This window comes from Paraburkholderia sp. TE9906 (genome assembly GCF_056279605.1).
Genome location: NZ_JBWCCT010000002.1, coordinates 342,025 through 399,695, shown reverse-complemented (window position 1 = coordinate 399,695; position 57,671 = coordinate 342,025). Strand labels below are relative to the sequence as shown.

The window sequence follows — 57,671 nt, the reverse complement described above, 5'->3', positions numbered from 1 at the left end:
TTGCATCCTGGCCAAATACTGTATAAATTCACAGTACTGTTTTTATATACAGGATCGGTCATGAACCAACTCATCCGCATCTTGAACGACGGTGATCGCGAAACGCTTGCGTGGTTGCGCAAGCATGTCGGAGACGTGCGCGTGGCTGCTGCTGCGCGACATCTCGGAGGCAACGGCAAACCGTACCTGTCCGCGGTGTGCCGCTATCTTGGCGTACGTCCGCCAACGCCTCATCAACATAGCCGGCCCGTTGAAGACTGCACGGTCGGCGACAACTATCTTGCCCAGATCCGCCAGTTGTTGGCACAGCGAAACCAAATGTTGTTGAAGCGTCAACTTTGATGCTGCGAGTTACCGCAAGCCCTCAGGAAAATAACGGCATGACTAACGACTCTGCTCTTGATATGGATGTCCACGACATCAATCCTGTCGCCTTCGAACGCGCCCTCCGCAGCGCGTCGCTCGACCTCCAGCAGATCATTGCCACGGTCGCAGGTCGTTACCTCGACAGCGGCCGTCGCCGTTACTCGAGTCACGCGCGATTGCCGACCTGGCGCACGCTGCTGACAATCGACGAACAGGTCTTTGAGAATCGGGGCTTCCGGTCGAGGCACAACGAGACCGTACGCGCGACGTTTGTCCGGTTTGAGGACAGTCGTTTGTCCGGGATGGATCTGGACGAACCCGTCGACTGGCGACGTGACGACGACAACTTGCCTGCCGTGTACCTGCTCGTGCGCGCAGTGGTACAGGCCGAATCTACCGATGTGGCCACTCAGGACTAATGCGCCAATATCGGCCGTTGGCCGAGCTTTGTTCGCTCAGGTTTGCCCCGGCGTTGCAGAAGACAGGGAGGGCAGTGGAATAATTTCCCTCAAAAACAGCGACCTGCCAGGATTTGCCCGCCCGTTTCAAGTCGGGCCTGCGGATCCGCGAACGGCTGCGCGGCGGGGACATACGCCGAACTATCTGCGGATGACCAATGACGAGGGAATACCTTTGGCGCGGAAATAGCGGCGAAAAATGCAATCCCGCCTCGGGCGAGTCGATCGCCGGCTCTGTCGGCGCAGCCGCCACTTTCAGAGGCCCGTTCTGAAAACTGCTGCAGAACAAATTTTCGAGTCGCCGCCGCGCCCACGAAACGAAGTCGGTCTTGCAACCGGGAAAGTAAGTTTTCGTCCTGCCCCCCTCGCGCTTACTTACGTCTGAGCATCCACGCCGTTATGCTCTGCGATCCAGGCAAATCAGCTCACAGTCACAACGACCTTCCCGAACCGCGCACATGACACTGCGTGCGGCGTCGGATGCATCTGGTTCGCCAACTAAAAATAAAAAGGCAAGCAACATGTCCATCGCGCCGCCAGCCATCAGATATGAGAAACGAAAGCGCCGAACGTATAACGAATCGTCTCGCGTGCACGTTCCGTCGTAAATTTCGCCACTGCTGATGAATCTCCGGATGCAATCCGAAATATCCATCTTTAAACGCCACCCGCCCCCGAGCCTGGCGATCAACCTCTATCGACCGTTTCATACGACGGGCCGCCCGGCTCAATGAGTAGTCGATGCAAGCGCGAAATTCGCCGGCTATGCAGAGGGTGCAAGAACCATCAATTCGTTATCCGCCCAAGGAGCGTACGCGATAACACCTGCGCCTGGTGTCGCGCGTCGGCGTCGCCCACCAGCCTGATTGAAATCGCGTCTTCGACAATAGATTCGAAAAGCGTGGAAGAGCACGAAATACGCCGCACGCCGCGCACCTCCTGCGACTCCGCCTGACTTCCCGGTCAGCCTTCACCCGGCGTCGTACTGCGTCTATTCAACCCCATCCAGTGTCGGCATGCCTCGTCCCGCCGTTGACCACCCACGTCGCCTCCCGCTCGAGGCTGTGTGAAAACGCAAAAGTACTCAGTTTTCAGGTGTCGCTTTACCCTTCCCAAGTCACTGCCAGGCCAATACAGCGCGATCTGAAGGGCCGATTTTTTCGAGAACCTCATCCAACACGCGTTTTCACACAGCCTCGCTCGAACCCGAACGCGCAATTTGCCGCGCTTTTCACCGTTCGTCTCCTTGCTTGATTTGATCTGCTCAATAGCAAATTCGCTTTCCCGGGACGAGCTCATTCCGGTATCCGTCTATCCGGGTTTCAGCGTGCGCTATCAGACAGAGCCATGACTCCCGTGAGGGGAAGATCACCCTGCGCCAGTGCTTCCATCTAAGGAAGCTCTGCAAAAGTCCCGCATTTTGATGACATTGGGCTTCGATGATTTCCATCACTGAAGAACCGATTGAAAACGGACCGTGTGAACACGCATTCAGTTGGACAGTCCCAACTCGCCTAACACAATCTCGATAACGGGATCAGACATATGAAAGACATCGTGCATATCACGGAAGCCTTCGGAGGGGGGGTTCTGTCGATGCTGACCGAGCTTTCCAACCGCGCCGCAGAAGCGGGGGCGAATGTATCCGTGATTTATTCGTTACGGCGAGAAACGCCTGCAAACTTCGAAAGTCTGTTTCATCCTAAAGTGAAGATGACCCATGTATCGATGTGCAGAGAGATCAGTTTCAAGCAAGACTGGTCGAGCCTGCTCGCGCTAGTTCATAATTTACGCGATCGCAACCCGCAGGTCATCCACCTTCACTCGTCGAAAGCAGGTGTTCTCGGACGAGCCGCAGCCAAAATAGCGTCCCCTCACGCCAAAGTATTTTATTCACCGCACGGCCCGGCCTTTCTCCGGCGTGATGTATCGCGTGCGAAGCAGTACACCTATTTGAGCTTTGAACGTCTCGCCAACTTCATTGGCGGAACGATCGTTGCATGTTCACGTAGTGAACTTCATGAAATCAAAGGCCGGGTTCACGCGCGCTCGTCGATCCTGATCGAGAACGGCGTCGATACGAATGAGATCCCCCAGCGTTGCAAACGAAGTGACGACAAGGTGGTGATCGGCATGACGGGCCGCGCTTCGTTCCAGAAGAACCACGAAGTGTTCCTCAAGCTGGCGAACGAATTCCGCGATCCCGCCGTGAGCTTTGTGTGGATCGGTGGGACCGAAGAAGAAGTGCCGGACGCTTACCGCGGCGACGCCGTCACATGCAGCGGCTGGGTCACCCGTGCGCGTGCATTGGAGCTGATGTCACAGCTTGACGTCTATGTTCAGACGTCACGCTGGGAGGGAATGCCGATGGCGCTAATCGAAGCTCAAGTCGCGGGTATCCCCGCGGTTGTGACCAACGTTGTGGGCAATCGCGACATTGTCATTCATTGCGTTACCGGCTTTGTGGCGTCCAACGACGAAGAGTTGGCGAAATATCTCGCACTGCTGCGCGACAACCCGACACTTCGTCAGCAAATGGGCGCCGCAGCGAGAAAGCGGGCTATGGAGCGCTTTTCAATGGACCTGATCTTTCGCGAATGGCAACTGCTTTATGGCCTGGCCGACGAGCGCAATACCCGCAATGAGCCGTTGATCGTTGACATCGCTCATCCTTATGACGTCAATAGTTAACCGGAGATCACGGTTGAAAAACATGCAACCTGCCGCACCCTCATTCATCTACAACGGTCGATTCGCTACTCAGAAGACGACCGGGGTACAGCGCGTGGCGCGTGAACTGATCGCCGCGCTTGGACATCTGCCGGACAATGGTGGCGTTACCGTCGTCGTTCCACCGCAGCCGGAACTGCAGTCCGTGGATGGTACCCATTTAGTCAAAATCGGCTTTGGAAAAGGCGTGTTCTGGGAACAACTCGTTCTTCCCGTATTTGCGGGCCGCCACCGGATTGTCAATCTCAGCAACTCGGCCTCGATCTTTCGTCTGAATCAGGTCATCTACATGCACGACGCGGCGGTATTCGATGTGCCGGCGCACTTCTCGCGGCGCTTTCGCGCATGGTACCGATTCATGTTCTGGATTCTGGCGCGAACGTCGAGTTGCGTGGTGACCAATTCGGATTTCTCGCGGCAGCGCCTCGCGCACCATTGCGCTGTGCCCGCTGAGCGCATCAGTGTCGTTCCGCTTGGGGCGGATCACCTGGATGCGATCACGCCCGACGCAAGCGTCCTGCAAGAACACGGCCTGGTATCGAAGCGTTTCGTCCTTGCGGTCAGCAACATGAACCCCACCAAGAACTTCGGCCGCATTCTCGAATCCTTCCGCCAGCTCAACGATCCTTCGATTGATCTGGTCATTGTCGGCATGAAGAACGCGAGCGTGTTCGGAGACGTTCAGGACATGCGAGCCATCGCGCCCAACATCAAAGCCGTGGGGTATCTCAACGACCAGAAGCTGAAGGCCCTGTATCAGCATGCGCACTGTTTCGTTTATCCATCTATTTACGAAGGATTTGGCATTCCACCGCTCGAGGCGATGCGCTGCGGCTGCCCGGTCATCGTGGGCCGCTCGTCGGCATTGCCGGAAACTTGTGGCGACGCAGCGCTCTATTGCGACCCCTACTCATCAGAAGATCTTGCAGACAAGATGCGCACGCTGCTCCGCATGCCCGACATCAGATCGGCGATGATCGAGCGTGGCTATTCGCACGCAGCCAGGTTCCGCTGGGACACCAGCGCCGAGATGCTCCGGCAAGTCATCAATCGATCCTGGCGAAACACATAACAGCGCTTCGCAGTCTTCCGGCCGGACCTTCAGGTTCAGTCCGGCCGACGTGCCCGCCGGGCATATTCCGAGTTAAGGAGAACATCAGTGAGGCTGGGCATTTATTGCGATTCGGGTGTCAACGGCGGTCACGAAGAAATGCTCAAGCGACTGGTTCTCGCGCTTGTGAAGTGTCCGGCAATTGTCAGCCTTTATATTCTGGTACCGACCCAGAACAAGCCAATGTCCGATTTTGCCAGGGATATTGCGGCAGAGCATCGTCAGGTCGTCGTCACCTCGTTACCCTTCACGACCGAGTCGATTCACGGCAATCCTCTGGCGTTATTGGCGACATCGTGGACCACGGCGGCCAAACTGCGCACGCTGAATCTGACGAAACTCGTGATCGCTCAAGGCACGATCGTGTCGGCAATCGCCGGCTTGCTCGCCGCGCGCCTGGCTCGCACGACTGCCGTCAGCTACATTCCACTGATAGACGATGCCGCGCAAGCGGACGCGCCGATTGCGGAGCGCGTCAAATCGCGGGTTAAACGCGCGCTGTACCAATTGCCGCACCAGTACATCACGCTCAACGATCATCTGCGCGAAAAACTGCTGAAGCAGGCGCCGGACACGCCCGCCGCGATTCTCGAAAACTACGTCGACAATCGATTCAGCCGTTCCACGCTTACCCGTGAAACGGCGCGTAGCTCACTCGGCCTGCCACAAAGCGGAAAGTTCATTTGCGCGCAGATTGGCCGGATTCACTTTCAGCATAAGCGGCAAAGCTTCCTGCTCGCTGCCATCGAGAAGCACCCCGACGCCTTCGCGAATAGCATTGTGCTCATCGTGGGTGACGGCCCCGACGCGGATAAATTACGGCAAGCTGTGCAAGGGAGCGAAGTTCTGTCGCGTTGCGTCCGAATCATCGGTCCGCAATCCGACGTGCTGCCGTACATCCTGGCGAGTGACGTCGTCGTGTTGCCCTCGGCCTACGAAGGCGTGCCGCTTGTGATGATCGAGGCGGTTCTGGCGGGGCGCCCCATCGTGGCATCGCAGGTATCGGCACTCGGATCGTATTTGCCGGCCGAATTGCTGTTTCCTGTTCACGATCAGGACGCGTTCGTCGAAAAGATCTTTTCCGCACCGGCCTATCCGCTCTCCGGGCTGACGGATTCTTTCCGGGTGAGATTCTCTCGTGAAGCATTCGATGCCCAGGCGCAGGAAGTATTGCTGCAGCCCGTGCCGCAACGTCGCGTGGCGGGCCATCTCGAGCACAATACCGCGGATCTCGGCACAAAGTAGCGCGCGGTCGGTCCAGCGGCAACGTTGCACCGAAAATTACCGCACCAAGAGCACTCTCCACGGCTTTGATCATCACGACGCGATGTCTTGATGATCAAAGCCGTTCTGGCTAGGCATCCCGTGGGGGCATCGCAGGTATCGGCGCCTGGCACGTACTTGCCGGGCGCATTGCTGTTTCCTGTTGATGATCCATCAGGATACGTTCGCCGAAAGATTTTTTCCGCCCCCCCCACCGCCGATCCATTCTCCGAACTGGCGGATTCTTTGCGGGCGCGGTTACCTCGCGACGCGCGCGACGCTCAGGCGCAGGAAGTATTACTGCAGCCCCTGCCGCAACACCACGTTGCGCACCATCTTGAGCACAATGCCGCGGATCTCGGCACAAAGTAGCGATCGGTCCAGCAGGAATGTTGCACCGAAAACCAAGGCACCCAGCGCAATTTCCACGATTAGCTTCACGCCGGGGTGCACGGCCCCCTGAAGCAGGCCGGAAGCGATCCAGACGCTCGCCACCATCGGCGCCGTCATTCGCAGCGGAATGAAGCAGGCATTGAGATACTCGCCGAGACTCGGACCCAGCACGCGCTTGATCAAGAGCAGATACATCGGCAGGAATGCGATCACTTCGACCGTGAGTAACCCGAATGCGACGCCCAGTGCACCACCCAGATAAGCGCCAATGATAATGGCGGGCACCATCGTCGCGGTTTTCGCCAGGTTGAACCAGAAACTCAGCCGGATCTTGCCCGTCGCCATCATCAGCGAGGTGACCGGATGGCCTATGGAACGGAATGCCCCAACCAGACAAAGCAATTGCATGATCGGTGTGATCCAGAGCCATTTCGCACCGAACATGCTCACGACAAAATCTGGGCCCGCGATCAGAAGCCCAAACACGAGCGGAAAGTTGAACATCGCCATGAAACCCGTCAGCTTGAAGTAGTTCGTACGAAGCTTCGCCGTGTCATCCTGGATGATCGAAAAGACAGGAAAGAGTACGCGCGTGAAGAACGGGTTGAGACGCGCCGGAAAACCGACGGCGCAATTGTGTGCCAGGTTAAAGCCACCAAGCGTAGCCGCGCCCAACGACCGGCCCGCCACGATGCCGCCGAAATTGAAGTTCAGGTAGAACACCATCGCGTCCATGGCCTGGAAGACGCCAAAGCCTAGATACGACCTCGTGTCCGCGAGTCGGAACCGCCATGCAGGCTTGTGCAGCTTGCGCCCGCTGACATTGAGCATAACCGTACGACATGCCGTTCCGGTCAGTGCACCGATAATCGGCGCGTAGGCGCCATAGCCGCGCATCGCGAAGACAACCGTCGTGACGAACAACATCAGCGTGGACGCAACCTCGATCTTCGAGAGCATATTGAACATCAGCTCCCGCTCCATCAGCGACCGGTACTGCAAACCATGCGGCGAGATGAAGAACAACAGTGCAGCGAGACCCACCAGCGACTTGAGCTCCGGCTCCGAGAAAAACCACGCCGCGAGACCGCTTCCGGCGAGCAGGATTCCGCCCAGAACCGCACCGAACATGACATTGAGCCAGTACAGCGAAGACAGCTCCTGCGTGGTCACGTTTTTACGCTGTACGATCGCCGTGCTCAATCCCATGTCGAGAAACATGTCCGCCAGCGTCGTGAACAGCGACACCATGCTCACCAAACCCAACTCGGCTGGCCTGAGCAGGCGCGCCAATATGGCCACCTGCACGAACTGCACGCTGACCGTCAGGACCATTGACGTCGCCGACCACTTCGCCCCGGAAATCGCTTTTTCTCGTAGTGACATCACTTTCCTATCGTCTAAAACTACACAGGGCAGCGCCGTCGCACGCGTATTCGAAAAAAATCGCAGCTGTAGATCAGCGGGGTGTAGCAGTGTGTGCCCGGACCTGATTGGCGGTCCACCAGAATCAGGTCCGGGTCGAGTTCAATAGCGCCGGCCGGCTTTCAGACCGTACTCGTCATTCTCGCCATATCGTGACGGCAGAAAGCCGTTGAAAATATGCCCACCGACGTTTGCACCGACGTTCGCCAGACGCTGAAGCGTTTCTTCGAGCTGGCGGGAACCGGTATGGTCGGCACGCGACACGAGCAGAACCAGATCGCAACCTTGCGCCGCGATCGTCACGGCATCGCTCACCGGAAGCACCGGCGGCGAGTCAATCACCACGTAATCGTAGGTATCGCGAAGCGTGCCGAGCATTTCCCGGAAAGCGGGACTGCTGAGAAGCTCGGCAGGATTCGACGGATAAGCATCGCCCGCTCCCAACACCGACAGATTGGTTCCGTCCTGTCTCACGATCGCTTCGTCGAGCGTCGCCGTTTTCTTGAGTACTTCCGCCAGTCCCGGCCCCGCTGGGTCCTGCCGCAAACGGCCCAGTTTCCCCTGCCGCATGTCGCCGTCGATCAGAAGAACCGATTCCTCGGTTTGCGACAACAGATAGGCGAAGTTTGACGACACAAAGCTTTTCCCGACGCCTTGTGTCGGGCCGGTGAACAGAATCACCTTGTTGTTCCGGTCGTTGCTGACTTTCGCGAGCATGGCTCTCACGCTGCTCGGCAATGCGCGCAATGCTTCGACGCTCGGATCGCGCGGACTGCTCACCGCCAGCAGTTTCATCGGTTGATCCTGATTGTTGCGCGAGTCGGCGACGCCGCGCAACTGCGCCTTGGATCGCGCAACCACGGCGAGACGCGGCAGATCGGAAACGTAGTCAATTTCTTGCGGCGTGCGGAATTCCCTGCGATGAAGCGACACGAAGTGAACCGTGACCGTTGCGGCAAACAATCCGCCGAGGAGCGAACCGAGCAGAATGATCGCCTTGCGCGGCCACGACGGCTTCTCCGGCGCAACGGCCCAGTCCATGACGTTCACGCCAGAGGCGGTGCTCGCTGCCGCTACTTCGAGCTGCTGGATGTTGGCCAGCACGCCGGTGTAGATCTGCTTGTTGATGGAGACATCGCTGGACAATCTCACGAATTCGCGCTGGGTAGCCGGCAGATTCTTCGTGAGCTCGCCGGTGCGCGAAATCTCGCGGCCCACCTGCTCCAATTGCTGAACCAGCCCTCTATATGTCGGGCTTTCCGGACCGAAGAGCTGGCGCTTGTCTTCGAAGTCGAGTCGCAACTGGGCCTGCCTTTCAACCAACGCATTCATGCGCGAAATGAGCGATACGCCTTGTTGATCCATGTCGATCGCCTGATTCTGCGTCCGAAAATCATTCAGGCGGTCTTCCGCGGTCTGCAATTCGGTCTTCAGTTTCGGCAGCCGTTCGCTCAGGGTTTGGAGCTTCATGTGCGCCTGGGCGGCGCGATCGTCGACGTTGCGCTTCACGAAAGCATTCACAATCGCGTTGACCATCCGTTCCGCGCCGATCGCCGAAGTCGCCTGGTAGCTCAATCTCATCATCGACGAATCGCGCAACGACGAATTCTGGGCAGTCACGGAAGTTTTCAACCGACTGCTGACGTCTTCATAAGCCGCTTGCGGCGACAGTCTGGACAGCGAGAACTCGATACCCGGCCGCGCGCGCAGGACGTCGATCCGCAGTTTCCCAGACCCGGCTTCATCATCGTTCGTGACCTGGAATGTCGCGGTTTCCCCGACACGGCCCTGGACAAGTTGATGGTCGTCCTTGTCATACAAGGTCCAGATGCCGTCTTCACCCGTCACCACGCGAAACTTCTCGCCCAGCGCGGCGTCAGGCACCTGGAAGATCCCGGGCTTCAGTTGCTCGCCGCCCCAGGCAAATCCGCTCAGCCCCAGAAACGGCTTCCTCAACCGGTTGCTGGCGGCATGGCGCGATGCGAAATAGCGGCCGATCAACGGAAAGTAACTTTCCGTGCGCACAACCGTATCGCTCCCCGTTGCCGCGATTGCTTCGCCGACAATCGTGCGCGAGCTCAGAACATCGGTTTCATCGTCCGCGGACTGGTCCGACGACATCGTTCCGGATACGTCGGATAGCGCGCTGATCGACGCGCCTGGCTTGATCTGTACACGCAGCAGCGCGTCAGCCCGGTATTGCGGCGTCGCGGCCAGAATGTACAGGCCGCCCACCAGACAGCACACGCCGACAATCGTTGCAAATAGCAACTTGTGTCGAGCGATGCTTCGCCAAAGGCCGGAAAGTCCGTCGTTTTTGGCGGGAATTATGCCCATTGGCGATTGCCCGATGTATGAACTCATTTTATTTTCCGCGATAAAAGACGAGGGAGACCTCGTTAGAACACACAAGCTTCCACTTTCCAGACTGCTCAAGCGGAACTGTCCGGGAACTTCCACTCACGCCGTACGTGTTGCGCTACGACGGCACGCTGACAAAAACCGGCCCAAGCGTTTCAGGTATTGCAAGCCCATCCGTCGTCGTTAAAACCTTGCCATACATGTCGGTCACGACTGCATGACGCGGCAAGTGCGACGCGTCCAGCTTCAATGCATCGCCGTTGTCATAGGACCAGAGCACATATTTCACGGTGCCCGCTCGGGTCCCTAGTTTGAGGACGATATATTTCTCGTGTTCGTTGATGAAGTACTTCGCACTGGTTGCATCGGCCGTAAATGAGAACAGATACTTCGATGCGTTATAGGCCGGCAGCCTGTTGTTGTTCTCATCCAGCAGACCAAAGTTGTGCTCCTGATTCGTTGGGCTCGTACCGTCGTTGCGCATGTCGTAATAAGCCGTGAGCCCCACTTCGGCGATCCAGTCGACCAGAAAGCGCCGCACCGCATATCTCGCCTGGAGTGCGCGCGCCTTCGGCGAATGCCCGTTCTCGATCCCGGAGACATACCTGTAGCCGTAGCTCGGGTATGACCATTCCGTTGCCCAGATGGCCGGCGCATTCCTATACGTCGCCAGGTCCGCACGCAATGCACGGTAGTCGGCGAAGACCGACTCCGGATCCTGCTGCCGGTAGGGATGCACACTGATCGCGTCGGCGCCGCGCAGCGCCGGACTGGAAATGTCACCGACAGCCCGAATGAATGTACGGTTGACCTGCTGCACGCCTCCCGACGCAATCTTCACGTCCGGATTGGCTGCGCGGGCTGCCTTCACTGCGGTCGTCAGCAGGTTCCGGTATCTCGGGGGAGACGGCTCAGCCAGCCAGTACATTTTGTGATCCTCTTCGTTCCAGACCTCGAACCTTACGTTGGCACCGCGATAGCGTTGCGCTGACTGATAAACATACGTGTAGAACGCGCCAAGCTGACTCGTTGTCGTCGGCGGCTGATCCGGGCTGAACTCATAGTGTTTGTAGCCAAGGATAAACAGCACACCCAGACCTCTTGCCGCGCCATCGGATACCAGCTTGTCGTATGCGCCGAAATGCCAGCCGTCGGGCGCTTGAACGTCTTCCCAGAAGAGATCCGTACGAACAAAAGAGAAGCCCACATCTTTTACAGCATCCAGCAAGCGCGTATCGTTGACCTCGTGAATCGCCACACCCGTCTCGGCCCGAGACGCCGCGAACGACGGCAGCTGGACGTAGGGCTCTTCGTCCTTAGTTGCCACTCCGCTCAGGATCACCACCGACCCCGCCGGCATGGCAAAGGCTCGAATAGCCAATGAACCCGCAAGCGCAAGCGCCAATCCCGCGAAGCCCACAAGGAGAATCACGATCCGGCTCGATCGCCTGTCTCTCTGAACTTTCATCTAACCCCCTGACCGGCATCGTCGGCTAACTGCACCCCGTCAATGTCAGTTCATTTTTTTTTCGTGTCCGGATCATCAAAACGTCGATCTTCGATGCCTGACGGACAGCACAAAACCGGGACGCATATGGAAGCGCTGTACGCCCACACCCAGCCAAAGAGTCTTCGCGGCGAGGCCGAAGAACAGCAGGCAACCAAGCGATTCAAAGATATCCGTGGTGATGCCGCTGATGAGTAGAAACATCATCATCGTCCATGCAACTCTATCTCTGGACGCACTGGAGAACAGTATTCTAGATAACAGAGTGACGAAGATAGCCAGGCCAATTACGCCAAAGTTCGCGATCGTGTACAGCGCGATATTGTCTGCATAACCGATGTTGAAACCGAAGTTGTTGCGGTAGTAATCGGTCGCCGCGCCAAACCCGCCGGGACCAATCCCCAACCAGATCAGGTTCTCGCGAAGCATGCCCTGCAAGAGGAACGGCCATGTACGCTCGAATCGATCCTGGAACGAGCTGAGCGCGCCACCGTCAAACATCGAGTCATTGATCGCCGCCGAGATCGCGAACGCAGCGAGCGGTACGAGGAGCGCCGCCGCCCCAGCCCAGATAACGCTTTTGCGGATCGTATCCAGCTTGCAGAAACGATCTACTCCGAGGACGATCACAAGCGCAACCAGCGACGTCTTGTTGGTCGTTGCCCAGATTGAGAGTCCCGCTACCGCGAGCATCATCGACACGAGACTGAGCGAGCGGAATCTGGGCAGCAGCCAGGTGGCCAGCAGGCCGATCATGAGCCCCGTTGCGGCGCTGTCGCGCCCAAAACCCGGCAAACGCGGCGCCTCGCCGACGTAGTTGGAATTCGCGACGTGCACCGCCGTGCCGTCCACCATCGTGTTCGCCCCGATCCAGGGCAACGGCTTGAAATAGCCGAAATAGTTCACCAGCACGCCGGCCATACACACGATGGCGATGATGACGACCGTAATCCGCGCGCCCGGCTTCTCGAGAATCGCCAGCGCTTCCGGCGGCGCCAGCATGGTGAACAACATCGGCAGCATCATCCACGCCCAGAAAATCGCCGCGTTGAGACTGACGCCGTTGAAAAGCGACACGCATACTTGCATCGCGAAGAACATCGATACGAGCAGGTGACTGACCTTGGGACGTCTCAGTACGATGAGCAACATGCATACGGCCATCATCACCTTGGGCAGATAGATGGCTTGCGGCGCGCCCGCCAGCGACGTGTAGTAGCGAATCGCCCCCGACATGACATCGCTCATCACACCGAGGAAGAAAGTCAATATCCAGAGCGGGCCCATCATGAGTTCCCCGCACCAATCGGCGCTGCATGTTCGTTGCGCTCGCAGGCAACCGGTTCGCCAAGCGCTGTGTTTTCCAGTGAAGCATCCTGCGCAGCGAGGCCCAGGAAATTTCGCATCACATTGAGCGTAATCCGCGCGACGATGGCGTGGCTGCTGGCGTTCTCATCCATCAGGACGCGCGGCCAATCGGTGGTGCCGCAATTGAACACCTGCCCCGAATTCGCCCCATCACCCAGATCGGGTTTGAACACGCCCATGGCGGCGGCGCCGCCTACGTCCCAGCCCACGAGCTTCGTCGAATCAGCCAGCATCACGAATCCGTTTGGTGTGGGCGGCACGCCGTCGGCCTCGTAGCCGACCAGACGATCTTCCGCGCCGAACGTCTGCGCGTCCTTGACGTGCGTCCCGGCAAATACCCAATGGTCCGCGAGCCGCACCGTATAGCCGATTGGCTCGCGTTCGGGTTTGACCCATTTGCGTCTGAGGCGGCTCCAGACACCGTATTTCGCGCCGCCATAGCCATAGCTCAAGCCAAGGAGATTGCTCTCGCTGTAATCCGGCCAGGACTCGGCAAGCCGGTTCATGACCTTGATATTGTTCACATCCGCATCCGCCCCGAAATCGACCGGCCGGTAGCAGGTATTGCCGCTGAACACGGCCAGATTCCCGCCGCCGGCAATGAAACGCGCGACATGGTCGCGCATTGGCTGACTCCAGTATTCATGGTGTCCGACGCTCAGCATGCAGCGATATCGAGTCAGATCCAGGTCGGTGGCGCGATGCAGGTCCACGTCGGTATAGAAATCACAGGCGAAATCGTGCGCGCGCAGCCAGCGGATGAACTTCGCGTCCCAATGCGTGAAATGCTGGCGCGGCGAGCGCCGGTCATAGGCATCGTCAGGATAGCCAAGTTGAGCGCCGAGCCCGCCACCCGGCCGGAGAAGCGTGACTTTCGTCTGCGGATGCGTGCGGTGAACCGGATCACCGTAAAAGCAGCCGCCGCCCATCGAGTTGTAAGCGTGGTACGTGGCGATCGGCACCACGTACGCGATCGGCGCGGCCGGTGAACGTGGCCGCACGATAATGAGCGCCATGCTGTCGCTGTCTGGCGGCGTTGCGAAGATGGGCTGACGCGCAACACAGCGACGACCCAGATCCGTAAGCGGTTCGCCGCTCGGGCCGACTTCGTATGCAATCGCTGCATAGGCTCCGCTTTCCAGCCTCTCGATATCCGGCTTCACCGTGATCGTCGGCCAGTTCCAGTCCGTGTCGAATCGAACCGGCATGCGCTCGCGCGTCGATTCGAATACGTACTTGCCGTTGATCAGCTTTGCCGTTACGTCCCGCGTACCCGTCGCGACCACCCCGCCCACGCAGATCATCGACTCCGCGTCCTGTTGCTGATAGATCGCTATCGAGAATCTGCTGCGCGGCTGCACCGCGAGGTCGAAGGACTCGCCTGCGGTGAAAGATGTTTGTAGTGGATAGAGTTGCATGCCTCGCGCGCCCCGAAAAGTCACTTATGATTGCCGGCCCAGCGATGGCCGTTTGCACCAGGCGCGTCGATGCGGCGTGGTGCGACCACGGGTGTCCGCAGTTCCATGCCGAGCGCTCGCTTGATCAGTCGCTTCACCTTGAACACGCGACGATTGACCAATATCTGTGTGCGAAAACGCAGCGCGGGCAACGGCTCTTTATGCTGTACGGCGAAGTCCCGATACTCTTCAGCCGTCGCCTCGACGAGTTTCATCGCTGCAGGAAAGACGGACGAGTCGACCCGGGACGTCAGAAAACACTGGATGGCGAAAAATTTATGAAACAGCAGAAGCCAATAGGCGGCATCCTGTCCAGTTCCGCTCTTATCGAGGGCCTCGGCCGAGAACTGAGCGACACTTTCGACTGACTTGAGTGTCGTGACCTGCGTAATACTCCCTGGACGTCGACGATAGTAGTAAAGCCGATCAGGAATGCCGTACAACGTGCGAGCGCGCTTATAGACAATCGGCATTGCAGAGCATTCTTCGTAGACGCGGCCGGCTGGAAAATCTACGCCATCCCACAGGTCGCGGCGAAAAATTCGCGGGCAGCAATGCATCTGGCAAATGCGTGCGAATTCCAGCAGCCTCGCGGTATTGTTCGTACGCAGGCCGACCGTTGCGTCGTTCACGATCAGGAGCTCGTCGACGATGCGACCGCTCGGATCCGCCATACCCACGTTGAATTCAATGATGTCCGCCGTGTCGGCATCGAGCAACGGCATGATCATGTCCGAGAAGTTCGCCGCCCATTCATCATCGGAATCGAGAAAGGCGATGTAACGGGATTTCGCGTACTTCATCGCGGCATTGCGAGCTGCGCAAACGCCCTGATTTTCCTGATGAATCACGGTAATGCGGTGCTCAGGCGCGCTTTCCTTGATTTTGAGGATCTGAGCCAGCGTGCCGTCTGTCGATCCGTCGTCGATCACGATGATCTCGAACTCGTCGGAGCGTGGTTGAGCGAGCGCTGATTTGATTGCGAGGCCGATATAATGCTCGACGTTAAACGCCGGAATTATCACGGATAAAATTGTCTCGCCACTACCTTCATCCACTGGTTTCATAGGACGGGTTACCCTTCAATATCGATTATTCGAAATCGCCCCGCCCTTTACGAAGGCAATGAGGCGGATATCACCCCGGCGCGTCCTGCCACAAGCTCCAGCAGCCATCACGAACCGTGTCTCTGGAATGACCCCAGCGGACCGCGCGAATCGCTCGCGTGACGCTTTGTTCGCTTTGTGAGCCGCACCGACCTTCAAATCGATTTCGAGTCGTTTGACGGCGACCATGTGATTTTTTTCGGCACGCCCCTCGTTGTACGCCCCCATATTCCGCTGCGGCGAACGATATCGTCCGTTCGGAAGCCCACAGTGGAGGCACACATGCTCGACCGTGAGCGCGCCCTGACGTCCCGGCAAACCCCAGACAATTGCCCCCATTCCGGCGCCATGCCCAGCCCCATGAGGGCGGCACGCAAAATAGCGTCCCGTCTTCTGCGCCGGCTGATCTGTCTGGCGAAACGAGAAATGCGGCCGATTGCTTGTGAGCTGTTTGCACCAACATGTGACCGTGGTGCGAAAACCGGTCGGGCAGCGCTGGCCGATCTGGCTGACCGGCAGATAAGCGCGCTCGTCCAGTCATGTCGCGCTCACCGTGACTGGACCATGCGCCGTGCCGCGTTGGTGGGGGCTCTGCGGCGAGTTCTGTGCGCTGGGCTTTGAGGCGACGCTTACGTAGCCAGCTCGCGCTGGCCGCTGCGAACTCCCGCCACACCGCGCGGAGCCCGATTCGCCCAGTAAATGAGGCCGAGCAACGCAAGCGCGCCCCATAGCGTGCAGGAGCCGCCCAGTCCGTGCCCGGTGAAGATGTACGACATCAATAGCACCACCAGTCCCAAAGTTCTGGCGGGTGACGCACTGCGGCTGAGCAACACGAACATCATCGCAATGTAGATGACCGGCAAGATTCCGTAGTGATGATCCCAGGCGATCGGCGAGGCCATCGTAAACGACAGCGCCGCACCGAGGAAGTCGAGCAGGCCGGAGGACTCCTTACCGCGCAGCGGAACGAGCAGCGCTGCGCCGACGATCAAGACCGAGGTGACGAGCGTGCCGGTGTAGACGACCGGATTGAACGATGGAAATTCGTGGATCTTCCATACGGCCGGAGTCGCGTCGGTGCCAAGCAGTCTGTTCAGCAGGCCATTGACCGACTGGTTTTCAATGAACGCTTCACCGGTGCGCGACAGCGCACGCAGCACCGCCAGGTAGTCGAGATGGTTCTGTATGCCGAAGACCGCAAGCGATGCGACAGCCCCCACCGCCGCGACCGCGCCCCAGCCCGCAAGGAAGCGCCACTCACGCCTGAGCAAGCCCCACACCATGAACATGACGAACTGCGGCTTGAGCAGACATATCAAACCAATCAGAACGCCCGCCAGTTCCTTGCGGCCCAGAAGCCACGCCAGGGCGGACAGTGCGAACAACGCGTTGATCCAGACCTGTAACTGACCCAAATCGAACGCCTTGAGCAACGGGCAAAATAGCAGCGCGCCGACTGCACTGACGACTGCAAACTGCCAGCGCCGTGGCGCATGTCCCGGCGAGCGCCGCGCCAGCGTGAATGCCAGCGCGCCCGCGGCCAGAACGTTGGCCAGGACCATCCAGAAGTTGATCCAGTTCAGGAGCGCGTTGGACGGAGCGATCCCCCATTGTGACAGCGTATGAAGGGGCAACAGGCTGCTCGGCGGGTATTGGAACTTGACCCGCTCCACGAAGAATATGTGCTCGTAGAGACGGCCGTCGGCATGCTGCTGAAACCAGCCGAGCGCGGCGCGCATGGGACCCCAGGAGTCGTCGACGTCTCCCGGGGTCCTTAAGGAGCGCACCCAGGTCAATGCGTAATTCAGGCCTGACGGGTGCTTGCCGATGATCCCCAGGTGCGCGAGGAGCCGATTCGCGATGTCCTCGACCATCGATGTGACGAATACAACCAGGCACAGCCCAAAGAGATGCCGTCGCGATCGGCTCGCTATAGAACCGCCCGCTGTCTCAGGGTCGGTTACGTTCAGGGCAGCGTGGGAAGACATGGCTCGACCCTCTCGAATGATTCAAGATGTTTTTTGGAGAAAAATTGACGGCAGGTCGAGCATGACGAAAGATGCGTCAGGATGAAATGGCAGATTTCATCGAAGTGTGTGTTATCTCACCTATCACACGTCAGCCGAGCCGGAACGCAACGCGCGATCAGCCGGAGCAGGTTCCGTCAGCGCGGGGCGACCTCGTGTGCGGCAACCGGCTCACGGGAGGCAGCCACGCGCGGCTGTGCCGCCGGCAGCGGTGCAGTCTGCCGCTGAGCGCGCGCGGCCGCCTGCTGCAGCGCGGCCGAAATGGTCGTGCAGGTCACAAACGCGAGCGTCATCGTCAGCAGGCTCAGATTGCGCAATTCGTCCCGATAGCAGAAGGCGATAAATAGCGGCACGGTGATCACCAGCGCAATCCACGCGTGCGTACGCACGACCGCCGGCAAGCCGCGCCAGCTGGCCCTCAGCAATAGCGCGACCAGCAGCAGATGAACGACGTTGAACCCCTTCGTGGTCAGAATTCCGTAATTCATCTCCATCCGGAAGTAATTGCGCGGATTAGCCAGATACTGAATGTGCGACATGAGCTGGTACTCCATCGCGCCACCAGCGTTGCCCGCATACCGGGACTTGATCAACAGGTTGACCACCGCCGCGAGTGCAAGGAGGCCTCCCGTCAGCATGATTGTCTGCTTGCGCGGGTGACGCAGCGCGATGAACGGGACGAGCGTCAGCACGAACAGCAGGTACGACTCCTTGTTCAGCGTGGCGATCGCGGTGACGACGGCGAGCGGAATGATCCTGCGCTTGACTGCAAGCCAGATTCCGAGCGCCATGAACATCAGCTCGGGCATGTCGTAGTAGTAGCCGCCTTCAGTCAGGATCAACGGAAAGACTGCGGCAATCGCAAGCGGTGTGAGCGTCGCGGCGACCCTGTCGCCAATGACCTCGATGCAGGCGGCGCGAATCGCGAACATCGCCGCGAACATCGACAAAAAACACATTGCATAGACGAGGAAATAGCGCAGTGCGTACTGCGGATTGGCCGCGTCGGTGGCGCCCGGAAAATAGCGCTGGATCGGGTTCGAGACCGGCGGCTCCTCGGCCAGCTTATTCAGGAACGTCGTTTTGGCGTGTTGCGGAATGACGCTGTCGATTGCGTTGGCGGTCATCGGCAGCAATTGCCGATAAACGAACGGTCGTGTGGACGTGCCCTCCAGCATCTGCGGAAGCGAGTACTTCTCGGTCTCGGAGAAATGCCACTTGATGAAGAAACCACTGAACGATGCTGCCGCGGCGAGGTAATAGATGAAGACAAGGAGGATCCATGCGGTGGGACGGGGCAACGCGACTCGATTCGACATTGGAACTCCTGATCACATGGCTGGATTTATCAGCCGAATCCAGCACTGATCCCGCCATCGTAATGGCGCGGCACCTCACGTCTGTGCGATAGCGCACTCCAGGGCGATTTGCTGTCTGCGGCGGCGCTGCTCCGCCATGTGCGATGCCGAACAGATGCCTCAACTACCGCGCCTTAGGATCGGCACTGTGGCCTGCGTACGGCCGCATGCCCATGTTTTGCGCCGATCAATCGCTTTCTTTGCCAATAGGTGTCGCCATGTCGTCTCACGCTCTTCCATTGTGCGTCGATCTTGATGGCACGCTTGCGCGAACCGATCTGTTGGCCGAATCGCTCCTGGTATTGCTCAAGAAGAACCCGCTGTACATCTTCATGTGCGTGGTTTGGCTGCTGCGCGGCAAAGGTTACCTGAAGGACCAGATCGCGAAACGTGTGACGATCGATGTCGGGATCCTTCCGTACAACGACCGTCTGGTCGCCTACCTTCGGACCGAGCAGCAGAGCGGGCGCGAGCTGTACCTGTGCACCGCGTCCAACGAACAGTTCGCAGAGCAGATCGCTGCTCACTTTGGCATTTTCAGCGGCGTCATGGCCAGCAATGGCGAGTTGAACCTGCGCGGCAACAATAAGGCCAGCGCACTTGCGGGCCGCTTCGGCGAACAAGGCTTCGACTACTGCGGTAACGACATGACCGACGTGCCGGTCTGGAAGCGCGCGCATGCCGCGATCGTGGTCGGCAACCAGAAGATTGCAGCAGCGGCCCGCAAGGTCAACCAGCAGATCATTCTGTTCGATGAGGTGCGGCCGCCGCTGCGCGTCGTGCTGCAGGCGACGCGCGTCTACCAGTGGTGCAAGAACACGCTGGTGTTTCTGCCGCTGCTTGCGGCGCACCAGTTCACCAATGCGACCGCAGTTCTCAACGCGACCATCGCGTTCTTCGCGTTCAGCCTGTGCGCGTCGTCCGTGTATCTGGTCAACGACATGCTCGACCTCGACGCGGACCGTCGCCATATTCGCAAGCGCAACCGGCCGTTTGCCTCCGGCAAGCTGCCGCTGTCGTTCGGCGTCGCGCTGACCGCCGTATTGCTGACGCTCACCGCGATACTCACGACGTTTCTGCCCGCGAAGTTCGTGCTGGTGCTAGGCCTGTATTTCGCGCTGACGCTGGCCTATTCGTTCATACTGAAGCGGCTGATGCTCGTCGATGTGTTCTCGCTCGCGACGCTCTACACCGCGCGAATCGTCGCCGGCGGCGCGGCGGGGCAGATTCCGCTGTCGTACTGGCTGATCCTGTTCTCGGTGTCGATCTTCCTGAGCCTTGCGATGGTCAAGCGCTACGCCGAACTGAACGTGATCCTGAAGGAAGGCAAGTCCGCCGCGGCCGGACGTGGCTACATCACACAAGATCTGGCGATCCTGCAGTCATTCGGCATCGCGGCCGGCTACACGGCGGCACTGGTGCTGGCGCTGTACCTGAATTCGCCCGAAGTACAACTGATGTACCGCCACCAGGAAGGCCTCTGGGCATTGTTCGGGCTGATGCTGTTCTGGGTCAGCCGGGTATGGATCACCGCATTCCGCGGAAAAATGCATGACGATCCGATCGTGTTCGCGTTGAAGGACAAAGTGAGTCTGTGCGTGCTGACGGCGTGCGTTGCCAGTATTGTTCTGGCAGCATAGCGATCCGAGCCGGTCTGGCGCAACGCAATGACCGGCTCGACGCCCACCGGCGCACCGCGCCCACTCGATAACAACGAATAGCGACGAATGGCGATCTTTCTTCTTTTTGCAGCCGGCACGCTCAGTGCGGTTGCCAGTGTCCTGCTGCGCATTGCGGCAACCATGAACACAGTACAGACTTCCGGCGGCCTGCTGTCTCTGGGCACGCTGACCAGCGGGCCGATGCTGATGCGCGCGGGCGCGATCGGCGCCTATGGCGCAGGTTTCGTGCTGTACGCGGTCGCATTGCGTCGTGTAGAGCTGAGCGTCGCGTACCCGCTGATGGTCGGCATCACGATCATCGAATTGTTCGGCTATGGCCTGTTCGCCGGCGAAGCGGTGACAGTCAAGGCTGCGGCCGGCGCGGCGCTACTTGCGGCCGGCATCTATATGATCTATTCGTGACGCGGCGTTGGGCATGTATCTCCACATGCCGTGCGTGAAGCCGGGTGGCGCGCCCTCTTGCACGAGAAGACCGCGAGCGACGCCTGCACGACCTGCTTGAAGGGCTTGAATGTGTTGCGCTGGCTGGCCCCGCAGTGGTGCCCCAAAGGCGCATGTTGCCCAATCGCGCGAAGCGTCGCGAGGGCTCGAAGTGCATCTGGCCGTGGATACCTTGGAGCAGTTGCCCGCCTTGGAGGTGACAGGTGACACCGGCCAATGCGCAGGATCGCGCGCAGGTCGAGCAACTGGCTCGCGCAATGGGCGGGTGTTGAGCGGGCGCGGCGTGAAGCTGGCGTTTGCCGAGCGGATCCATACCGGCGAGGCAGCCCAGCAAGTCGCCGGGCATACCTCATCCAGGTTCATAAGCGGTACTAGGAATCGATCGCGGCCCGATTGCCCGACAACGCCGCATCGAGTGCCGCGGCAACTACATCCGCGTTCGGTCTGAAGACCATATCGCTGTGGCCTCCCGCTACGTCGATGACCTTCAATCCGCGGCACGCAACCCGCTGCCACAACGGCAATGGATTCCCGCGGCCCTCTATTCGGGTCGACGCGCGAACATACAGGATCGGGCCGGCGCGATATCGCTTCGGCCGGTACGTAGCCATCGCAACCTGCATGGCCTGGCGTACGCGCAGCAGCACAGGAGGCAACCCGACAGCATCGGGTTCGAGCCTGCGCGCCGTGCGCCCCAGGCGCAGCCGCGCCCGGTCAACCGCCGCCGCCAGCTTGGCGGACACGTATCGGGTACGTTGCGCCGACAACATGTCGCGGAACGTCCGCCATTGCTCGACGACGTAGCGGCCTTCGTAACGCATCCAGGCATCCCACGGCAGATACCGCTCATTGACATAGGTGTCGACGAGGCACAGCATCTCGACGCGCTCGCGGGCGCGATGCAGTTGCTGGGCGATCTCAAGAGCGATCAGGCCGCCAAAAGAGTAGCCAGCCAGCGCATACGGCCCGTGCGGCTGCAACTGGCGTATCTGCGCCACGTAGTCGCGCGCCATGTCGATGACATGCTGTTGCGGCGCTTTCTCGCCCTCCAGGCCATGTGCGTTGAGTCCGTACACCGGCCTTCCGCTTCGCAGCGCGCCAATCAACGCCCGGCATTCCATTACCGAGCCGGTGACACTGTGGGCAAGAAAAAGCGGCGTCCCGTTGCCCGCGCGCATCAGCACCAATGCGCTCGACGGCGCGCTCACAGGGCCGGCCTCGAGGATATCGGCGATCTGCGCGATGGTCGGTGCGGTCATCAGGTTCGTCAGCGAGATCGTCTGCCCGGTCGCTTCGTGTATATGGCTCGCCATCTCCGCGGCGAGAAGCGAATCGCCGCCCAGGTCGAAGAAGTTGTCGTCGCTGCTTATCGGTCCGAAACCGAACATGCGTTCCCACAATGCCCGCAGGTACGACTCCATCTGCTCGCGCGTATTGCCGGGCAACGGCAGCGAGCCTTTTTCAAGGTTCTGCGACGCTTGCCAGCGGATGGCGTCAAGACACTCGGGATTGCGCAACGCCCCGGCGTTTCTGGCCGGCACTCCGTTGATGGCGTCGCGCGCCGCGGCTTCCGACGGCTTGCCGCTATGGGTGGTCGGCAGTGCTTCGACCGCGAGGACCAATCCCGGCACATGCGCAGGCGACGCACGGCGAACGAGATCGGCGCGCACACGCGACAGCAATGCGGCGGAAAGCTCGACACCGGCTTGCAATACCAGCAGCAGAACGATGCCTCGTTCGCGCGAACCTGCGGTCAAGGTCGAATTCGCCCCATGGCGGCCTGCATGGGACAACGAACCGGCCGCATTCCGATCGACGACCATCGCGTCACGAATACCGGGAATATCGTTCAAAATGCGGTAGATTTCCGCGGGGCCGACGTTCACACCGCCGACGTTCAGCACGCCATCAGAGCGGCCGTGCATGCGCGCCGATCCTCGCGGCGAAAATTCGATGAGGTCGCCGTGCGTCCAGGCGCCGGGGTTAGCCGCAAAATACGACGCATGAAAACGTGTACCGTCCGTATCGCCAAAAAACCCAACCGGTCGTGAAGGAAATGGATTCGTGCAGACGAGATGGCCAATGCCCACCGCCGGTCGGCCGTCACTCCACGCCTGAACATCGAGCCCCAGACTCTTGCATTGCGCTTCGCCCGCATAGACCGGCAAGTTTGGATTGCCAAGTACGAAGCAGCCGATGATATCGGTGCCGCCCGAAATCGACTGCAGCGGCAACGGTCCGACGTGCTCCCTTACCCAGTCATACTGCGAGTCGAACAGGACCGCGCCTGTCGACAGCATCGCGCGCAGCGCTGAAAGGTCGAATTGCCGTGCAGGCTCGAGATTCGCCTGCTCACACATCTTCAGATAGGCGGGGCTCGTGCCAAACACGTTCACCCGTTCATCGGCCGCAATACGCCACAAAGTATCGACCGTCGCAAGCGGGCCGTCGTACGTGACGATCTCGACTCCCGATGCAAGCGCCGAGAGCTGCCAGTTCCACATCATCCACGCGCAGCTGGTCTGAAAGTAGAGCTTGTCGCCGGGGCGCAAGTCGGTATGCAGCCGATGCTCCTTCAGGTGTTCGAGGAGCGTGCCGCCGGCACCATGCACGATACATTTCGGCTTGCCGGTCGTACCCGACGAAAACATGATGAACAGCGGATGATTGAACGGAAAGCGCCGCCAGACGAAGTCTGCCGGATCGGATTGTGCAATCAGGGCGCGAAGCGCGTGAACCGGCAGCGTGACGCTGTCGGGCAACGGTCCGTCATCGAGGCTGACAATGCCTTCGAGCGACGGCATCGCCGACGCGAGACCAGCAATGTTCTCCGCGAGCGGCGTGCCCCTGTCGAACGCACGCGTGGCCGTGTGTGCGAACAGCAGCCGTGGCGCAAGCGGGACGAAGCGATCGAGCAGCGCATCGGCCCCCATCTCCGGTGACGCGCTCGCCACCGTCGCGCCGAGCGCGGCGACGGCCAGCGTACAGATGACGGCCTGCGCGTCGTTGCGCATGACCATGGCCACACGATCACCGCTGCGCAACCCGAGACGTTCGAGCGTGCAAGCGAGACTAGCCACTCGCTCGCGCAGTTCGCCGCGCGTCAGGCGCACGCGCGGCGCGTCTACATGACACTCGGACAATGCAGGAGCATCGGCGCCGGCAATGGCCGAACCGAGCAGGCTATCTGCATAGCTGAGTTCGAGGCGCGGAAAAAATCTCGCGCGCTCGATGTCTTCGCCGACGCAAACCGGCTCGACTTCGCCCGCAGTTTCGATATCGGTACACCACTTGAGAAAGCAACGCCAGAAGCTCCGGTATTCCCGTACCGAAAATTCGTGCAGTCGCGTGTAATCGGACAGAGGCAAACCCGTGCGCACCTGGAGCGCTGCAGCAAACGCGCTCATTTGCGATGCGGCAATCCGTTGTGATGCCGGTACATACACGGGCGTGCGGGTGCTGTTAGCGACCCGGGCAATGGGGTCGCAGCAATTGGAGGACGTCATGTTTTAGAGCTCTCAGGAGGGAATAGATACTCCGCCGACAAAGCGGACGCATATGTACCCTGCTTTAATGATTCGCGAGGCACTTTGCCGATCCGGTCCGGCATGCTCTGCGGCGCTTTAGAAAGAATTGGAAAGAATGTACGCGCGCGCCCGGCGCTGGAATGTGCTTTAACGAACCAATGTCTGCGATCGTTTATCGACTAATAGGTGGCGCCGACTCCATAGCAAAAGCTCCTCAGCCATTGCACCTTTCAGGCGGCCGACGATGTTCGGCGAAAGCCCTTTGTCCTGTTCTTCCAGCAAACGTTCTGAGTGCGTCGGAGGTCGATTCGCTGCTTCGTTACCCTCGACTAGAACTCCGTGTTCTATACGGTTCATCAATTTGTGTTGGCCAACGTACATAGCAAAATTCGGCCAACGAATATTTTCATTACGAGGCGACCTATTCGATATAACAAGATTCAATACCAGCGAGATTCCGTCCTATGCAATCCATGTCAGACGCACGAGGTCATACACCCGCGAAGCGGATTCGAATAGAAGAAGGCGTCGCGCTGAAGTCTTTTAACAATGTGATTCCTATCGATGCAATTGCGGAAATCAACGAAGTCATTGATCGCTCCTTTGGCAGCTTGGCACAACGTGCTCAACTAAGCGTGAGGGCGGCCGAGCTGATTCGCCGTAGCGAAGCATTCCGGCAACTCGAAGAGACAATTTGTGCGAATACGCGCGCGATGGCGGCTAAGGCGGGACAGACGGAATTCCCGCTGCAACCTTTTCACGTGATTCGCTGCTCGAGCGCGGCGACGCTGGCGGAAAGTCATTGCCGCCATTACGACTCGCATCTCCTGACGTTGCTGATCCCACTACGACTGGCGCCGGAGGGTGACTCCAACGGCGATCTGTTGATGTACCGCCGCCCTCGTCTTTCGGTCTCCACGCCGGGCAATGTGATATGCAAGATTCGCCACGGCATCCAGCGAGGCCTGCCGCTCAGCTGGCGGAAATGGCTGACGTGGCACGATCTGCGCCGAGGAAATTGCGATCGCGTGCCGGTGCACGTCGGCAGCGTCTACGCATTCAATGGCTTTGCGCTCCAGCATGCGAACCTCGATGTCGAGGCCGGACAGCGCCGCACACTGCTGATCCATTACTACGACCCTGGTCATTCGCTGGGTCTCAGTGAGATGCTGCGTCGCGCACGGCACTAGGAAGGACGGCCAGCGACAGAAAGCACTCTGGAACTGTCGGTGAGGCGCTTCCAGCAGCGGCCGATTCGGAAGCGTTTAAAGAGAAATCCCGTGACTTCCGTTTCAGGTGACTGCCGGATCTTTTATTGAGGAAAACTGACCGGCCAAACCGGCTTATTGAGGGCCACCTCGCCCGTCACCACCCCAGGTGTCATTCAGCGGCCCCTGCCTTCAACAAGAAAAACTGAATGCCATGCGCACCGTGATCGGTGAACTCCGCGTGCAATTTTTCAATGCCGCAGTGCCGGAATAGCGTGAGAAGTCGATTCACGTTGTACGCATTCATCTGCATCGTCGGTTCAAACACCGGTCTTCCACGAGCAAGATTGGCCATCCAGTGCGCGGGGGCGAAATGGTCGCGAGTCCAGTTGATGGTAGGGGCGAACCGGGTCGCATTGCAATCATAAGTAAAGTGCAGAACGGCAATCCCGTTTGGCGAAAGGTGGCTCAGCAGGGCTTCGGCGAGTTTCATTCCGCGTTCGACCGGAATATGCTGGAAGACGATATAGGAATTGATCAAATCGAACATTCCATGGAGATTCGTCAACCCATCATCGGATCGAACGAATTCGATATTCCCGATGCCTTCCTGAGTGACGTTTCTCGCCGCTTCTTCCAGCATGGATGGCGAAACGTCGATGCCAACCGCACTTCTTGCCCGCCTCGATAACGGCATGATCAAACGGCCCACGCCACATCCGAAATCCGTGGCCCGATCGGCCCGAAAGGCCGGATTCAGATGCCGATGAATCACATTGAACATGCCGGAAACATACAACTCCCCGCTCTGGAAGAAATGTTGTCTTGCATCGGCCGACAATCCGGTCTCCCTGAACTCAGGCAATCTTACAACGCCGTAGTACGGCGATGATTTCCCCCATTTTTCCCAATGCTTATCAGTGGACATCGCTGTTCCCTCGCAAGAGGCGCAAGGTCCCATACGATCATTGCGGCATGTTTCCTGAATATTCGCTATCGCACAGTTGCATCGGAAACGTCTTCCATCAAGGTTTTTGCCGTGCGCACCCTGGCAGCTTGCGGGTCTTCGCGGATGATGCCGGAAAAGGCACGGTGGACGGCGAGCCGTCCCGCGCGATGTTTGCGATAGAAACGCTACCGACAACCCAACCGGAGAGGCATCTACCAGCCTCACTTTCGCGCTGGCGTCCGCAGCGAATTGCCGGCCAGCCACTTTAGCCGTTCGCAATTCACTTTGATCCGCGCCTCGAATTCTGCGGGATCGCGATCGCGCAGCGCGCTCATCTGGGTATTGTCCTTGTCCGCGCGACGCCAGCCCACTTGCCAGTGCCGATCGAAGTCGCTGGTTTCAGGCAGCGTCTTTCTGAGCCGCTGCTTGTATGCGCCGACACGCTCGGGCGACACCTGACAGAACTCCTGCGCGAAGTGGACACGCTCACCCGCCGTTTCCACCTTCGCGGTCGTGGCATCTTCGCTGGCCATAGCCGATACGGGCAGAGCCGTCGAGAGCAACAGAACGCAGGCCATCGCGACCCGTCTTCCATAGTGGTACTTGATGTTCTTCATCATTGCCTCCTGACGGACGGCCACAGCACCCAGGGATTTCCCCATGTTTTTCGCCGTTTTCCGCCTTCTCGCATCCAATGTGGCTTAATTGGACAGCAGGATGGCGTTTTCGCCCGCTATCCGGATCATTGCTTCGACAATACGCGGTGTTACGCTTCAGAAAGCAGCCTTCGCGACAGTGAGCCGCCGTTCAGCGGCAGAATCAGCAGCCAACAGTCACGTCGCGAAGCGCATTAGCCAATGAAAAAGGCGAAACATCGCTGCGGGAGCCACTGCGATGGAATTTAAAACATATACCGTACTGACGCTCATGGTGGTTAGCAACGCGGCCCTCGCATGGCAGCCGCTCACCTATCCTGTCCAAAGTCAAAGCCCTTACCGCCGCAGCATCGACACCGCACTGTGCTTTGCGCAGGCCAACAGGACCAAGGTCGACATCAAGCGCGAACCACAGATTCCGCCGCGCCCTCAACCTGCCAGCAAAGCCACGTCGACCGGTGTACCGTCGCGTCCGCCCCTGCCGCCCAGCACTTTCTCGGCCGCGCCGATGAGCGCGAGCATGCCGGCCGCCGCGACCGCGCCCGGCGCAAGCGAGCCGGTGGCGACGGCAGCGACAGCCGCGGGCGCTTCGGCGCCGCACCCGGCGAGTGCGCCCGTGGCGGGCACCCCCACTACCGCTACGACGGCCGCCACGCCGGCATCGGCGACGACGACGGCGGATATGGGCGCATCCGGGGCTGAAGCTGGTTCGTCGGAGCAGGCGAACGCGGCATCGAGCGTCAAGCTGCCGCCACTACCCGCACCCGAGCCGCCCATGACCCAGTATTGGGCCGCGTATGGCGCGTGCATGCAGGCGCGAGGTTACGTCGTCGCACAGTAAGTCCCGCTTGCCAACCTCCTTGCCCCGTGCCCCGTTCTTTTGATGGCGGCATCGGCATTCGACGCCCGTGAGCGACCTGACCATGCTTAGCGACACGATCTTCGATCAGCAGGACTCCCAACGATGTAACCACTGCGGTGCGCCGCTGGCCGGCCGCTTATTGCCTTGTCCTTCGTGCCGCGCGCACCCCGCCGATACGTTGGGCGCACGCTCCGCGCGAGCGCCGGGTCTGCCCGTTGCGCTGAATCAGCGTCAGCCGGCGCTCGTTCCCAGCGTGCCGGTCCGCAGGATCTGGAGCCCGTCGTCGCGCGCAATGGTCAAGCGCTACGATGCGATCGAAGAACCCGTTGGGCCGACCAGCGTCTATCAGCGGTTGCGCCGACCGGCCGCGGCTGTGGTCTCGGTGATGGTGGCGACAGCCGCGGTGTACCTCGGCTTCATCCATGGCGATGAGACGCGCGTCGGCGCGCCGATCGAGACATCCGGCAAGGTGCTGGCGCAGAACGGCAAGCCATCCGGCGCTGTTGGCGGCAAGTCCGGCAAGGCTGGCGTGGCGCTCGCGCAGCCGCCGGGGAGTATCGGTGCGCAGCACGCCGCGTCTGCGCGGGCCATGCCGGTCGCGCCAGCGGTCGCTGCGCCGCCATTGGAGCCGCGCCGGGCAGTCGTGGCAGTGCCTGATATGAAGCCCGCCGTTGCGTCGGCGTTTGATACGAAGCGCCCCGTTGTATCAGTGCCCGATACGAAGCCCTCCGTTGCGCCTGCGCCCGATACGAAGCGCACCGTTGCATCGATGCCCGATACGAAGCCCACCATTGCGTCGGCATCCGATGCGAAGCGCACCATTGCATCAGTGCCCGACGCGAAGTCCACCGTCGTGCCTGCGTCCGATACAAGGCTGGCCGTCGCATTGGCGCCCAATGCGACGGCCAGCATTGCGTCGGCATCCGATACGAAACGCACCGTCGCATCAGTGCCCGATACGAAGCCTACCGTTGCGCCTGCGTCCGATACGAAGCGCACCGTTGCATCAGTGCCCGATACGAAGCCCACCATTGCGTCGGCATCCGATGCGAAGCGCACCGTTGCATCAGTGCCCGACGCGAAGTCCACCGTCGCGCCTGCGTCCGATACGAGGCTCGCCGTCGCATCGGCGCTCAATGCCAAGTCCACCATTGCGTCGGCATCCGATACGAAGCGCACCGTTGCATCAGTGCCCGATACGAAGCCTACCGTTGCGCCTGCGTCCGATACGAAGCGCACCGTTGCATCGATGCCCGATACGAAGCCCACCATTGCGTCGGCATCCGATGCGAAGCGCACCATTGCATCAGTGCCCAACGCGAAGTCCACCGTCGCGCCTGCGTCCGATACGAAGCGCGCCGTTGCATCGATGCCCAATACGAAGCCCACCATTGCGTCGGCATCCGATACGACGCGCACCGTCGCATCAGTACCCGACGCGAAGGCCGCCATTGCGCCTGCGGCCAATGCGAGACGCACCGTCGCCTCAGTGCCCGATACAAAGCCCATCATCGCGTCGGCATCCGATACGAAGCGAGCCATTGCGTCATTGCCCGACGCCAGGTCTACCGTTACGCCCGTGTCCAACGCGAGGGCCACCGTCGCATCAGCGTCAGATGCCCAACATAGCCCCGGCAATCAGCCGATCAGCCCGGCGGACAAATTACGCGCGGACGCGTCGCGGAATCTGAAAGCCGCGCGGGCCAGTCTGCAGGCGAACAATCTGTCGGCGACGAAGACACGCCTCGCCGCGGCCGTCGCGGCACAGCCAGGCAGCCGCGACGCGCAGCGCATGCGCTCTGCCGTGAGGACCCGCGAAGAGCAGCGCGACGCGTTCCTCAGCCTGGCGCGAGGCTGCGGATACGTGGGGCATTGGACGTGCGCGTCGCACAACGCCGGTAATGCGCTGGAAATCGATTCGAGTAGCAAGGAGGCGCGGCGTCTCCTGACGCTGGCGACGCAGCGATCCGGGCTCCAGATCCCACCGCCCGCCGAAGCGCCGCCCGAACCGCCGCCCCCGCCGCGCGACTTGATCACGCATCATTGAGGGTCATCGATCACATTGCCCTCGACAGCGGCATCACCGCCAGCGGCGGCACATTGGCGTGCGCGCCCACTTCAATGCCTCGACCGACAACAAGCTCGAATTTGCGCGGGTCTTGCAGTGGCCCGCCGTTGCCCCTCGCCAGAACTGGGGCAATCAGCGACGAATGCGGTCGGGGTAACTGACAATCGGGGAGATTCCCGCACAATGAGCCCGTACGAGACCGCCTGCTATGGACCGACGGCGTCATGACCGCGAGGGGGAGGATCAGCGATGCGCCATCAGTATGCAACGCCATGGATATGGCTTTTTCTGTTACCGCTTGCGCTGGACTATAAGCCAACCGACGCGAGCACGGGCCACTTCGCGCAATTCGGCCTCGTCCTGCCCGCGGCGGCTGCGGGCGTCGCGCTGCTGCTTATCGCCCCCCGCTTTCACGAGCGTTCCCGGCTGCGTTCGGCCATCACATTCAGCATGCTGCTGTGCGTATTCGGCAGCATCGTCGCCCAGCTGGTTCAGGACAACGACACCGGCAACTATCTGCGCACCCTGCTGCCCTTCGTGCTGTTCCTGCTCGGCTATCTCGTCGCGTGCCGGCCGTGGAGCGACTACCGGCTCGCGCAATTCGAAAGGGCGCTGTTCGTCGCCAACCTGATCAGCCTCGTGTTCACGTTCTTCTACGGCATGGCGACGGGCGGCGGTCTCGACGACGTGCGCAATCGGATCATCTCCGTGACGCTGCTCGGCTTGCAAGGCGTGCTGCTGCACGAATTCGTCGTGGCACGGCGCTTCTCGGTCTTTGACATCGCGGTGTTCGCGGCCACCATCGTCGTCGAATGGCTGAGCGAGACGCGCAGCGTGCTGGTCGGCACGGTGCTGCTGTTCCTGCTCGCGATGGCGCTGCGCGCGCCGACCATCCGCCACGCGTGGCGCGCGCTCGCCCGCAGCCTCGTGGCGGGCGCGGTGCTGGCCGGCATGGCGGCGCTCGTGGTCTGGAGTTTTCCGACCGTGACGGAGCCGTGGACCCTGGGGATCTTCGCGTCCCAGGAGAGCGTCTCCGGCACGGACCCGGCTACGATCACGCGAGCCGCCGAAATGCGCGATCAGTACGACCAGGTCACCGCCTCGGCGGACACGCTGCTGTTCGGCAAGGGCTACGGGCACTACTATCGCTACTCGCCCGTCTATCTGCCGTACCTCGCGGACCAGTTCAGCGAGCAGGACTTCTACGCGATCAACGAATGGGCCGCGGGTCACAACTTCTGGGTCTATCAGTTCTTCGCGGGCGGGCTGGTGTTCGGTATCGCCATGCCGCTGGCGATGCTGGCCGCCCTTGCGATCTGTGTCTTCTCATACCGCTACTGGCGCACAGTGCTGCCCAACGCGCCGCTGCTGCCCGTGCTCGGGCGCGCGATCATGCTGTTCGCCGCGCTGCCGGCCACTACCATCGGCGGCAATCCGCTCGGGCCGCACTTCTCGGGTCTGATCTTCGGCGTCGCGCTCGGGCTGATGATCGCCACGTACGCGCGCCTGCCACGCGCGCTGCCGGCGAGCACCATGCGCACGACCCGCGCGCCAGGGCCGCCGCAGCGAGGTCCGGTCGCGATGCCCGACTTGCCGGGCCGCATCCACCCCGGCATGGGCCGCGCCGATCTCGCATCGGCACTCGGTACATCGCGCGCGGCCGGCGGCGCGCCCAACGAAGGCCAGTTCGGCGCACTCGTGCCGCACGGCTCGCGCGCGCCACGCGCCAACCGGTCGCGCATCGGCGAATGAACTTCCCCACCCGCTTCCCAGCGTCGATCCGCGCGAAGGCGGTCCCGTCGAAGGCGTGCGTCGCAGCGGCGGAGCCATGCGCGAAGCGGAACACGAGATCGAAGTCGCGCGCTGCGACGCGCCCGGCGACGGCTGCGTCCCGGCCTTGCCGTTTCCGGTTCGCGCCTGCGACCCGACCCCCGGCCGCTACGGTTATTGTGGACGGCTCGCGGCGTAAATCGCCGCCAGCGCGAAGCGCTTCGACGCGCTCACCGTCCGTAGGCTGTGGCAATGCCACGGCTTAGCCGCATGGAAAGCGCTACACATGGGCGACGTGCCGTACTACGTGAACGTGCACGGCATGCTCGACCCTTGGTTCAAGCAAGCCTATCCGCCCAGGCATCTGAAGAAGTAGCTGTACTGGCCGTGGGCCGAATACGACGTGCCGCACGATGCGCGCACGGTCATCTTCACGACCGGGGAAGAACGCACGCGTGCGTCAATCGTTCTGGCTGTATCGCGCCAATGAACGGATCGTGCCGTTCGGCACGACGGACGGTGCCGGCACTCGACCCGGCGCCGCTTGAGGTGAGTGAAGAGGCATGTCGACCTTCCTTCGCTGCCGGCGCGACTGTTTGTATTCCGGGGTTGCCGCGATACACCTCGCTTCACCACGTGCAGCGTCACGCGACACCCTTGTTTATGCCGAAGCGGTAGCGCGATCGAGCGGCCTGCCGAAGCAGGTCGCGCCCTCAACCGGCGACACTGTCGTAACCGTAATAGCCGCCTTGATAACCCGACCCCAGGAACGCGCCTTCCTGCGGCACGTCGGTCAGCAGCACGCCGCGCATCGCGACGCCGCTGTTGCGCAAGCGCTTGGCCGCCTCGGCGATCTCGTTGGCCGGATGGCGGCCGTGACGTACCACCAGCAGCGTCGTGCCCGCGTATCTGCCGATCAGCGTCGGATCCGTGACCGCGAGCACCGGCGGGGTGTCGACGATCACGAGGTCGTAGTACGGCTTCAGTTCCTCGAGCATCGTTTCGAAGCGTTTGCTCATCAGCAGTTCGGCCGGGTGCGACGGCAGCGAGCCCTTGGCGAGCACGTCGAGACCGGGCAGCACGTCGCGCTGGATCATCGCGCGCAGATCGCCGCCGCTCAACACGTCGGACAGCCCAGGCTGATGCGCGATGCCGAAGTGCGAATGGACTTCGCCGCGCCGCATGTCGCCGTCGATGATCAGCACGCGCTTTTTCGCCGATGCCACCAGCGCCGACAGATTCACCGACAGGAACGACTTACCCGCATCGGGCCGCGAGCCGGTAATCATCACGACGTTGTTCTCTGCGTAATCGAGCGAGAGCTGCAACGAGGTGCGCAGATTGCGCACGCCTTCGACCGCCATGTCTTCGGGCGCCTGCTGCGCGAGTACGTGCAGCCCGCGACGGCGCAGACTCACTTTCTCCTGCAGCCGCAGCTGCGTCTGGCTGCGCGGCACGACCGCGAACACGGGCACGCCGAGCATCGCTTCGAGTTCATCCGGACGCTCGACGCCGCCGTACATCGCGCGTTTGATGAAGGTCAGCAGAATGCCGGGCGCGAGGCCGCCGCCGAGTGCGATCAGAATCGCCTGCATGCGCTTCGGGCGCACCGGTTCGTCGGGCGTTTCGGCGAAATCCACCACACGTACGCTGCCCGTCTGCCCCGCCTTCGCCATGCGCAGTTGCTGCGCGCTGTTCAACAGATTCGTATAGAGCTCCGTATTGACGCGCACGTCGCGCAACAGTTGCATTGCGGTCTGTTCGGTGTCGGGCATCACCGCAACGCTGCGGTTCATGTTCACCTGCGCGCCCTGCAACGCGGCGATCTGCGCGTCGAGTGCGGCTACCATCGGATGACTCGCCGTGAAGCGCTGCGACATCTCCGCGCGTTGCTGTTGCAGATCGAGCAGCCTGCTCTTGTTGTCGACGATCTGCTGCAGCAGCAGGCGGCTTTCCTCGCCCAGGTCGACCGTGCCGTGCGCATTACGGAACTTGTTGTAGCGTTGCTCGGCTTCCTCGAGTGCCTTGCGCGCGCCTGACAGTTGCTGCTCGAGGTACGCCAGCATGTGATCGCTTTCGCTCGAACGGCTCTCGAGGTCCTGACGCAGGAACTCGCGCGCCATGTTGTTCACGATCGCCGCGGTCAATGCGGCGTCGCCGCCTTCGAGACTCGTGCGGATCACGCCGGACTGCTGCGTGGCCTCCTGCACCACCACCGCTTTCTGCAAACGGTTCACCGTGCTCAGCGTCGACGCGCGCGACAATTCGAATCGCGAGCCGGGCGCGCCGACCAGCTTGTCGACGTGCAGCGCGATCGGACCGTCGGCGGTATCGGTTTCGATGGTCTCGCCGACCCGCCCCGACAGGATCGCAATACCGTTGCGGTCGCGCAGCATGTAGGTGCCGTCGGCGCCCGCGATCAGCGTGAAGGTCGTGTCGTACATCTCCTTCGACGTATCGAAGCGCGACACCGCAATGCTCTCGCCGCCCCACGCGAAGCCCGACAGATTGATGAACGACGGCAGCCTGAAACCCCATTGGCCGTTCACCAGCCCCGCGATCATCCGGCCGATGACCGGCAGATAGCGCGGCGTCGCCGTGATATCGAGGTGCAGACTTCTGACGGCCTCCTCCGTGACCTGCCGCGACTTCAGCAACTCGATCTGCGCCGCCGTCGATGGCCTCCCGTCGAACATGCCGGGGAGCGGCGGCGAGGAACTCCTGCCGTTCGCGTTGGCATTGGCCGACCTGTCCTCGACGTGAAACAGCACGTCCGCACGATACGTGGGTGGCGCGAGAAACGCGTACGCGCACCCCAGCGCGAGCGCGATCAGCGTCACCGTGAGAATGGTGCGCCAACCGCGCAAGATCGTGCGGAGATAGTCCGACAGGCGAAGCTCGTCCGATCCGGACACGTCGGTGTAGCGGTTTTCGAAGTTGATTGCCATGTTCTTCACCCAGCAAAGCCCGGCGGTTCAGGTTTCAGCTCGCGCGTCGTGTCATTTCGTCAACACCACGCCCGTCACAGCCGCATTGATGGCCGGCAGCAGCAGGTTCAACACGCGATTGAAGCGAACCAGTCCGCCTTGGCCGACGTACACGATGTCTTTCGGCTGAAGCTCGAACTGATTGGCAAGCACCATCGAAACCGGCGAGGTCGCATCGAGGTGGTAGATCTGCGGCGAATCGCTCGTCGAATTGCGGATCACGAACACCTGCTGCGCCGCGGCCGTGTTCGAATCGAAGCTGCCGCCATCCGAGATCGCTTGCGACAGTGTCAGCGAACCGTTGCGCAACGGCAGGACGGTGGCCGGCTTGTTGACTTCGCCCATCACGTACACGCCGCTGTCTTCACGCGCCGCCACCCGGACCAGGTCGCCCGGTTGCAGATAGATCTGCGACGGATTGTGGCCGCGCTTGATCAGGTCGTCGACGTTGATCGGATAGATGACGCCGTTGCGGACCAGCTCGACGCGGCTGCGGTCGGCATTCGCGCTGAAGCCGCCGCCCTGGTTGATCGCCATCGTCAGCGACATCGGAATGTCGTTGAGCGATTGCGCGCCAGGCGTGCGCACTTCACCGTCCAGATAAACCTGCGAATTGCGGAACGACGCCACGCGCACCGTCACTTCGGGCTTCTGGTAGACCTTGCTCAGACGGGAGTGCAGCTCTCTCTGGATTGTCGAGACGTCCTTGCCGGTTACATGCATGGTGCCCGCGTACGGGAACTGAATGTCGCCGCTTTCGTCGATCAGGAAGCCCGGAATCGCATCCGCAGTGCGCGTGCTCTGGTTCGGCTGTCCGAGCGCGGCGGCCAGTTCCGGGTGATCCCACACGACGATCTGCAGCACGTCGCCGGGGCCGACCCTGTAGACGGGCGGCTTGCCGAACAGGCCAAGCGTCTGCGACGGCAGCGCCGCTGACGTTTGATCCGCATTTATCTTGTGCAGCAGCGCCAGGTTGATATCGGTAATCGGTATCTGCTTTTGCTGCGCCGCTTCCGTGCTGAATTCACCCCCTGTGTCCTGAATCGCAGCCGGCGTGACCATCCGTTGACCGGGTGCGATCCCGCATCCGGAAAGCAGCGTTGCCGTAGCGAAAACCAGGAGACTTCCCGTGCGTAGACCAAGTGAGCTCATGATATTTCCTCCGTGCGCGCGGCAACCGTTCCAAAAGCGGTAGCGCCGGCGTGTTTTTAATTGCTTAGTAAGCGTTTCGATGCACCAGTCCAGCGACAATCGTCGCGCCGATAATCCGCATGTCGAGCGCGAACGACCAATGACCCAGGTAATACAGGTCATGTTCAACCCGACGCTCCATCTTTTCGATGCGGTCAGTCTCGCCACGGAAGCCGTTTATCTGCGCCCAGCCCGTGATTCCCGGTTTGATCCGGTAGCGATTGATGTAGCCGGCGACCACTTTCTGATAGAGGTCGTCATGCTCGAGTGCATGGGGACGCGGTCCAACGACCGACATGTCGCCAAGCAACACGTTGAAAAATTGCGGCAGCTCGTCGAGGCTCGTGCGGCGCAGGAACGCGCCGACTTTCGTCACGCGCCTGTCGTCGCGCGTCGCCTGGCTGAGCGTGCCCTTGGCTTCGGTATGCAGACGCATCGAGCGGAACTTGTAGATCGTGAAGACCCGGCCGTCCGCGCCCTTGCGCTTCTGTTTGAACAGCACCGGCCCGCGTGACGAGAGCTTCACCGCGATCGCGATGGCCAGCAGCAGCGGCGCGAGTGCGATCAACGCCGCGGTCGCGAACAGGCGGTCGAAGATTTCCTTCTTCAGCATCGAACTCGCCGAGAGCGGCGACGCGACCAGATTGATCGCCGGCATGCCGAGCAGCTCGACCACGCCGCTGCCTTCGAACAGCGAGTGACTGCGCACGTCGGGCATGAAACGGATGTTCACGAGATCGTCGCGGAATCTGCCGATCAACGCGCAGATCAGCGGCTCCTCGCTCAGCGAGAGCATCAGCCACAGTTCGTGCACGTCGTTCGTGCGGATGTAGTCGGCAAGCGCGTCGACGCTGTCGAACACCGGCACACGCGAGTTCGTCACCGACGTCTCGTCCGGGCGCGTGTTGTAGACGGCGGTCGCGCGAAAACCGGCGGTCGGTGCGGCTTCGATGCGGCGCAGGATGGCTTCGCATTGCGAGCCGCTGCCGACGATCGCGACCTGGTGCAGATTCATGCCGGCGCCGCGAGCGCGCGCCAGCACCGCGTGCGTGATCAGCCGGTACGAGATCAGCAGGCCGCCCGTCATCGCGGTCCAGTACGAAAACCACAGCCGTGACACGAGATCGCTGCGATGCAGCGAATACATCAGCACGAGCGCGCAGCCCTGTACGATCAGCCACGCGAGCGAGACCTGACCGGCGAGCGCGAGCTTGGAGCGGCCGCGCCACGATTCGTAGACGCCGAACGCCGGGAAGATGGCCAGCGCGAACGCGGCGGAAAACATCACGAGCGCCCAATAGAACCCGGATTGAGCGAGGTAATCGAAGCGGATCTGCGACGCCAGCGCCGCCCCCGCCAACACCAACGCGACATCGAAAACTCGCGCGAGCAAATCCTGAAACTTGCGCATTTTGTTTGCCTCTGTGCCTATGCCGTTACTTGCCGTTCCTGTTTGCAGATGAATCCGGCGGGCTGCTTACGAGCAGCGGCCGTAGTTGTCGTTGAACCTCACAATGTCGTCTTCGCCCAGATAGGCGCCCGACTGGATTTCGATGATTTCGAGCGGCACTTTCCCCGGGTTTTCGAGCCGGTGGCGCGTGCCGAGCGGAATGAAGGTCGATTCGTTTTCGCTCAGCAGAAACTGCTCTTCACCGCGCGTGACGAGTGCCGTGCCGCGCACGACCACCCAGTGTTCGGCGCGGTGGTGGTGCAGTTGCAGCGACAGTTGCGCCCCCGGCGTGACGACGATGCGCTTGACCTGGAAGCGCTCGCCGTGGTCGAGCGAGTCGTAGAACCCCCACGGGCGGCGCACCTTCCGATGTGCGTCGGCCTCCGGTGCGTGCTGCGCCTTGATACGCGACACCAGCCCCTTCACGTCCTGCACGTGCGAGCGGTCGACCACCAGCACGGCGTCGGCGGTTTCGACCACCACGACGTTGGTGGTGCCCACGCACGCGACCAGCCGTCCTTCCGAATGCGCGTAGCTCGACACAGCGCCTTCGAACGCGACGCGCCCGCGCCCCGCGTTGCCGTTGGCGTCCTTGTCCATCGCGGCCCACACGGCATCCCATGAACCGAGGTCGGACCATCCCGCATCCAGTCTGACAACCACGCCGGCGGGCATCGCCAGTGCTTTGCCGCCAGGCGGGCTGCGTTGCGCGCCGCCGTGCGCTCCCGCATCAGCGGTGTCGATCAGGCGCTCCATCACCGCGTAGTCGATCGAATCCGCGGGCACGCCGAGGAATGCGTCCAGCAGCGGACGGAACACGGCCTCAGCGGTCTTGCCGCCGACGAACGCGCGCTCGCACGCCGCATGCATGTCGGGCTGCAAGCGCTTGAGCGTGTCGAGCCACACGCTCGCCCGCACGATGAAGATTCCGCTATTCCACCAGTACGTACCGGCCGCCACATACTGCGCGGCGATTTCTTCCGCGGGTTTCTCGACGAAGCCGTCGATCGCATGTCCGCCGTCGCCGAGTTCGGCGCCGATCCGGATATAGCCGAAGCCGGTGTCGGGACGCGTGGGCGGCACGCCCAGCGTCGCGATCGCGCCGCGCTCCGCGTAGCGCGCGGCGCGTTCCAGCGCGCCTTGCAATGCCCGCACGTCGCCGATCGAATGGTCGGCCGGCATCACGACGAGAATCGCGTCGCCGCCGTCCGCACACGCGAGCGATGCCGCCAGCGTCAACGCCGGCGCCGTATCGCGGCGCGCCGGTTCCACGATAAGACGCGCGTCGACGCCGTTTTCGTGCAGCTGTTCGGCAATCACGAAGCGATGCTCCTCGCCGCACACGATGATCGGTGCGACGTCCACATTCCAGCCGGCCGGAAAACCGTCCATGCGTCGCGCAGTTGCCTGCAGCAGCGAGTCCGAGCCGACCACGTCGATCAGTTGCTTCGGAAAGTTTTCGCGCGACACGGGCCACAGCCGCGTGCCCGAGCCCCCTGCAAGAATCACCGGGACGATGCGCGCGCAACGCGCGCCGCAGGCTCCGGCAGCGACGTCATTCGATCCGGACGACGCAGCGCTTCCCGCTCCCTGAGTCAACATATTCGGATTCCTTATAATTCTCAAAAGTCTAATGAAATAATTCCTGACGCCGTGTTACTTACGCGCCCGTCAACGGGCCCCGACCGCGCTATTCGCCGACCATGCGGCGGCTTTGAATCCTGAATTCGGTGGGAGAAATTCTCATCCGCTTGCGGAACACTTTTGCAAGGCGGTCGCCGTTACCCATGCCGGTGCGCCGGGCAATCTTGTCGACCGGCAATTCCGATTCGGTCAACAGGCTGCACGTCACCGCGAGGCGTTCGTGCAGCAGAAAGCTCGATGGCGTGATGCCCATTTCCATCTTGAAGCGGCGCAGAAAGTTGCGCTCGCTCATCGCCGCGAATTGCGCCGCGTCGGCGATCGAAATCGACTGCTGGCAATTCTCCTGAAGCCAGCGAGCCGCCGCGCGCACCTTGTCGCCGGGGCTCAGGCCGCCGTCTTCGCTCAGCAGCGGCGCGAGGTTCGAACACGAATCGGCGAGCAGGCGTTCGGCCACCGAGCGCGCGGTGGCGCCGCCGAGGTCGCGCTTGATCATCGCGAGCGCGCTTCTCATCGACTCGAGCCGATCGCCCGCTTCGGCGGCCGCCTCAGGGTGCCGCGCGCCGTTCGTCTGCTGACCAAGCTCGGCGCTGTCCTTACCCTCCGGCACGTAAGCCGCATCGAGCAGCACGCGCCCCTCCGCGATCGGCCGGATCATGCCGGTGTTGCGGCGCACGCGGCGCAGCCACGCAATCAGCCGCTCGTCGCTGGCGGCGGCGCATGCGCCCTTGCCGCCGGCCACGTACAACGCATCGAAGCCGCCGGAGTGCCGCGCGTCGAGTCCATCGGTCCACACCCGCAGCGCGGACGATGAAGTGACCATGCCGCCATCGGCCGAGAGGAATGACACGTCGTACAGCCAGCCACCGGCGTTCGATGCGGCCAGTTCATTGGCTGCCTGGAAAACCTCGGCCACCACGCCGGCGCCCTGCAGCGAGCAGTCGTTGAACATCAGTATCGCGATGCGGCGCATCCCCTTGGTCGGCGCGTGCACCCACCGCAGCATTGCAGACTCGAGACTCGCGCAGGTCATGGTCATCCTCTCTACGGAAAACGGATCTACTCTTTGCCGTCACGACACAGAGAACCCCGCTCTGTGCCGTGCATCATGCGACGGCCCCTCCAGCATTTAGCCGCCATGACCGAAAGCGCAGACATGTTGGCGTGCCCGCGAGGCCGCCGGCCAGTGAAATTCGGCAACACCTCCGCAGCCGCCGCCCTTCTCGCCAATTTAATTGCCGATTCCACATATGAATGAATAGGCATTTTGCGAATCTTAATGCAAATGAAACGGCGACTGCGTACGCCAGCGCACACTACGCGACCACTCGAAAACGGCGCACTTACAATTCAATTCGCCCGAAATTACGAAGATTTGAAGAGACTTTTTTCGGGGTTTTCTGCGCAATGAGAGTAACCGCCTTCGCCATTGCTGTCTGTGCCGGACCCCACGTAAATTTGCCCCGACCATAAAACTTCGCACTACTTTTCAAAAACAGACATCCAATATAGGCACTCGAAGGTCGACCAGATTATTTAATTTATTGTTATTGGCAATCGGGAATATAAGGCTGGCGATTAACGTTTCAGACATGAACCAAAGACAACTTGAGACCCTCGCGCGATAGGCGAGCCAATGGCCGATTGCGCCGAGGGCGGACCGGGTCGATTCCGCCAGTGAATTGCGCAAATGCACTATCCGCCTTGCGCGACGGCTTGCCTTGCCAGGCAAGTAAACGCTGTTCTGATCTGATGGATAGCAATTCGATCAGGCATTGCGAGCAGACCGCGGAGGCCGTGTGCAGGCGAATAGTGCACCTGCGGTTTCCACGGCACACGCGACATGTTGTATGGCAACGTTGCACTGCATGTCGTCAAAAATGTGGTCGCGTAGAGCCGAATACCGTCCCCGTCCGCTCGGCATCGGCTGCTACACGGAGGGCATGTGCGTGCACCGTTATCACGACGCACCACCACACCCGAAGGCAACGTGGTGCGCAAGCGGCGCAATGTGCCGATAGTTCGGCGCTTCGTGACAGCTTCGAGGCCGGCAGGAGAACAGAGCACGTGCGGACGACGGGTTAGCATGCCTGACAACACGCTGGAACCGCTTCTATCCTATGAATGCCCTTATCTGGATCACGCTGGTCCTCGCTGCGATGATCGGCGCGCTCCTCTTTACGACGATCGGCGCATTACTGATCGCGCTGCTGCTCGGCAACGTGTCGGATCGGCTCGCCCGCACCGACGAGAATCATCGGGACTATTGACGCGCCGACGAGCGCCGCGGCACTCGCCTGAGGATCGCTTGTATCGACCGGCGTCGGGCTTGCGGGAGCGCGCATGCTGCCGCTGAATCTGACCGAGTCGCCGGTGTATGAGGTGCCGAACACTGCGTCGAAGGCGAAGACCAATGCGACGGTGCCGGTTAGATACGCCGCCCTGTCAGCTTGCCGAAGGCGACGTGTCAGATTCACGCGTCGCCCTCGGCGGTTCTGAATGTGAAAAGACAGAATTCCCAACAGCATCGGCAAAATCAGCGCACACTACCTCATTGCTCCTGTGAGGAGCGGAAAACGCCAATTGGGAGTCCATCATGGCAAAAGGTCAGATGCGCAGTAACCGCGAAGTCAAGAAACCGAAGCAGGAGAAGAAGCCGCAACCTGCCACGTCGCCATCGGGCGGCACGCCGATTCGCGTAGCACCGAGCGTTTCGGCGACCCAGAAGAAGCACTAAACGCGAGCCGGCCCGCCTTCACAAGGCGGGCCGCTTTACTTCAGCTTGACTTCCGCGTTGCTTCACCTCCCGCCTGCGGCTACCTGGAAATATCCTCCAGCGCGACATCGCGCGTTCTCGGTCCCAGCGTGCCGATGGCGATCATGACCACCGCCATCGCGCCGGAAATGAACACGAACACCCCGTTCACGCCGAAGCGGCTCAAACACCCGGCGATCACGAACGCCGAGAACACCGCCGAAATCCGGCTCCACGAATAAACGAATCCCACCGCCCGCGCGCGGATGCTGGTCGGAAACAACTCCGCCTGATACGCGTGATAGCTGTACGAAATGATGTTGCCCGCCAGTACGAGGCACACGCCGAGGCTCACCAGCAACACGGTCTCGCGCGCCTGGCTGAAGGCCAGCCCACACACCACGTTCACCCCCGCCATGAAGATGATCACCGTCTTGCGCTCGAAGCGGTCGGCAATCAGCAAGCCCAGCAGCGGCCCGAGCGGCGCGGCGAGCGCGATGATGCTCGCGTACATCAGGCTCGTGGTGACCGTGATGCCCTGCTTGATCAGCAACGTCGGGATCCAGTTCGCGAAGCCGTAGTAGCCCATTGTCTGGAACACGTGGAAGATGATCAGCATCAGCGTGCGCCGGCGATACGGCGGCGCGAGCAGATCGCGGAACGCCGCACGTGCGCGCACCGGCTCGGGCGACGCGGGCTGCGGCAGCGGCTGGCCGTATTCGCGTTCGACGCGCGCTTCGAGCCGCTTCATCACCGCGTCGGCTTCGTCGATACGGCCTTTTTGCGCGAGCCAGCGCGGGCTTTCCGGCAAACGCAGACGGATCCACCACACCACGATCGCGCCGACCACGCCGGTCAGCACGACGAGGCGCCAGCCGTCGAGTCCGAAGTAACGATGCGGCACCAGCAGATAGGACAGGAACGCGACGATCGGCACCGCGCAGAAGCCGACCGCCTGCGAGCACGCCGACGCGCGGCCGCGAATATGCTTCGGCACGAGCTCGGAGATGTACGTGCCGATCGTGACGATCTCCACGCCAATGCCGATGCCCGCGATGAAGCGCCACAGGTTGAGCCCGAACGCGGTGTCCTGAAAGGCCATGACGATGTTGGCCGCGGTGTACCACAGCAGCGACCACGTGAAGATCGCGCGGCGTCCGAAACGGTCGGCGAGAAAACCGCACGCCGCCGTGCCGATGAACAGGCCCGCGAACAACGCGGCGATGAAGCTCGCAACGCCGCTGGTGCCGAACAGACCATGGGTGGTCGCGGTGAGAATGCCGCTGCGCACGAGTCCCGGCGCGATGTAGCCGGAGAACATCAGGTCGTACAGCTCGAAGAAGAGGCCGAGGCTCAGCAGCATCACCAGCTTCCAGATCGAACGGGTGGCGGGCAAGCGGTCGAGCCGCGCGGAAATGCGCGCGCCTTCCAGCGCGATCCGCCCGGCGTGGTCGGCCGCCGATTCGCCTGCGCCTGCGTCCGTGTCCGTGTCCGTGTTCGCGGGCAAGCCGCCCAGTGCGGCGGCATCGCCGAGTGCCGTCGCATATACCGCCTGATTCGACGATTTCATCGCCTGTCTCCAATCCAACGCAAATGATTGCGGAAGTCCGGTCTATCGCCGGATGAAATTTGAGGGGACTACATTGGCGTCACCGGACCCCACGCCGCGCCTCAACCGTCGCGCCGCGTTTGCTCTAGCCAGTACCGCGTGCGTCACGCCGCTTCGCGCGGCACTTGAGACGCCGCACCACCACCGCCCAGCGCCGCGATCTGCGCGTCGTCATAACCGAGACCGCGCAGCACGTCGGCGGTGTGCTCGCCGATCTTCGCGATCGGCTGACGCGGCTGCAAACGCGCGCCGTCCATCGAAATCGGCAGCAAGGGCATGGCAGTCTCGCTACCGTCGTCGAGCGTCAGGCGCGCAAGCCCGCCGCTTTCGAGCAGGTGCGGATCGTCGAACAATGCTTCGGGCTTCGTGATCGACGCGAACGGAATATGGTCGCGCTCGAACAGCGGCACGAGCGCCGCGCCTTCGAATTGACGCAAGGTTTCACCGAGCGATTTCAGCAGCCACTCACGCGCCAGCACGCGATCGTTGTTGGTCGCGAGACGCGGATCGGCGACCAGGTCGGCGCGGCCGAGAATCGCGCACAGCGCGCGCCACTGACCGTCGCCGGTCGCGGCGATGAACATCTGCTCGTCGTTGGCGAGCGTGAACACGTCGTACACGGCCCACGCGCTGATGCGCTCCGGCATCGGCGCGGCGGGCACGCCGGTCGCCGCGAACTGCTGCATGTGCTGCGCGGACAGCAGCACACAGTTCTCGAACAGCGCGCTTTGCACTTCCTTGCCGCGTCCGCTCGCATGTCGCTCGTGCAGCGCGGCGAGCACGCCGATCGCGCCGAACATGCCGCCCATGATGTCGTTGACCGAACTGCCGGCGCGCAGCGGCCTGCCGACCGGACCGGTCATGTACGCGAGGCCCGCCATCATCTGCACGACTTCGTCGAGCGCGAGGCGGTGTTCGTAAGGGCCGTTCAGAAAGCCCTTGTGCGACACGTAGATCAGCTTCGGATTGCGCTCGCGCAGCGTCGCGTAATCGAGGCCGAGACTCGCCATGCGGCCCGGCTTGAAGTTTTCGACGAAAACGTCGGCGGTATCGACGAGCTTGTGCAGCGCGGCGAGTCCTGCTTCGCCGTCGAGATCGAGCGCGACACTCTTCTTGTTGCGATTGAAGGTGCGGAAAAAACCCGCGCCGGTGCCGAGCAGACGGCGCGTGCCGTCGCCGCGCGGCGGCTCGACCTTGATCACTTCGGCGCCGAGGTCGCCGAGAATCATCCCGCAGGTCGGGCCCATCACCATATGCGACAACTCGATCACGCGAATACCCGCGAGCGGCAACGCGCCCTGCTGCGGCGCGGACGAGGCGGAATCGGAAGTGGACGAAAGCGGATTCATTGCAGCACCTGCGGTTCGGTAGCGGGTTGGAAAGATTCGAATGCCTGACGGCCGGCGGCGAACTGCTTCGGCAGGCCGGCGCGCGCCAGGTAGCCGTACAGCGGCTCGCCGGGCAATGCGTCGGCGAGCACGGCGCGCGACGCGAGCAGCCTCGTGAGATCGATGCCGGTGTCGTAGCCCATGCTGTCGAGCATGAACACGAGGTCTTCGGTATTGACGTTGCCGGTCGCGCCCGGCGCATGCGGACAACCGCCGAGACCGGCCAGCGACGCGTCGAATTCGCGGATGCCGTGTTTCAGCGCGACCAGCGTGTTGGCGAGGCCGAGGCCGCGCGTGTCGTGGAAATGCAGCGAGCGCAGCCGCTCGCCCGCGACGTCGCGCACCAGTTCGATGATCTCGCCGACCTGGCGCGGCGTCGCCTCGCCGGTGGTGTCGCCAAGCGCGATCACGTCGGCGCCCGCCTGCAGCGCGGCGCGCGCGATCGCGGCGATATCCGCGTACGGCACCGCACCTTGCAGCGTGCAGCCGAACACCGTCGACAAGCCGGCGATCAGTTCGACGCGCCGCGTCCCGCCGGTCGATGCGGCGTCGATCGCCTCGCGCATCGCGGCGAACGCGTCGATCATGTCAGCGGGCGTCTTGCGTACGTTGGCGAGGCTATGTGCGGCGCTCACCGAAATCGGCGCGACGATCCGGTGTACGCCGGTGTGGAGCGCGCGTTGCGCGCCCTTCAGATTCGGCGCCAGGGCCGTCACGATCAGATCGTCGTAGGTGAGCGCGTGGGCGATGACTTCATCGGCGTCGGCCATTTGCGGCAGCAGTTTCGCGGGCACGAACGACGCGACTTCCATATGCCGCACGCCGGCTGCATAAGCGGCGTCGATCCAGCGCCGTTTGAACGCGGTGGGCATCGTGCGGGCGATGCTTTGCAGGCCGTCGCGCATGCCGACTTCGGTCACGACGACGCGCTCCTGGGTTTCACTCATGGTCTTTGATCCCGGTGTCGGATTCCGCTGGGGAGGCGAGGAATGAAGCAACTGGACGACAGCGTGCCCGCGCACGGGCGCGGCGGGAAGTCTGCGTTGACGACGCAGTCCATCGCGGCTCGCGATGGCGGCTTCGGCAAGCTGGGCGGGCGTTTGCGCGCCGAAAGGGAAAACCCTTAAGGGGTTTTCAGAAGAGTTCTGTGGCGCGGTTCAGGTGGCCCTGCTGAGCCGCAGCGGGCGGCATGGACGATCATCACCAGGGTACGCATGCCCACGAAGCGCGCGCCTGACTGGTGAATGCGGTGAATGCGGTGAATGCGCGCTCCACGCGTCAGACCGCGCCAAGCAAATGCGTCAACAGATGTGATGCCGCCAGCGTCAGCGCATTCCGATCCCGCATGCAGATCACGAACCGGCGCTCGGCCCACGCCTCGCGCAACGGCACGGCGACAATGCCGTATTCATCGGCGGCATGGCGGGGCAATGCCTCGCGCGGCAGGATCGCCACCGCGAGCCCGGCCTGGATGAAGCGATAGGCGGCGTCGAACGTCGACACGTAGGTTCGATAGTTCAGCTCGCCGCCCTTCTCCACTGCGATGCGCTGCATCAGCGCATTCACCGACGCATTCGACGCGAGTCCCAGGTGATCGAAAGCGAGCGTCTGCTCGAAGCCGACGGCGGTCTCACCGGCAAGCGGATGCGCGCGCGGCACGATCAGCGCGAGATGATCGGCGCGATACGGCAGGACGTCGAGACTGCCCATCGGCACGACGTCGCGGCAGATGCCGAGATCGGCGACGCCCTCTTCCAGACCACGGACGATTTCGCCGCTCACGCGCTCCTCGACATCGACGCGAATTCCCGGATTGGCCTTCAGGAACACCGACAAGGCCTCGGGCAAGAACTCCACCATCGACGACACGTTCGCCAGCACCCGCACATGTCCGCGCGCGCCGGCCGCGTACTCGCTGAGTTCGGCCTGCAGCCGTTCGTGGCCGCGCATGATGAGCCGCGCATGACGCAGCAACGCCTCGCCGGCGGCGGTCGCGCGCACGCCGCGCTGGCTGCGCGAGAGCAGCGCGACATCGACCAGCGCCTCGAGATCGGCGAGCCGCTTGCTGACCGCCGACGGCGCGATGAACTCGCGTTCGGCCGCCCGTGCGATCGTCCCTTCCTCGCATACGGCGATGAACAAGCGCAGCGTCACCTGATCGATCTGCCACATGAGCGGGCGCGCTCCCGAAATTTGAAGTGGCAAAATTATGCCCGAGGAAGGCGCGCGTCGAACCGATCCCAGGGTATCCACGGCCGATATGCGAGCCGGGTAGCGGCGGCCCGCCGGAGCGCAGGCTTGCGGACATCCATCGGGCGCGAAAGCGGCTGCCGGCGATCTCGCGCGGCCTTGCCCGCGCCTGTCGCTCTGGCTATGCTGACGGACTCGCCGAATTGCCGCCTTCGCAAAAGCAGCGCCGCGCGAGCGGGCGCCTCTGCGTAGGAGCGGCAAGAACGGCAAGAACCGCACGGACGGCACGAGCCGCGACGAACCACTGCGACGCGCCGCGAACCGCGAACCACGAACCACAAGCTGCCGCAACGAAACGAACCACCCCGCCGTCACGAACCACTGCTCAAGGGCTTTCCCATGTCGACCACCAGTCTTTTCTTCACCGCCGCGGGCGTCGGCCTCGCGATTGCCGCGCCGGTCGGCCCGATGGGCATGCTGTGCATCCGCCGCACGTTGACGGGCGGCCCGCGCGCGGGACTAGCGATCGGCTTCGGCATTGCGACCGGCGATGCGCTCTACGGTCTGATCGCGGCGCTGGGCCTCGTCGGTATTTCGCAGTTCATGCTCGCCTACGACCGCCCTCTGCATCTGCTCGCGGGTCTGTTCCTGCTCTATCTCGGCGTGCGCACGCTGCTGCAGAAGCCCGCCGCCGACACCTCGAACGGCAACGGCGACGGCAAGCTCGCGCAGGTGGGCCGCGCGGGCGCCTTGCGCGCGTATGCGAGCGCCTTGCTGCTCACGCTGACCAATCCGCAAACCGTCATCATGTTCGCCGCGCTGTTCACGACGCTCGCGCCGCGCGGCGCCTTCTCCCCGGCCATCGCGTTGACCACGGTGGGCGGCGTGTTCGCCGGCTCGATCGCGTGGTGGTGCGTGCTCGTGAGCGTGGTGTCGCTCGCGCGTCACGCGATCGGCAGCCGGCTGCGCGTCGCGATCGACCGCGTGGTCGGCTTCACGCTGGCGGCGTTCGGGGTCGTCGAGATTCGCCGCGCGCTTTGAACGGGACGCGTCACGGGACGCGCGGCGCGCTCGCGCCTGACCGTGTTCCGTACGCAAGCGCGGCAGTTTTGCGACAATAGCGGCTTTCGCCGCGCCGCGGCGGCCCGTGGCGCGCCTCCGGTGCGCCTGTGCCGGCCCGCATTGCGCGCCACTGCTTGCGGCGCGTGGCGGCTCACACGCGACGGCCCCGCCGCCCGACCCTTCCACCCATCCGACCGTCAGCGGTCTGCTCAATGGCACTTCCCCACATCGATCTGCTGTACTCCGTCTCCGGCCTGTTCGTCGGCTTGCTGGTCGGACTGACGGGCGTCGGCGGCGGCTCGCTGATGACGCCGATCCTGGTTCTGCTATTCAACGTGCATCCGGCCACCGCGGTCGGCACCGACTTGCTGTACGCGGCCGCCACCAAGGCGACCGGCACCCTCGTGCACGGCCTGAAGGGCTCGGTCGACTGGCAGATCACCCTGCGCCTCGCCGCCGGCAGCGTGCCGGCCGCGACGATCACGCTGATCCTGCTGCATCGCTACGGGATGGACACGCCGGGCGCGAGCCGGCTGATCCAGATCGTGCTCGGTGCAGCGCTGCTGGTGACGGCGGTGGCGCTGGTGTTCCGGCCGCAGCTCGCGGCGCTCGGCGCGCGCGGGCAACGCGCGCCGAAGCAGGCGCGCACGCTCGCGCTGACCATGCTGACCGGCGCGATACTCGGCGTGCTGGTGTCGCTGACGTCGGTGGGCGCGGGCGCGATCGGCGTGACCGTGTTGCTGCTGTTGTATCCGTTGCTGCCGACCACGCGCATCGTCGGCTCGGACATCGCGCATGCGGTGCCGCTCACGCTGCTGGCGGGCGCGGGTCACTGGCTGCTGGGTTCGGTCGACTGGTCGATGCTGGCGTCGCTGCTGGTCGGGTCGCTGCCGGGTATCGCGATCGGCAGCTACCTGTCGTCGCGCGCGCCCGATGCGCTGCTGCGCAATCTGCTCGCCGCCACGCTAACGCTGGTTGGCGTGCGGCTCGTGATGGCGTGATGCATCGGCGCAGGCGCTGATGCGAGGGTCGAGCTGTGCGCTGACATCGACCAGGCGCCGCTCCCTCGCCGCTACTTGAAAAACCGGCAGGTCAGATCGGCTTCGAACTGCCTGATCCATTGGCCATGACTGTCGCGATACGACTGCGTCCAGCCCGCGCGCCGCACGGTGACGAGACGTTCGTGCGCGGGCTCGCCGGCCTTCGCGCTAGCACTGATGTCGAAGTGCACCGGTGCGAAGCCGTGCCGCGCGCACACCAGCTCGAAAGCCGCCCGATCGCCGATCGGCAGATCCGTATAGCGAAAAAACGTGGTTCCCATGACATGGACTCCGATACCCATGCGTCACATTACGCTTCGCGAGACGTCAACTCTGTGTTGCAGCGCACGGAGCAGTCATCGCAACAGCGCCGGCAACCAACGCGCAACGGGGAAATCATCGGAGCAATTGCGAAAAAGCATCGCAACAAAAAATCAAGACAAAAAAAGCTCCGGCGTTGTGCCGGAGCCTTGCTACACATCTGCTTCACGATCGCGCACGCGGTGTCGAGCCGCCTCCACCCGCTTGCACCGGCGTGGCGCCGCGGCGCCGGTCAAGTCCGCCGGGCGCAGCCCGATTCGTGCCGCGCGCTCATGACAGACTGATTACTGTTGCATCACGGTCAGCTTGTTCGACACCGACGTCACGCCCGCAACGCCCTTCGCGGCTGCGCCGGCGGCATCGATCTGGCCTTGGTCGGGCACCGTGCCCGACAACGTCACCGCGCCAGAGCGAGCACGCACGGAAATGTTCGACACGTCGAGGCCTTGCGTCTTGGTGAGGGCGCCCCGGACCTTGCGGCCCAGTTCGTTGTTCGCCCGCTTGCCGGCCTTGACCGTTGCCGCCGACGACGACGGCGCATCGTTCGACTGGGCGTAGACGTTGCACGCCAACACCATTGCCACGACCGAACCCAGCGTTTTCAGATAACCGACCGATTTCATGGTTTCTCTTCTCCTTGGTTTCACATTGGACCGCGTGCAGAAGCGGCTTCGTTACGACTTCCGGCGGCCGTGCAAGAAGGAACACACAGCGAGGTGCGTCCCGACGCCGGCCGGCTTTGGCTGCAACACGTATGCGAGAGGCGGGAGAAACCGGCTGCCGTCGGCCGCATGCGATGTCGGGCATGTCTGCGGTACGGAACCGGCAAGCCGCGACGTTCGAGAGCGTGCCCGGTTCTGGTGTGGTGCCGGGTCACGCCGCGCAAACCCTGGTTCGCGGCAGCGATGCTCAATTTAATCCAGGCGCGCCGGAAGCGCAAAGGGTTTAGTCATCCGCGCAGCATGCGGCGGCGCCGGGTGTGGGCCATGTGCCACGCACTTGCCACTCATGTCCACTCATGTGCCGCGCGCACTCCAGGCGTGTGACAGCCGTGCCGTCCGAGCGCGGGATTCCCCCGGCATGCGCACCGCCAGCACCTCAAGTTCATACCGAGGTCAAACCGCGCTCACCATTTGTTACGGGTTTGTCGGCGTCCGGCGCCGCCGCGCGTTTCGCCGTCCTATGAATCTCAGGTACCATCGGCGCGACGCGCGCGACCGCGCGGCTTGCACGATATACGCCACGGCCGGCCCGCCTGGCCTGGCTCGCGCGCTTCGAGCGCCTCGCTCCATTCGTGCGCCGCCGAGCGCCGCCCCTGTCCACTTTCGACCGTAGCCCTCACGTCATCCGATGAAGCCCGCCACCGGCCGCAAAGGCCCTCCCCGTCTCGTCGCCCGTTTTGTCGCAATCTCCTGGCGCGATCTGGCGGTCTCGTTCGGACCGCTCGTGCTGCTCGCCGTCGTCGCGATCTGGGCCGCCGTGCGGCTCATCCAGCCCGCCCCGCCCAGCATACTGACGATCACCACCGGCCCGGAGGGCAGCACCTTCTGGAACGCCGCGCAGAAGTACAAGACGATTCTCGCGCGCAATCGCATCACGGTGAATGTGCTGGCCTCGGAAGGGTCGCTAGAGAATCTCAAGCGGCTGTCGGACCCGCAGTCGAACGTCGATGTCGGCTTCGTGCAGGGCGGCGTCGCGCCCGGGGCGGTGAACAAGAACCTGATGTCGCTCGGCAGCGTCGCGTATGTGCCGCTGGCGATCTTCTATCACGGCCCGCCCGTCGTGTGGCTGTCCGAGTTCAAGGGCCAGCGGCTGGCGGTCGGCGCCGAGGGCAGCGGCACGCGCGAGCTGGCGCTCGCGCTGCTCAAGGCCAACGGCATCGTGCCGGGCGCCGCGACCAAACTGCTGCCGCTATCGGGCGACGCCGCCGCCGACGCGCTCATCTCCGGCAAGGTCGACGCGGCCTTCCTCGCCGGCGATTCCGCGCAGCCGGCGGTCATGGGCAAGCTGTATCGCACGCCGAACGTACGTTTCTACGATTTCACGCAGGCCGAGGCCTACACGCGCCGCTTTCCGTTTCTGACCCAGCTGAAAATGCCGATGGGGTCGTTCGACCTCGGCAAGAATCTGCCTTCGGCGTCGATCAGCATCGTCGCGCCGACCGCCGAGCTGGTGGCGCGCGACTCGCTGCATCCCGCGTTGTCGGATCTGCTGATCGAAGCCGCGCGCGAGGTGCACGGCGGCGCGAGCGTCATGCAGCGCGCCGGCGAATTCCCCGCGCCGATCGCGCACGACTTCCCGATCAGCGACGACGCCGCGCGCTACTACAAGTCGGGCAAGAGCTTCCTCTACCGGACCCTGCCGTTCTGGGTCGCGAGTCTCGCCGACCGGCTGCTGGTGATCGTGGTGCCGCTGGTCGTGCTGCTGGTGCCGGCATTGCGCGTCGTGCCGGGGCTCTATGCGTGGCGGGTGAAATCGCGGATTTATCGCTGGTACGGCTCGCTGATCGCGATCGAGCGCAGCGCGCTCAGCGAATACTCGGCCGCCGAGCGCGCGTCGCTGATCGAACGGCTCGACGCGATCGAGGAGTCGGTCAACGGATTGAAGATGCCGCTCGCATATGCGGATCAGTTTTATGTGCTGCGCGAGCATATCGGCTTCGTGCGCCGACGGCTGACGCAAAGCCGCGACGCCCAGCGTGACGAAGCGGAGGATGCGGACGACGGCCGGCCGGATGAAGAATCACGCGAGCAAGACGCGCGCGTCCCGGCTGCGGCCGGCGGCGGAGAAGTCGAGCCGCCCTCGGCCCGAGGTGAGGCCAATGCCGTGCATCAGACACATGAAGCGGCGGAACCCGGCGCGACGCCCGGCCCCGCTGCCGACCCGGCCAACCCTGGCGGCAGCGCCGCCAAACCATATTGAACGGTGCAAGCCGTGGCTGCACCGCGTAAGATCACTACAATTTTGACGTTGTAGCGAACGCATCGTCAGACAGGCAATTCGGGAGACATTTATGACCGTTGGCATCGACGCCAGGCAACCGCTGTGGTTTTACGACTTTGTCTCGCCGTTCACGTACCTGTTGCTCGAGCAACACGACAAATGGCCCGGCTTCGACTTCGCATTCACGCCGGTGGTGCTGAACGACCTGTACGCTCACTGGGGACAGCGGCCCGCTTACAGCGTGCCCGCGAAGCGCACCTTCATGTACCGGCACGCGCTGTTTCGCGCGGAACAGCTCGGCATCCCGTACAAGATGCCGCCGGCGCATCCGTTCGATTCGATGAAGGCGCTGCTGCTGGCCACCGCCGCGAACGGCGACATCAGCTTCGTGCGCGAGATTTTCCGCTTCATCTGGCGCGAGGGCCGCGATCCGTCAAGCGATGCGGACTTCGCCGAACTGTGCGAACGCGTCGGTATGCCGGACGGGCCGGAGCGCATCAAAAGCGAGGAAGTGAAAGCGCAATTGCAGCGCAATACGGCCGACGCGATCGGGCTCGGAGTGTATGGCGTGCCGACCTTTCGTCTGAACGATCAGCTGTTTTGGGGCGAAGACGCGCTGCCGATGGTGCTGTACTGCGCGCGCACGCCGAACTGGCTCGAATCGCAGGAAGTGAAGCGGATCAGTTCGCTGCCGTCGGGGCTGGTGGACTAGCTGGCGTAGCGAGGGGCGTGGGCTTCAGGTGGCGGGCGGCGTGGTTTGCCGTTCCAGGTTCCTGTGTCGTGGTTTGCCCGGCTTCGGCTCCGGCTCCGGCTCCGGCTCCGGCTCCGGCTCCGGCTCCGGCTCCGGCTCCGGCTTCGGCTTCGGCTTCGGCTTCGGCTTCGGCTTCGGCTTCAACAGAATCGTACCGAAACAGCCCCCGCTGATGCCGGCCATACCGCGCCTGCTATGCCGCTACATCGCAAACGGGCCTAAGGTTATAACCTTTGCGCCCCGCGCGCGGGCCGTGTGGCGAACCGGCTTCGTGGCGCGCTTCATCCGGGCCCGCTCCGCCCGCACCGCCCCGCTCAAACCATGGATGACGACGACACCGCCGCCTCACTCGATATCTGGCTCGTGCGCGTGCTGCGCACGCTGCTGGTCGAGCGCAGCGTGACGCAGACCGCACTGCGTCTGAATCAGACCCAGCCGGCCATCAGCACCGCGCTGCGCAAACTGCGCGAGACGCTGAACGACCCGATCCTCGTGCGCGGCAAGTCCGGCATGGTGCCGACCGAATATGGCGAATCGCTGCTGGCGAGCGCGCAACGCGTGCTGCGCGAAGTCGACTTCGTCGCGACGCCGCATGGCGACTTCGATCCCGCCCGCTCACGCCGCACCTTTCGCGTGGCCGCGCCGGATTATCTGAACGACTTCTTCATGCCGACGGTGATCGCGCAGTTTCGCGAAGCGGCCCCGCATGCGCGGCTCGAAATCGAATCGCTGGGTCCGCTGCTCGATCACTCTGCCGCACTCGACGCCGGCGAACTCGATCTGGTGATCGGCAACTGGCCGAAGCCCGATGCGCGATTCGAGCGCAGCGATCTGTTCTCCGATACGGTCGTGTGCCTGATGCGCGCCGATCATCCGCTGACCCGCGCGCCGCTGACGCGCGACGCGTATCTCGCGGCGCCCCATCTCGCGCCGACGCCGTACAGCGGCGCGCGCGGCGGCGCGATCGACACAGGTTTCGCGCGCGCGCACGCCGAGCGGCGGATCGTCGCGACGCTGCCCTACTTCGGGCTGGTACCGCAGACGCTGCTGCAGTCGGATCTGATCTTCACGACGACGCGCCGCTTCGCGATGCACTACGCGGACATGCTGCCGCTCGCGGTAGTCGAGGTGCCGATCGCGTTTCCGCGCATCAAGTGCTATCAGTTATGGCATCCGCAGCCGGACCGGCCGAGCGATGTCGGCTGGCTGCGGGCATTGATGTCCGAAGTGTCGGATGGGTTGGTCGCGCAGAAGGTCAGGCGCGCGACGCGGCCTCGGCAAAAAGAAGAACCGGGCAAGCAGACGTGAAGGTTTTTTGCGGCACTACCGTTTGGCTTTGAACGTCCGCATGTGCCGCGCTCTCGTGAATGCCCGCGGCAATGCGCCGCCTCGTCAAACCGTCGCGCAAATCTTTTGCGTCGCGACCTGCGCCGACACCTGGCGCGTCCTGATCTGCAGAAGCTCCGCGCACACCGCAATCGCGATCGCCGACGGCGCCTTGTCGACGATGCCATCCACCCCGATCGGACACGTCATCTCCACCAGCCGATCCGCTTCCACACCGCGTTCGAGCAACCGCCGCTCGAATTTCACCCGCTTGGTCTGCGAACCGATCATGCCGAAGTAGGTGAAATCGCGCCGCCGCATGATGCGCGCGGCGAGCGAAAAATCGAGTGCGTGGTTATGCGTCATCACGAGAAAGTAGGCGCCGGGCGGCGCCGCATCGACGATCGCATCCGGCGTGTCGGTCGCCTCGATCTGCACGTTGGCGGGCGTCTCGTCGGGGAACAGTTCGTCGCGCTCGTCGACCCACTGGACGAGGCACGGCAAGCTGCCGAGCAGCCTGATGAGCGCATGCCCGACGTGCCCCGCGCCGAACAGCACGATATGCATCGGCGCCGGACGCGGCATCTGCGTGGCGCTGCGCCGGCCGATCTGAACGGACGAGAAATCGTTCATGGCGATCATCCCTGTGTGTAGATTGTTCATGCGCGTCGCACTCCACCGCTCGCGTGTTCTGCGATGCTCGCCGCCGCGCCTGCAACGGCGCGTTCAGCCACGCGTCGCACCGCGCTCATTGCCGCGCCGCCGCAGCAGCGGCTCGCACCGCGCCGACCGCCTTGAGAATTTCCTCGCTGGTCGCGGGCGCGTTCAGCGGCGGATTGACCTTGTGATCGCCGACCGCCGACACCGCGTCGCGCACCGCAAAGAACACCGAGAACGGCAGCAGCAACGGCGGCTCGCCGGTCGCTTTCGAACGATGGATGCTGTCCTCGGCATTGCGGTTCCTGAAGAGGCGCACATTAAAGACCGGCGGTGTATCGTTCACCGTCGGAATCTTGTAGGTCGAGGGCGCATGCGTCATCAGCTTGCCACCCGCGCTCCACCACAACTCCTCGGTCGTGAGCCAGCCCATTCCCTGGATGAACGCGCCTTCCACCTGGCCGACGTCGAGCGCCGGGTTCAGCGACGCGCCCACGTCATGCAACGCGTCCGCGCGCAGCACGCGCATTTCGCCGGTCAGCGTGTCGATCACCACTTCCGACACCGCCGCGCCGTACGAGTAGTAATAGAACGGCCGGCCCTGCAGTTTCGACTGATCCCAGTAGAGCTTCGGCGTCGCGTAGAAACCGTCCGACCAGAGCTGGATCCGCGCGATGTAGGCCTTCGCGATCACCTCTTCGAACGGCACAACCACGTCGCCGACCACCACGCGGTCGTGCGCGAAGCGCACGTCGGCGGCGTTCACCTGTCCCGCGCCGAAACGTTCGGCGGCGAATGCCGAGAGGCGTTCGCGCAACTGGCGCGCGGCATCCTGCGCGGCCTTGCCGTTCAGATCGGACCCGGTCGATGCAGCGGTGGCCGACGTATTGGCGATCTTGCTGGTGTCGGTGGCCGTCACGCGAATGCGGTTGAAGCCGACGCCCAGTTCATGCGCGACCACTTGCGCGACCTTGGTGTTCAAGCCCTGGCCCATTTCGGTGCCGCCGTGATTCACCAGCACCGAACCGTCGGTGTAGATATGCACGAGCGCGCCGGCCTGGTTGAAGTGCGTCACGTTGAACGCGATGCCGAACTTGACCGGCGTCAGCGCGAGGCCCTTCTTCAGCACTTCGTTGTTCGCGTTGAATTCGTCGATCGCCGCGCGGCGCGCACGGTATTCGCTGGTCGCTTCGAGTTCGTCGATCAGTTCGTGAATCACGTTGTCTTCGACGATCTGGCCATACGGCGTCTGGTTGCGCTCGGTCTTGCCGTACAGATTGCGGCGGCGCACGTCGAGCGCATCGACGCCCACCGAACGCGCGACGTTGTCCATGATGTATTCGATCGCGAATGCGCCTTGCGGGCCGCCGAAGCCGCGGAACGCGGTATTCGACTGCGTGTTGGTCTTGCCGCAGAAGCCGTCGATCGTCACGTCCGAAAGCCAGTACGCGTTGTCGAAGTGGCACAGCGCGCGCGTCATCACCGGGCCGGACAGGTCGGCGGAAAAACCGCAGCGCGAGGTCATGTCCACCGTCACGCCGCCGATCACACCCTGGTCGTCGTAACCCACTTCATACGTGTAGTGGAAATCGTGGCGCTTGCCGGTGACCATCATGTCGTCGTCGCGGTCGGGACGCAGTTTCACCGGGCACAGCAGCTTCCACGCGGCGAGCGCCGCGCAGCACGCGAACAGGCCCGATTGCGATTCCTTACCGCCGAAGCCGCCGCCCATGCGCCGGCATTCGATCAGCACGTTGTGCGACGCGACGCCCAGCGCGTGAGCGACCATATGCTGCATTTCGGTCGGGTGCTGCGTCGAACAGTAGACGTGCATGCCGTCATCGTCCTTGGGCACCGCGTACGAAATCTGGCCTTCCAGATAGAACTGCTCCTGCCCGCCCAACAGCATCTCGCCGGCCTCGCGATGCGCGGCGCGTGCGATCTTCGTCGCGGCTTCGCCGCGCGCGAGCTTCATCGGCGGCAACACGTGCTGGTTCGCGGCGCGCGCCTGCTGCGCGGTCAGAATGGCCGGCAGTTCCTCGTAGACGATTTCGGCGCGACGCGCGGCGAGCCGCGCCGTTTCGTGCGAGGTCGCGACCACGATGAAGATCGGCTGGCCGATGTATTGCACGAGGCCGTCGGCGAGAATCGGATCGTCGCCGTGGATGATCGGGCCCACGTCGTTGGTGCCGGGGATGTCGTCGGCGGTGAAGATGGCGACCACGCCGGGTGTGGCGCGCACTTTGTCCACCGAGATCGACACGATC

Annotated in this window: 46 protein-coding genes (1 of these 46 running past the window's edge); 20 read left to right on the top strand and 26 right to left on the bottom strand. The window is 62.5% G+C overall.

What is annotated here, in order from left to right:
* Nucleotides 1-60 precede the first annotated feature (60 nt).
* The 5 genes from ACZ9H4_RS05680 (at nt 61) to ACZ9H4_RS05660 (ending at nt 5,910) form a co-directional block, all read left to right on the top strand.
* Nucleotides 61-342, top strand: a complete 282-nt coding sequence (locus ACZ9H4_RS05680) for a CppA family protein (RefSeq protein WP_408144361.1) — start codon at nt 61-63, stop codon at nt 340-342.
* A gap of 38 nt (nt 343-380) precedes the next feature.
* Nucleotides 381-785 (top strand): DUF2471 domain-containing protein, encoded by a 405-nt coding sequence (locus ACZ9H4_RS05675; RefSeq protein WP_476118448.1) that lies wholly within the window; start codon nt 381-383, stop codon nt 783-785.
* A 1,584-nt stretch (nt 786-2,369) separates the two neighbouring features.
* Complete coding sequence (locus ACZ9H4_RS05670; RefSeq protein WP_408144357.1) at nt 2,370-3,515, top strand: glycosyltransferase; 1,146 nt, start codon at nt 2,370-2,372, stop codon at nt 3,513-3,515.
* A 22-nt stretch (nt 3,516-3,537) separates the two neighbouring features.
* The gene (locus ACZ9H4_RS05665; RefSeq protein ID WP_408144491.1) at nt 3,538-4,626 is read left to right on the top strand and encodes a glycosyltransferase family 4 protein; all 1,089 of its coding nucleotides are present in this window, start codon (nt 3,538-3,540) and stop codon (nt 4,624-4,626) included.
* A 138-nt stretch (nt 4,627-4,764) separates the two neighbouring features.
* On the top strand, nt 4,765-5,910 hold the full coding sequence (locus ACZ9H4_RS05660; RefSeq protein ID WP_476118446.1) for a glycosyltransferase: 1,146 nt from the start codon (nt 4,765-4,767) through the stop codon (nt 5,908-5,910).
* Between the two features lie 315 nt (nt 5,911-6,225).
* Here the strand turns inward: ACZ9H4_RS05660 and ACZ9H4_RS05655 are convergent, their stop codons facing one another.
* From ACZ9H4_RS05655 to ACZ9H4_RS05620, 8 genes are all read right to left on the bottom strand, one after another.
* Nucleotides 6,226-7,707: an MOP flippase family protein gene (locus tag ACZ9H4_RS05655; RefSeq protein ID WP_476118444.1), complete on the bottom strand. Its 1,482-nt coding sequence runs from the start codon at nt 7,705-7,707 to the stop codon at nt 6,226-6,228.
* Nucleotides 7,708-7,848: 141 nt separating this feature from the next.
* A complete protein-coding gene (locus ACZ9H4_RS05650) occupies nt 7,849-10,083 on the bottom strand; it encodes a polysaccharide biosynthesis tyrosine autokinase (protein ID WP_476118653.1) in 2,235 nt (744 codons plus the stop codon).
* A 142-nt stretch (nt 10,084-10,225) separates the two neighbouring features.
* Entirely contained in the window at nt 10,226-11,539 is a 1,314-nt protein-coding gene (locus tag ACZ9H4_RS05645) for a cellulase family glycosylhydrolase (RefSeq protein WP_476118443.1), read from the bottom strand.
* A 111-nt stretch (nt 11,540-11,650) separates the two neighbouring features.
* Nucleotides 11,651-12,904 carry an O-antigen ligase family protein gene (locus ACZ9H4_RS05640; protein ID WP_476118442.1) on the bottom strand — a complete coding sequence of 418 codons (1,254 nt, stop codon included), beginning with the start codon at nt 12,902-12,904 and terminating at the stop codon, nt 11,651-11,653.
* Nucleotides 12,901-14,400: a N,N-dimethylformamidase beta subunit family domain-containing protein gene (locus ACZ9H4_RS05635; RefSeq protein ID WP_476118440.1), complete on the bottom strand. Its 1,500-nt coding sequence runs from the start codon at nt 14,398-14,400 to the stop codon at nt 12,901-12,903. The genes ACZ9H4_RS05640 and ACZ9H4_RS05635 overlap by 4 nt, the downstream gene beginning before the upstream one ends.
* A gap of 20 nt (nt 14,401-14,420) precedes the next feature.
* Nucleotides 14,421-15,506 (bottom strand): glycosyltransferase family 2 protein, encoded by a 1,086-nt coding sequence (locus ACZ9H4_RS05630; RefSeq protein ID WP_408144347.1) that lies wholly within the window; start codon nt 15,504-15,506, stop codon nt 14,421-14,423.
* Between the two features lie 668 nt (nt 15,507-16,174).
* The gene (locus tag ACZ9H4_RS05625; RefSeq protein WP_408152955.1) at nt 16,175-17,419 is read right to left on the bottom strand and encodes a glycosyltransferase family 87 protein; all 1,245 of its coding nucleotides are present in this window, start codon (nt 17,417-17,419) and stop codon (nt 16,175-16,177) included.
* A 290-nt stretch (nt 17,420-17,709) separates the two neighbouring features.
* On the bottom strand, nt 17,710-18,891 hold the full coding sequence (locus ACZ9H4_RS05620; RefSeq protein WP_408144343.1) for a hypothetical protein: 1,182 nt from the start codon (nt 18,889-18,891) through the stop codon (nt 17,710-17,712).
* A gap of 257 nt (nt 18,892-19,148) precedes the next feature.
* On the opposite strand from ACZ9H4_RS05620, the gene ACZ9H4_RS05615 reads away from it, so the two are divergent.
* Both ACZ9H4_RS05615 and ACZ9H4_RS05610 read left to right on the top strand, forming a co-directional pair.
* Nucleotides 19,149-20,570, top strand: coding sequence for a UbiA family prenyltransferase (locus ACZ9H4_RS05615; protein ID WP_408152956.1), 1,422 nt, complete (start codon nt 19,149-19,151; stop codon nt 20,568-20,570).
* A gap of 87 nt (nt 20,571-20,657) precedes the next feature.
* A complete protein-coding gene (locus ACZ9H4_RS05610; protein WP_408144339.1) occupies nt 20,658-21,014 on the top strand; it encodes a ligand-binding protein SH3 in 357 nt (118 codons plus the stop codon).
* 410 nt (nt 21,015-21,424) lie between these two features.
* Here the strand turns inward: ACZ9H4_RS05610 and ACZ9H4_RS05605 are convergent, their stop codons facing one another.
* On the bottom strand, nt 21,425-24,559 hold the full coding sequence (locus ACZ9H4_RS05605) for an acetoacetate--CoA ligase (protein WP_476118439.1): 3,135 nt from the start codon (nt 24,557-24,559) through the stop codon (nt 21,425-21,427).
* Between the two features lie 485 nt (nt 24,560-25,044).
* On the opposite strand from ACZ9H4_RS05605, the gene ACZ9H4_RS05600 reads away from it, so the two are divergent.
* Nucleotides 25,045-25,770 (top strand): hypothetical protein, encoded by a 726-nt coding sequence (locus ACZ9H4_RS05600; protein WP_476118438.1) that lies wholly within the window; start codon nt 25,045-25,047, stop codon nt 25,768-25,770.
* A gap of 190 nt (nt 25,771-25,960) precedes the next feature.
* Here ACZ9H4_RS05600 and ACZ9H4_RS05595 read toward each other — a convergent pair whose 3' ends face one another.
* Both ACZ9H4_RS05595 and ACZ9H4_RS05590 read right to left on the bottom strand, forming a co-directional pair.
* Nucleotides 25,961-26,716, bottom strand: a complete 756-nt coding sequence (locus ACZ9H4_RS05595) for a class I SAM-dependent methyltransferase (protein WP_476118437.1) — start codon at nt 26,714-26,716, stop codon at nt 25,961-25,963.
* Between the two features lie 242 nt (nt 26,717-26,958).
* Nucleotides 26,959-27,399: a hypothetical protein gene (locus tag ACZ9H4_RS05590; RefSeq protein WP_476118436.1), complete on the bottom strand. Its 441-nt coding sequence runs from the start codon at nt 27,397-27,399 to the stop codon at nt 26,959-26,961.
* Nucleotides 27,400-27,631: 232 nt separating this feature from the next.
* On the opposite strand from ACZ9H4_RS05590, the gene ACZ9H4_RS05585 reads away from it, so the two are divergent.
* Nucleotides 27,632-28,234 (top strand): hypothetical protein, encoded by a 603-nt coding sequence (locus tag ACZ9H4_RS05585; protein WP_408144329.1) that lies wholly within the window; start codon nt 27,632-27,634, stop codon nt 28,232-28,234.
* Between the two features lie 366 nt (nt 28,235-28,600).
* On the opposite strand, the gene ACZ9H4_RS05580 is transcribed toward ACZ9H4_RS05585, so the two are convergent.
* On the bottom strand, nt 28,601-29,797 hold the full coding sequence (locus ACZ9H4_RS05580; RefSeq protein ID WP_476118435.1) for a hypothetical protein: 1,197 nt from the start codon (nt 29,795-29,797) through the stop codon (nt 28,601-28,603).
* A 7-nt stretch (nt 29,798-29,804) separates the two neighbouring features.
* Between ACZ9H4_RS05580 and ACZ9H4_RS05575 the strand changes: the two genes are divergently transcribed.
* From ACZ9H4_RS05575 to ACZ9H4_RS05565, 3 genes are all read left to right on the top strand, one after another.
* Complete coding sequence (locus tag ACZ9H4_RS05575) at nt 29,805-30,302, top strand: hypothetical protein (RefSeq protein ID WP_476118434.1); 498 nt, start codon at nt 29,805-29,807, stop codon at nt 30,300-30,302.
* A gap of 270 nt (nt 30,303-30,572) precedes the next feature.
* Complete coding sequence (locus ACZ9H4_RS05570; RefSeq protein ID WP_476118433.1) at nt 30,573-32,075, top strand: hypothetical protein; 1,503 nt, start codon at nt 30,573-30,575, stop codon at nt 32,073-32,075.
* Nucleotides 32,076-32,151: 76 nt separating this feature from the next.
* The gene (locus ACZ9H4_RS05565; RefSeq protein ID WP_476118432.1) at nt 32,152-32,292 is read left to right on the top strand and encodes a hypothetical protein; all 141 of its coding nucleotides are present in this window, start codon (nt 32,152-32,154) and stop codon (nt 32,290-32,292) included.
* Between the two features lie 514 nt (nt 32,293-32,806).
* On the opposite strand, the gene ACZ9H4_RS05560 is transcribed toward ACZ9H4_RS05565, so the two are convergent.
* The 5 genes from ACZ9H4_RS05560 to ACZ9H4_RS05540 all read right to left on the bottom strand — a co-directional run bounded on the left by ACZ9H4_RS05560 (nt 32,807) and on the right by ACZ9H4_RS05540 (nt 40,395).
* Nucleotides 32,807-35,041, bottom strand: a complete 2,235-nt coding sequence (locus ACZ9H4_RS05560; RefSeq protein ID WP_476118431.1) for a polysaccharide biosynthesis tyrosine autokinase — start codon at nt 35,039-35,041, stop codon at nt 32,807-32,809.
* 51 nt (nt 35,042-35,092) lie between these two features.
* A complete protein-coding gene (locus ACZ9H4_RS05555; RefSeq protein ID WP_476118429.1) occupies nt 35,093-36,232 on the bottom strand; it encodes a polysaccharide biosynthesis/export family protein in 1,140 nt (379 codons plus the stop codon).
* A gap of 64 nt (nt 36,233-36,296) precedes the next feature.
* Nucleotides 36,297-37,682 carry an undecaprenyl-phosphate glucose phosphotransferase gene (locus ACZ9H4_RS05550; protein WP_408324947.1) on the bottom strand — a complete coding sequence of 462 codons (1,386 nt, stop codon included), beginning with the start codon at nt 37,680-37,682 and terminating at the stop codon, nt 36,297-36,299.
* 66 nt (nt 37,683-37,748) lie between these two features.
* Complete coding sequence (locus ACZ9H4_RS05545; protein ID WP_408324949.1) at nt 37,749-39,323, bottom strand: sugar phosphate nucleotidyltransferase; 1,575 nt, start codon at nt 39,321-39,323, stop codon at nt 37,749-37,751.
* An 88-nt stretch (nt 39,324-39,411) separates the two neighbouring features.
* Nucleotides 39,412-40,395 carry a GlxA family transcriptional regulator gene (locus ACZ9H4_RS05540; protein ID WP_476118426.1) on the bottom strand — a complete coding sequence of 328 codons (984 nt, stop codon included), beginning with the start codon at nt 40,393-40,395 and terminating at the stop codon, nt 39,412-39,414.
* A gap of 1,087 nt (nt 40,396-41,482) precedes the next feature.
* Between ACZ9H4_RS05540 and ACZ9H4_RS05535 the strand changes: the two genes are divergently transcribed.
* Entirely contained in the window at nt 41,483-41,632 is a 150-nt protein-coding gene (locus ACZ9H4_RS05535) for a hypothetical protein (protein ID WP_408144312.1), read from the top strand.
* Between the two features lie 326 nt (nt 41,633-41,958).
* Complete coding sequence (locus tag ACZ9H4_RS05530; protein ID WP_408144310.1) at nt 41,959-42,099, top strand: hypothetical protein; 141 nt, start codon at nt 41,959-41,961, stop codon at nt 42,097-42,099.
* Nucleotides 42,100-42,178: 79 nt separating this feature from the next.
* Here the strand turns inward: ACZ9H4_RS05530 and ACZ9H4_RS05525 are convergent, their stop codons facing one another.
* The 3 genes from ACZ9H4_RS05525 to ACZ9H4_RS05515 form a co-directional block, all read right to left on the bottom strand.
* Nucleotides 42,179-43,687, bottom strand: coding sequence for an MFS transporter (locus ACZ9H4_RS05525; protein ID WP_476118425.1), 1,509 nt, complete (start codon nt 43,685-43,687; stop codon nt 42,179-42,181).
* 143 nt (nt 43,688-43,830) lie between these two features.
* Complete coding sequence (locus tag ACZ9H4_RS05520) at nt 43,831-45,075, bottom strand: CaiB/BaiF CoA transferase family protein (RefSeq protein ID WP_476118424.1); 1,245 nt, start codon at nt 45,073-45,075, stop codon at nt 43,831-43,833.
* Nucleotides 45,072-46,061: a hydroxymethylglutaryl-CoA lyase gene (locus ACZ9H4_RS05515; RefSeq protein ID WP_476118423.1), complete on the bottom strand. Its 990-nt coding sequence runs from the start codon at nt 46,059-46,061 to the stop codon at nt 45,072-45,074. Before ACZ9H4_RS05515 ends, ACZ9H4_RS05520 begins: the two co-directional genes overlap by 4 nt.
* 42 nt (nt 46,062-46,103) lie before the next feature.
* Between ACZ9H4_RS05515 and ACZ9H4_RS05510 the strand changes: the two genes are divergently transcribed.
* The gene (locus ACZ9H4_RS05510) at nt 46,104-46,241 is read left to right on the top strand and encodes a hypothetical protein (protein WP_408144302.1); all 138 of its coding nucleotides are present in this window, start codon (nt 46,104-46,106) and stop codon (nt 46,239-46,241) included.
* 151 nt (nt 46,242-46,392) lie between these two features.
* Here ACZ9H4_RS05510 and ACZ9H4_RS05505 read toward each other — a convergent pair whose 3' ends face one another.
* Complete coding sequence (locus ACZ9H4_RS05505) at nt 46,393-47,286, bottom strand: LysR family transcriptional regulator (protein ID WP_408144300.1); 894 nt, start codon at nt 47,284-47,286, stop codon at nt 46,393-46,395.
* 417 nt (nt 47,287-47,703) lie between these two features.
* On the opposite strand from ACZ9H4_RS05505, the gene ACZ9H4_RS05500 reads away from it, so the two are divergent.
* Together ACZ9H4_RS05500 and ACZ9H4_RS05495 are read left to right on the top strand one after the other, a co-directional pair.
* Nucleotides 47,704-48,345 carry a LysE family translocator gene (locus ACZ9H4_RS05500; RefSeq protein WP_408144298.1) on the top strand — a complete coding sequence of 214 codons (642 nt, stop codon included), beginning with the start codon at nt 47,704-47,706 and terminating at the stop codon, nt 48,343-48,345.
* A gap of 233 nt (nt 48,346-48,578) precedes the next feature.
* On the top strand, nt 48,579-49,367 hold the full coding sequence (locus ACZ9H4_RS05495) for a sulfite exporter TauE/SafE family protein (RefSeq protein ID WP_408144296.1): 789 nt from the start codon (nt 48,579-48,581) through the stop codon (nt 49,365-49,367).
* Nucleotides 49,368-49,438: 71 nt separating this feature from the next.
* Here ACZ9H4_RS05495 and ACZ9H4_RS05490 read toward each other — a convergent pair whose 3' ends face one another.
* Nucleotides 49,439-49,687: a hypothetical protein gene (locus ACZ9H4_RS05490; RefSeq protein ID WP_408144294.1), complete on the bottom strand. Its 249-nt coding sequence runs from the start codon at nt 49,685-49,687 to the stop codon at nt 49,439-49,441.
* Between the two features lie 324 nt (nt 49,688-50,011).
* Nucleotides 50,012-50,350: a BON domain-containing protein gene (locus ACZ9H4_RS05485; RefSeq protein WP_408152972.1), complete on the bottom strand. Its 339-nt coding sequence runs from the start codon at nt 50,348-50,350 to the stop codon at nt 50,012-50,014.
* A 727-nt stretch (nt 50,351-51,077) separates the two neighbouring features.
* On the opposite strand from ACZ9H4_RS05485, the gene ACZ9H4_RS05480 reads away from it, so the two are divergent.
* Complete coding sequence (locus tag ACZ9H4_RS05480) at nt 51,078-52,649, top strand: TAXI family TRAP transporter solute-binding subunit (RefSeq protein ID WP_476118420.1); 1,572 nt, start codon at nt 51,078-51,080, stop codon at nt 52,647-52,649.
* Between the two features lie 91 nt (nt 52,650-52,740).
* Nucleotides 52,741-53,382: a 2-hydroxychromene-2-carboxylate isomerase gene (locus ACZ9H4_RS05475; RefSeq protein WP_408144288.1), complete on the top strand. Its 642-nt coding sequence runs from the start codon at nt 52,741-52,743 to the stop codon at nt 53,380-53,382.
* 24 nt (nt 53,383-53,406) lie between these two features.
* On the opposite strand, the gene ACZ9H4_RS05470 is transcribed toward ACZ9H4_RS05475, so the two are convergent.
* Nucleotides 53,407-53,604, bottom strand: a complete 198-nt coding sequence (locus ACZ9H4_RS05470) for a hypothetical protein (protein WP_476118419.1) — start codon at nt 53,602-53,604, stop codon at nt 53,407-53,409.
* Between the two features lie 138 nt (nt 53,605-53,742).
* Between ACZ9H4_RS05470 and ACZ9H4_RS05465 the strand changes: the two genes are divergently transcribed.
* Nucleotides 53,743-54,729 (top strand): LysR substrate-binding domain-containing protein, encoded by a 987-nt coding sequence (locus ACZ9H4_RS05465; RefSeq protein WP_408324963.1) that lies wholly within the window; start codon nt 53,743-53,745, stop codon nt 54,727-54,729.
* 84 nt (nt 54,730-54,813) lie between these two features.
* Here ACZ9H4_RS05465 and xdhC read toward each other — a convergent pair whose 3' ends face one another.
* A complete protein-coding gene (gene xdhC / locus ACZ9H4_RS05460) occupies nt 54,814-55,410 on the bottom strand; it encodes a xanthine dehydrogenase accessory protein XdhC (protein WP_408144282.1) in 597 nt (198 codons plus the stop codon).
* Between the two features lie 85 nt (nt 55,411-55,495).
* Nucleotides 55,496-57,671 carry the 3' portion of a xanthine dehydrogenase molybdopterin binding subunit gene (xdhB, locus tag ACZ9H4_RS05455; RefSeq protein WP_476118417.1) on the bottom strand. 191 nt of this gene lie beyond the right edge of the window, so 2,176 of the gene's 2,367 nt are visible here — the last part of the coding sequence; the start codon falls outside the window, past its right edge — the gene reads right to left on this strand; the stop codon is at nt 55,496-55,498.

Excerpts from the sequence above, each read along its gene's own strand:
- ACZ9H4_RS05680 (WP_408144361.1), top strand. The coding sequence starts at position 61 with ATGAACCAACTCATCCGCATCTTGAACGACGGTGATCGCGAAACGCTT.
- ACZ9H4_RS05675 (WP_476118448.1), top strand. The coding sequence starts at position 381 with ATGACTAACGACTCTGCTCTTGATATGGATGTCCACGACATCAATCCT.
- ACZ9H4_RS05670 (WP_408144357.1), top strand. The coding sequence starts at position 2,370 with ATGAAAGACATCGTGCATATCACGGAAGCCTTCGGAGGGGGGGTTCTG.
- ACZ9H4_RS05665 (WP_408144491.1), top strand. The coding sequence starts at position 3,538 with ATGCAACCTGCCGCACCCTCATTCATCTACAACGGTCGATTCGCTACT.
- ACZ9H4_RS05660 (WP_476118446.1), top strand. The coding sequence starts at position 4,765 with ATGCTCAAGCGACTGGTTCTCGCGCTTGTGAAGTGTCCGGCAATTGTC.
- ACZ9H4_RS05655 (WP_476118444.1), bottom strand. The coding sequence starts at position 7,707 with ATGTCACTACGAGAAAAAGCGATTTCCGGGGCGAAGTGGTCGGCGACG.
- ACZ9H4_RS05650 (WP_476118653.1), bottom strand. The coding sequence starts at position 10,083 with ATGGGCATAATTCCCGCCAAAAACGACGGACTTTCCGGCCTTTGGCGA.
- ACZ9H4_RS05640 (WP_476118442.1), bottom strand. The coding sequence starts at position 12,904 with ATGATGGGCCCGCTCTGGATATTGACTTTCTTCCTCGGTGTGATGAGC.
- ACZ9H4_RS05635 (WP_476118440.1), bottom strand. The coding sequence starts at position 14,400 with ATGCAACTCTATCCACTACAAACATCTTTCACCGCAGGCGAGTCCTTC.
- ACZ9H4_RS05630 (WP_408144347.1), bottom strand. The coding sequence starts at position 15,506 with ATGAAACCAGTGGATGAAGGTAGTGGCGAGACAATTTTATCCGTGATA.
- ACZ9H4_RS05625 (WP_408152955.1), bottom strand. The coding sequence starts at position 17,419 with ATGGTCGAGGACATCGCGAATCGGCTCCTCGCGCACCTGGGGATCATC.
- ACZ9H4_RS05620 (WP_408144343.1), bottom strand. The coding sequence starts at position 18,891 with ATGTCGAATCGAGTCGCGTTGCCCCGTCCCACCGCATGGATCCTCCTT.
- ACZ9H4_RS05615 (WP_408152956.1), top strand. The coding sequence starts at position 19,149 with ATGTCGTCTCACGCTCTTCCATTGTGCGTCGATCTTGATGGCACGCTT.
- ACZ9H4_RS05610 (WP_408144339.1), top strand. The coding sequence starts at position 20,658 with ATGGCGATCTTTCTTCTTTTTGCAGCCGGCACGCTCAGTGCGGTTGCC.
- ACZ9H4_RS05605 (WP_476118439.1), bottom strand. The coding sequence starts at position 24,559 with ATGACGTCCTCCAATTGCTGCGACCCCATTGCCCGGGTCGCTAACAGC.
- ACZ9H4_RS05600 (WP_476118438.1), top strand. The coding sequence starts at position 25,045 with ATGCAATCCATGTCAGACGCACGAGGTCATACACCCGCGAAGCGGATT.
- ACZ9H4_RS05595 (WP_476118437.1), bottom strand. The coding sequence starts at position 26,716 with ATGTCCACTGATAAGCATTGGGAAAAATGGGGGAAATCATCGCCGTAC.
- ACZ9H4_RS05590 (WP_476118436.1), bottom strand. The coding sequence starts at position 27,399 with ATGGGGAAATCCCTGGGTGCTGTGGCCGTCCGTCAGGAGGCAATGATG.
- ACZ9H4_RS05585 (WP_408144329.1), top strand. The coding sequence starts at position 27,632 with ATGGAATTTAAAACATATACCGTACTGACGCTCATGGTGGTTAGCAAC.
- ACZ9H4_RS05580 (WP_476118435.1), bottom strand. The coding sequence starts at position 29,797 with ATGGCTCGCTTCGTATCGGATGCCGACGCGATGATGGGCTTTGTATCG.
- ACZ9H4_RS05570 (WP_476118433.1), top strand. The coding sequence starts at position 30,573 with ATGCGCCATCAGTATGCAACGCCATGGATATGGCTTTTTCTGTTACCG.
- ACZ9H4_RS05565 (WP_476118432.1), top strand. The coding sequence starts at position 32,152 with ATGCGCGAAGCGGAACACGAGATCGAAGTCGCGCGCTGCGACGCGCCC.
- ACZ9H4_RS05560 (WP_476118431.1), bottom strand. The coding sequence starts at position 35,041 with ATGGCAATCAACTTCGAAAACCGCTACACCGACGTGTCCGGATCGGAC.
- ACZ9H4_RS05555 (WP_476118429.1), bottom strand. The coding sequence starts at position 36,232 with ATGAGCTCACTTGGTCTACGCACGGGAAGTCTCCTGGTTTTCGCTACG.
- ACZ9H4_RS05550 (WP_408324947.1), bottom strand. The coding sequence starts at position 37,682 with ATGCGCAAGTTTCAGGATTTGCTCGCGCGAGTTTTCGATGTCGCGTTG.
- ACZ9H4_RS05545 (WP_408324949.1), bottom strand. The coding sequence starts at position 39,323 with ATGTTGACTCAGGGAGCGGGAAGCGCTGCGTCGTCCGGATCGAATGAC.
- ACZ9H4_RS05540 (WP_476118426.1), bottom strand. The coding sequence starts at position 40,395 with ATGACCTGCGCGAGTCTCGAGTCTGCAATGCTGCGGTGGGTGCACGCG.
- ACZ9H4_RS05535 (WP_408144312.1), top strand. The coding sequence starts at position 41,483 with ATGAATGCCCTTATCTGGATCACGCTGGTCCTCGCTGCGATGATCGGC.
- ACZ9H4_RS05530 (WP_408144310.1), top strand. The coding sequence starts at position 41,959 with ATGGCAAAAGGTCAGATGCGCAGTAACCGCGAAGTCAAGAAACCGAAG.
- ACZ9H4_RS05525 (WP_476118425.1), bottom strand. The coding sequence starts at position 43,687 with ATGAAATCGTCGAATCAGGCGGTATATGCGACGGCACTCGGCGATGCC.
- ACZ9H4_RS05520 (WP_476118424.1), bottom strand. The coding sequence starts at position 45,075 with ATGAATCCGCTTTCGTCCACTTCCGATTCCGCCTCGTCCGCGCCGCAG.
- ACZ9H4_RS05515 (WP_476118423.1), bottom strand. The coding sequence starts at position 46,061 with ATGAGTGAAACCCAGGAGCGCGTCGTCGTGACCGAAGTCGGCATGCGC.
- ACZ9H4_RS05510 (WP_408144302.1), top strand. The coding sequence starts at position 46,104 with ATGAAGCAACTGGACGACAGCGTGCCCGCGCACGGGCGCGGCGGGAAG.
- ACZ9H4_RS05505 (WP_408144300.1), bottom strand. The coding sequence starts at position 47,286 with ATGTGGCAGATCGATCAGGTGACGCTGCGCTTGTTCATCGCCGTATGC.
- ACZ9H4_RS05500 (WP_408144298.1), top strand. The coding sequence starts at position 47,704 with ATGTCGACCACCAGTCTTTTCTTCACCGCCGCGGGCGTCGGCCTCGCG.
- ACZ9H4_RS05495 (WP_408144296.1), top strand. The coding sequence starts at position 48,579 with ATGGCACTTCCCCACATCGATCTGCTGTACTCCGTCTCCGGCCTGTTC.
- ACZ9H4_RS05490 (WP_408144294.1), bottom strand. The coding sequence starts at position 49,687 with ATGGGAACCACGTTTTTTCGCTATACGGATCTGCCGATCGGCGATCGG.
- ACZ9H4_RS05485 (WP_408152972.1), bottom strand. The coding sequence starts at position 50,350 with ATGAAATCGGTCGGTTATCTGAAAACGCTGGGTTCGGTCGTGGCAATG.
- ACZ9H4_RS05480 (WP_476118420.1), top strand. The coding sequence starts at position 51,078 with ATGAAGCCCGCCACCGGCCGCAAAGGCCCTCCCCGTCTCGTCGCCCGT.
- ACZ9H4_RS05475 (WP_408144288.1), top strand. The coding sequence starts at position 52,741 with ATGACCGTTGGCATCGACGCCAGGCAACCGCTGTGGTTTTACGACTTT.
- ACZ9H4_RS05470 (WP_476118419.1), bottom strand. The coding sequence starts at position 53,604 with ATGGCCGGCATCAGCGGGGGCTGTTTCGGTACGATTCTGTTGAAGCCG.
- ACZ9H4_RS05465 (WP_408324963.1), top strand. The coding sequence starts at position 53,743 with ATGGATGACGACGACACCGCCGCCTCACTCGATATCTGGCTCGTGCGC.
- xdhC (WP_408144282.1), bottom strand. The coding sequence starts at position 55,410 with ATGAACAATCTACACACAGGGATGATCGCCATGAACGATTTCTCGTCC.